The organism is Agromyces badenianii, assembly GCF_003070885.1.
Lineage (GTDB): Bacteria > Actinomycetota > Actinomycetes > Actinomycetales > Microbacteriaceae > Agromyces > Agromyces badenianii.
On record NZ_CP028913.1, the window covers coordinates 1,767,757 to 1,823,416 of the forward strand.

Annotated in this window: 54 protein-coding genes and 4 tRNA genes (2 of these 58 running past the window's edge); 30 read left to right on the forward strand and 28 right to left on the reverse strand. The window is 69.5% G+C overall.

Going from position 1 to position 55,660, the window contains the following annotated elements:
* The 4 genes from acnA to dut form a co-directional block, all read right to left on the reverse strand.
* Positions 1–2,762, reverse strand: the 5' portion of a protein-coding gene (gene acnA / locus DCE93_RS08405) for an aconitate hydratase AcnA (RefSeq protein WP_108596664.1). It extends 49 nt beyond the left edge of the window; only the first 2,762 of its 2,811 coding nucleotides appear in the window; it begins with the start codon at positions 2,760–2,762; the stop codon falls past the left edge of the window.
* 156 nt (positions 2,763–2,918) lie between these two features.
* Complete coding sequence (locus DCE93_RS08410) at positions 2,919–3,707, reverse strand: DUF3159 domain-containing protein (RefSeq protein WP_244284285.1); 789 nt, start codon at positions 3,705–3,707, stop codon at positions 2,919–2,921.
* A 5-nt stretch (positions 3,708–3,712) separates the two neighbouring features.
* Positions 3,713–4,333: a DUF3710 domain-containing protein gene (locus tag DCE93_RS08415; protein ID WP_244284126.1), complete on the reverse strand. Its 621-nt coding sequence runs from the start codon at positions 4,331–4,333 to the stop codon at positions 3,713–3,715.
* On the reverse strand, positions 4,330–4,788 hold the full coding sequence (gene dut, locus DCE93_RS08420) for a dUTP diphosphatase (RefSeq protein ID WP_108595495.1): 459 nt from the start codon (positions 4,786–4,788) through the stop codon (positions 4,330–4,332). The genes DCE93_RS08415 and dut overlap by 4 nt, the downstream gene beginning before the upstream one ends.
* A gap of 38 nt (positions 4,789–4,826) precedes the next feature.
* Between dut and DCE93_RS08425 the strand changes: the two genes are divergently transcribed.
* Positions 4,827–5,291 (forward strand): DUF3093 domain-containing protein, encoded by a 465-nt coding sequence (locus DCE93_RS08425; RefSeq protein WP_108595496.1) that lies wholly within the window; start codon positions 4,827–4,829, stop codon positions 5,289–5,291.
* Here the strand turns inward: DCE93_RS08425 and DCE93_RS08430 are convergent.
* Positions 5,288–5,581: a DUF4193 domain-containing protein gene (locus DCE93_RS08430; RefSeq protein ID WP_108595497.1), complete on the reverse strand. Its 294-nt coding sequence runs from the start codon at positions 5,579–5,581 to the stop codon at positions 5,288–5,290. The genes DCE93_RS08425 and DCE93_RS08430 overlap by 4 nt on opposite strands.
* Before the next feature lie 47 nt (positions 5,582–5,628).
* Positions 5,629–5,907 carry a hypothetical protein gene (locus DCE93_RS14790; RefSeq protein WP_244284315.1) on the reverse strand — a complete coding sequence of 93 codons (279 nt, stop codon included), beginning with the start codon at positions 5,905–5,907 and terminating at the stop codon, positions 5,629–5,631.
* Between DCE93_RS14790 and sepH the strand changes: the two genes are divergently transcribed.
* Together sepH and DCE93_RS08440 are read left to right on the forward strand one after the other, a co-directional pair.
* On the forward strand, positions 5,815–6,846 hold the full coding sequence (sepH, locus tag DCE93_RS08435) for a septation protein SepH (RefSeq protein WP_244284286.1): 1,032 nt from the start codon (positions 5,815–5,817) through the stop codon (positions 6,844–6,846). The genes DCE93_RS14790 and sepH overlap by 93 nt on opposite strands.
* A gap of 109 nt (positions 6,847–6,955) precedes the next feature.
* The gene (locus tag DCE93_RS08440; protein ID WP_108595499.1) at positions 6,956–7,240 is read left to right on the forward strand and encodes a hypothetical protein; all 285 of its coding nucleotides are present in this window, start codon (positions 6,956–6,958) and stop codon (positions 7,238–7,240) included.
* Here DCE93_RS08440 and DCE93_RS08445 read toward each other — a convergent pair whose 3' ends face one another.
* From DCE93_RS08445 to DCE93_RS08475, 7 genes are all read right to left on the reverse strand, one after another.
* A complete protein-coding gene (locus DCE93_RS08445; RefSeq protein ID WP_108596665.1) occupies positions 7,241–8,515 on the reverse strand; it encodes a benzoate/H(+) symporter BenE family transporter in 1,275 nt (424 codons plus the stop codon).
* A gap of 19 nt (positions 8,516–8,534) precedes the next feature.
* On the reverse strand, positions 8,535–9,812 hold the full coding sequence (gene clpX / locus DCE93_RS08450) for an ATP-dependent Clp protease ATP-binding subunit ClpX (RefSeq protein ID WP_108595500.1): 1,278 nt from the start codon (positions 9,810–9,812) through the stop codon (positions 8,535–8,537).
* Between the two features lie 235 nt (positions 9,813–10,047).
* The gene (locus DCE93_RS08455; protein WP_108595501.1) at positions 10,048–10,716 is read right to left on the reverse strand and encodes an ATP-dependent Clp protease proteolytic subunit; all 669 of its coding nucleotides are present in this window, start codon (positions 10,714–10,716) and stop codon (positions 10,048–10,050) included.
* 27 nt (positions 10,717–10,743) lie between these two features.
* Positions 10,744–11,328 (reverse strand): ATP-dependent Clp protease proteolytic subunit, encoded by a 585-nt coding sequence (locus DCE93_RS08460; protein WP_108595502.1) that lies wholly within the window; start codon positions 11,326–11,328, stop codon positions 10,744–10,746.
* A 73-nt stretch (positions 11,329–11,401) separates the two neighbouring features.
* A complete protein-coding gene (locus DCE93_RS08465; RefSeq protein ID WP_108595503.1) occupies positions 11,402–11,881 on the reverse strand; it encodes a tetratricopeptide repeat protein in 480 nt (159 codons plus the stop codon).
* A 69-nt stretch (positions 11,882–11,950) separates the two neighbouring features.
* Positions 11,951–13,411: a trigger factor gene (gene tig, locus DCE93_RS08470; RefSeq protein ID WP_108595504.1), complete on the reverse strand. Its 1,461-nt coding sequence runs from the start codon at positions 13,409–13,411 to the stop codon at positions 11,951–11,953.
* A gap of 49 nt (positions 13,412–13,460) precedes the next feature.
* Positions 13,461–13,534: transfer RNA gene (locus DCE93_RS08475), tRNA-Pro, on the reverse strand.
* A gap of 182 nt (positions 13,535–13,716) precedes the next feature.
* Here DCE93_RS08475 and DCE93_RS08480 point away from each other — a divergent pair.
* From DCE93_RS08480 to DCE93_RS08495, 4 genes are all read left to right on the forward strand, one after another.
* A complete protein-coding gene (locus tag DCE93_RS08480) occupies positions 13,717–17,400 on the forward strand; it encodes an SCO7613 C-terminal domain-containing membrane protein (protein WP_108595505.1) in 3,684 nt (1,227 codons plus the stop codon).
* A gap of 77 nt (positions 17,401–17,477) precedes the next feature.
* Positions 17,478–17,551 (forward strand) — tRNA-Gly (locus DCE93_RS08485).
* 150 nt (positions 17,552–17,701) lie between these two features.
* Positions 17,702–18,688: a DUF4238 domain-containing protein gene (locus DCE93_RS08490; protein WP_108595506.1), complete on the forward strand. Its 987-nt coding sequence runs from the start codon at positions 17,702–17,704 to the stop codon at positions 18,686–18,688.
* A 165-nt stretch (positions 18,689–18,853) separates the two neighbouring features.
* The gene (locus DCE93_RS08495; RefSeq protein ID WP_108595507.1) at positions 18,854–19,129 is read left to right on the forward strand and encodes a hypothetical protein; all 276 of its coding nucleotides are present in this window, start codon (positions 18,854–18,856) and stop codon (positions 19,127–19,129) included.
* A 151-nt stretch (positions 19,130–19,280) separates the two neighbouring features.
* Here the strand turns inward: DCE93_RS08495 and DCE93_RS08500 are convergent, their stop codons facing one another.
* Positions 19,281–19,883, reverse strand: a complete 603-nt coding sequence (locus tag DCE93_RS08500) for a hypothetical protein (RefSeq protein WP_108595508.1) — start codon at positions 19,881–19,883, stop codon at positions 19,281–19,283.
* Between the two features lie 473 nt (positions 19,884–20,356).
* On the opposite strand from DCE93_RS08500, the gene DCE93_RS08505 reads away from it, so the two are divergent.
* Positions 20,357–20,854, forward strand: coding sequence for a Dps family protein (locus DCE93_RS08505; RefSeq protein ID WP_108596666.1), 498 nt, complete (start codon positions 20,357–20,359; stop codon positions 20,852–20,854).
* 41 nt (positions 20,855–20,895) lie between these two features.
* Entirely contained in the window at positions 20,896–21,618 is a 723-nt protein-coding gene (locus tag DCE93_RS08510) for a hypothetical protein (protein ID WP_244284128.1), read from the forward strand.
* Between the two features lie 104 nt (positions 21,619–21,722).
* On the opposite strand, the gene DCE93_RS08515 is transcribed toward DCE93_RS08510, so the two are convergent.
* The 7 genes from DCE93_RS08515 to DCE93_RS08545 all read right to left on the reverse strand — a co-directional run bounded on the left by DCE93_RS08515 (position 21,723) and on the right by DCE93_RS08545 (position 29,469).
* On the reverse strand, positions 21,723–22,379 hold the full coding sequence (locus DCE93_RS08515) for a response regulator transcription factor (protein ID WP_108595509.1): 657 nt from the start codon (positions 22,377–22,379) through the stop codon (positions 21,723–21,725).
* 23 nt (positions 22,380–22,402) lie between these two features.
* Positions 22,403–23,791 carry a sensor histidine kinase gene (locus tag DCE93_RS08520; protein ID WP_108595510.1) on the reverse strand — a complete coding sequence of 463 codons (1,389 nt, stop codon included), beginning with the start codon at positions 23,789–23,791 and terminating at the stop codon, positions 22,403–22,405.
* Complete coding sequence (locus tag DCE93_RS08525) at positions 23,781–25,316, reverse strand: multicopper oxidase family protein (RefSeq protein ID WP_108595511.1); 1,536 nt, start codon at positions 25,314–25,316, stop codon at positions 23,781–23,783. The genes DCE93_RS08520 and DCE93_RS08525 overlap by 11 nt, the downstream gene beginning before the upstream one ends.
* A gap of 121 nt (positions 25,317–25,437) precedes the next feature.
* Complete coding sequence (locus DCE93_RS08530; RefSeq protein WP_108595512.1) at positions 25,438–26,955, reverse strand: amidohydrolase; 1,518 nt, start codon at positions 26,953–26,955, stop codon at positions 25,438–25,440.
* 7 nt (positions 26,956–26,962) lie between these two features.
* Positions 26,963–27,967, reverse strand: coding sequence for an Fpg/Nei family DNA glycosylase (locus DCE93_RS08535; protein WP_108595513.1), 1,005 nt, complete (start codon positions 27,965–27,967; stop codon positions 26,963–26,965).
* Positions 27,968–27,975: 8 nt separating this feature from the next.
* A complete protein-coding gene (locus tag DCE93_RS08540; protein WP_108595514.1) occupies positions 27,976–28,473 on the reverse strand; it encodes a ribose-5-phosphate isomerase in 498 nt (165 codons plus the stop codon).
* A 9-nt stretch (positions 28,474–28,482) separates the two neighbouring features.
* Complete coding sequence (locus DCE93_RS08545; RefSeq protein WP_108595515.1) at positions 28,483–29,469, reverse strand: DUF2332 domain-containing protein; 987 nt, start codon at positions 29,467–29,469, stop codon at positions 28,483–28,485.
* Between the two features lie 127 nt (positions 29,470–29,596).
* Here DCE93_RS08545 and pepN (DCE93_RS08550) point away from each other — a divergent pair, with 127 nt between their 5' ends.
* The 9 genes from pepN (DCE93_RS08550) to DCE93_RS08590 all read left to right on the forward strand — a co-directional run bounded on the left by pepN (DCE93_RS08550) (position 29,597) and on the right by DCE93_RS08590 (position 41,968).
* Positions 29,597–32,140, forward strand: coding sequence for an aminopeptidase N (gene pepN, locus DCE93_RS08550; protein ID WP_108595516.1), 2,544 nt, complete (start codon positions 29,597–29,599; stop codon positions 32,138–32,140).
* Between the two features lie 108 nt (positions 32,141–32,248).
* On the forward strand, positions 32,249–33,160 hold the full coding sequence (locus DCE93_RS08555) for an ABC transporter ATP-binding protein (RefSeq protein ID WP_108595517.1): 912 nt from the start codon (positions 32,249–32,251) through the stop codon (positions 33,158–33,160).
* Entirely contained in the window at positions 33,157–34,011 is an 855-nt protein-coding gene (locus tag DCE93_RS08560) for an ABC transporter permease (protein WP_108595518.1), read from the forward strand. Before DCE93_RS08555 ends, DCE93_RS08560 begins: the two co-directional genes overlap by 4 nt.
* Before the next feature lie 10 nt (positions 34,012–34,021).
* Positions 34,022–35,317: a sensor histidine kinase gene (locus DCE93_RS08565; RefSeq protein ID WP_244284129.1), complete on the forward strand. Its 1,296-nt coding sequence runs from the start codon at positions 34,022–34,024 to the stop codon at positions 35,315–35,317.
* On the forward strand, positions 35,314–36,018 hold the full coding sequence (locus DCE93_RS08570) for a response regulator (protein ID WP_108595519.1): 705 nt from the start codon (positions 35,314–35,316) through the stop codon (positions 36,016–36,018). The genes DCE93_RS08565 and DCE93_RS08570 overlap by 4 nt, the downstream gene beginning before the upstream one ends.
* A 35-nt stretch (positions 36,019–36,053) precedes the next feature.
* Positions 36,054–38,660: an aminopeptidase N gene (gene pepN, locus DCE93_RS08575; protein WP_108595520.1), complete on the forward strand. Its 2,607-nt coding sequence runs from the start codon at positions 36,054–36,056 to the stop codon at positions 38,658–38,660.
* Positions 38,661–38,671: 11 nt separating this feature from the next.
* The gene (locus tag DCE93_RS08580) at positions 38,672–39,781 is read left to right on the forward strand and encodes a mechanosensitive ion channel family protein (protein WP_108595521.1); all 1,110 of its coding nucleotides are present in this window, start codon (positions 38,672–38,674) and stop codon (positions 39,779–39,781) included.
* Positions 39,778–40,242, forward strand: a complete 465-nt coding sequence (locus DCE93_RS08585; RefSeq protein WP_108595522.1) for a globin — start codon at positions 39,778–39,780, stop codon at positions 40,240–40,242. The genes DCE93_RS08580 and DCE93_RS08585 overlap by 4 nt, the downstream gene beginning before the upstream one ends.
* Before the next feature lie 40 nt (positions 40,243–40,282).
* Complete coding sequence (locus DCE93_RS08590) at positions 40,283–41,968, forward strand: FAD-binding dehydrogenase (protein WP_108595523.1); 1,686 nt, start codon at positions 40,283–40,285, stop codon at positions 41,966–41,968.
* 12 nt (positions 41,969–41,980) lie between these two features.
* On the opposite strand, the gene DCE93_RS08595 is transcribed toward DCE93_RS08590, so the two are convergent.
* Complete coding sequence (locus DCE93_RS08595; RefSeq protein ID WP_108595524.1) at positions 41,981–42,661, reverse strand: DUF8185 domain-containing protein; 681 nt, start codon at positions 42,659–42,661, stop codon at positions 41,981–41,983.
* A 93-nt stretch (positions 42,662–42,754) separates the two neighbouring features.
* Here DCE93_RS08595 and DCE93_RS08600 point away from each other — a divergent pair, with 93 nt between their 5' ends.
* From DCE93_RS08600 to DCE93_RS08610, 3 genes are all read left to right on the forward strand, one after another.
* Complete coding sequence (locus DCE93_RS08600) at positions 42,755–43,645, forward strand: acyl-CoA thioesterase (RefSeq protein WP_205647413.1); 891 nt, start codon at positions 42,755–42,757, stop codon at positions 43,643–43,645.
* Positions 43,646–43,742: 97 nt separating this feature from the next.
* The gene (locus tag DCE93_RS08605; RefSeq protein WP_108595525.1) at positions 43,743–44,234 is read left to right on the forward strand and encodes a QcrA and Rieske domain-containing protein; all 492 of its coding nucleotides are present in this window, start codon (positions 43,743–43,745) and stop codon (positions 44,232–44,234) included.
* A gap of 2 nt (positions 44,235–44,236) precedes the next feature.
* On the forward strand, positions 44,237–44,755 hold the full coding sequence (locus DCE93_RS08610) for a hypothetical protein (RefSeq protein WP_108595526.1): 519 nt from the start codon (positions 44,237–44,239) through the stop codon (positions 44,753–44,755).
* An 80-nt stretch (positions 44,756–44,835) separates the two neighbouring features.
* Here the strand turns inward: DCE93_RS08610 and DCE93_RS08615 are convergent, their stop codons facing one another.
* The 4 genes from DCE93_RS08615 to DCE93_RS08630 form a co-directional block, all read right to left on the reverse strand.
* Complete coding sequence (locus tag DCE93_RS08615; protein ID WP_108595527.1) at positions 44,836–45,312, reverse strand: acyl-CoA thioesterase; 477 nt, start codon at positions 45,310–45,312, stop codon at positions 44,836–44,838.
* A gap of 1 nt (position 45,313) precedes the next feature.
* Entirely contained in the window at positions 45,314–46,996 is a 1,683-nt protein-coding gene (ettA, locus tag DCE93_RS08620; protein WP_108595528.1) for an energy-dependent translational throttle protein EttA, read from the reverse strand.
* Between the two features lie 5 nt (positions 46,997–47,001).
* Positions 47,002–47,493: a DUF6993 domain-containing protein gene (locus DCE93_RS08625; RefSeq protein ID WP_108595529.1), complete on the reverse strand. Its 492-nt coding sequence runs from the start codon at positions 47,491–47,493 to the stop codon at positions 47,002–47,004.
* A gap of 98 nt (positions 47,494–47,591) precedes the next feature.
* Positions 47,592–48,179: a single-stranded DNA-binding protein gene (locus DCE93_RS08630; RefSeq protein ID WP_108595530.1), complete on the reverse strand. Its 588-nt coding sequence runs from the start codon at positions 48,177–48,179 to the stop codon at positions 47,592–47,594.
* Between the two features lie 257 nt (positions 48,180–48,436).
* Between DCE93_RS08630 and DCE93_RS08635 the strand changes: the two genes are divergently transcribed.
* From DCE93_RS08635 to DCE93_RS08645, 3 genes are all read left to right on the forward strand, one after another.
* Positions 48,437–49,444, forward strand: a complete 1,008-nt coding sequence (locus DCE93_RS08635) for an aldo/keto reductase (protein WP_108595531.1) — start codon at positions 48,437–48,439, stop codon at positions 49,442–49,444.
* A 172-nt stretch (positions 49,445–49,616) separates the two neighbouring features.
* Positions 49,617–49,880 (forward strand): hypothetical protein, encoded by a 264-nt coding sequence (locus tag DCE93_RS08640; RefSeq protein WP_108595532.1) that lies wholly within the window; start codon positions 49,617–49,619, stop codon positions 49,878–49,880.
* A gap of 74 nt (positions 49,881–49,954) precedes the next feature.
* Positions 49,955–50,614 (forward strand): hypothetical protein, encoded by a 660-nt coding sequence (locus DCE93_RS08645; protein WP_108595533.1) that lies wholly within the window; start codon positions 49,955–49,957, stop codon positions 50,612–50,614.
* A 100-nt stretch (positions 50,615–50,714) separates the two neighbouring features.
* Here the strand turns inward: DCE93_RS08645 and nadE are convergent, their stop codons facing one another.
* Entirely contained in the window at positions 50,715–51,536 is an 822-nt protein-coding gene (nadE, locus tag DCE93_RS08650; protein ID WP_108595534.1) for an ammonia-dependent NAD(+) synthetase, read from the reverse strand.
* Positions 51,537–51,664: 128 nt separating this feature from the next.
* On the opposite strand from nadE, the gene DCE93_RS08655 reads away from it, so the two are divergent.
* The 6 genes from DCE93_RS08655 to DCE93_RS08680 all read left to right on the forward strand — a co-directional run bounded on the left by DCE93_RS08655 (position 51,665) and on the right by DCE93_RS08680 (position 55,585).
* The gene (locus tag DCE93_RS08655; RefSeq protein ID WP_108595535.1) at positions 51,665–52,885 is read left to right on the forward strand and encodes a cation:proton antiporter; all 1,221 of its coding nucleotides are present in this window, start codon (positions 51,665–51,667) and stop codon (positions 52,883–52,885) included.
* 30 nt (positions 52,886–52,915) lie between these two features.
* Positions 52,916–52,988 (forward strand) — tRNA-Arg (locus DCE93_RS08660).
* 124 nt (positions 52,989–53,112) lie between these two features.
* On the forward strand, positions 53,113–53,733 hold the full coding sequence (gene orn / locus DCE93_RS08665; protein WP_108595536.1) for an oligoribonuclease: 621 nt from the start codon (positions 53,113–53,115) through the stop codon (positions 53,731–53,733).
* Positions 53,734–53,777: 44 nt separating this feature from the next.
* A tRNA-His gene (locus DCE93_RS08670) sits at positions 53,778–53,853 on the forward strand.
* A gap of 76 nt (positions 53,854–53,929) precedes the next feature.
* Positions 53,930–54,277, forward strand: a complete 348-nt coding sequence (locus tag DCE93_RS08675) for a metallopeptidase family protein (RefSeq protein ID WP_108595537.1) — start codon at positions 53,930–53,932, stop codon at positions 54,275–54,277.
* 24 nt (positions 54,278–54,301) lie between these two features.
* Positions 54,302–55,585: a serine hydrolase family protein gene (locus tag DCE93_RS08680; RefSeq protein ID WP_108595538.1), complete on the forward strand. Its 1,284-nt coding sequence runs from the start codon at positions 54,302–54,304 to the stop codon at positions 55,583–55,585.
* Positions 55,586–55,618: 33 nt separating this feature from the next.
* Here the strand turns inward: DCE93_RS08680 and DCE93_RS08685 are convergent, their stop codons facing one another.
* Positions 55,619–55,660, reverse strand: the 3' portion of a protein-coding gene (locus tag DCE93_RS08685; protein ID WP_108595539.1) for a hypothetical protein. Its footprint extends 216 nt past the window's final position; the window shows 42 of its 258 coding nt (coding positions 217–258); its start codon lies beyond the right edge, outside the window; the stop codon is at positions 55,619–55,621.

A 55,660-nucleotide genomic window follows, 5' to 3' on the forward strand; every position in this document is an offset into this window, starting at 1 on the left:
TAGTCCGCCTCACCGGGCGTGTCGATGCGCACGACCGCGTCGAACTCGACGGTCGCCTTGCCGGGCGCCGAGTGCTCGCTCGGTGCGGCGACGACGCGCACGGTCTTCGGGGTGACGCCATCGTTCAGCCGCTCGAGGCCGGTGATCGAGACGACCTCGGTGCCGTCGAGCCCGAGCGATGCCCAGCTCTCGCCCGCGGGGAACTGCAGCGGCACGACGCCCATGCCGATGAGGTTCGAGCGGTGGATGCGCTCGAAGCTCTCGGTGATGACCGCCTTGACGCCGAGGAGGCTCGTGCCCTTGGCCGCCCAGTCGCGCGACGACCCGGATCCGTACTCCTTGCCACCGAAGATGACGAGCGGAACGCCCTGCGCCTGGTAGTTCTGGCTCGCGTCGTAGATGAACGACTGCGGCGCCTCGGCCTGCGTGAAGTCACGCGTGTAGCCGCCTTCGACCCCGTCGAGGAGCTGGTTCTTCAGGCGGATGTTCGCGAACGTGCCGCGGATCATGATCTCGTGGTTGCCGCGACGCGAGCCGTAGGAGTTGAAGTCCTTGCGGTCGACCCCGTGCTCGGTCAAGTAGCGACCAGCGGGGCTGTCGGCCTTGATCGAACCGGCGGGGCTGATGTGGTCGGTGGTGACCGAGTCGCCCAGCTTCGCGAGCACGCGGGCGCCGACGATGTCGGTGACGGGCGTCGTCTCCATGGTCATGCCGTCGAAGTACGGGGGCTTGCGCACGTAGGTCGACTCGGCGTCCCACTCGAACGTCGCGCCGGTCGGCGTCTCGAGCGAACGCCAGCGCTCATCGCCGTCGAACACGCCTGCGTACTGCGTGACGAACATGTCCTTGTTGATCGAGGTGTCGATCGTGTGCTGCACCTCTGCCGCGTCGGGCCAGATGTCTTTCAGGTAGACGTCGTTGCCCTCGGTGTCGGTGCCGAGCGCGTCGGTCTCGAAGTCGAAGTTCATCGAACCGGCGAGGGCGTACGCGATCACGAGCGGCGGGCTCGCGAGGTAGTTCATCTTGACGTCGGGGTTGATGCGACCCTCGAAGTTGCGGTTTCCCGAGAGCACGGCGGTGACGGCGAGGTCCTGGTCGTTCACGGCGGCCGAGACCTCATCGAGGAGCGGGCCGGAGTTGCCGATGCAGGTCGTGCAGCCGTAGCCGACGGTGTAGAAGCCGAGGTCTTCGAGGTAGCTGGTGAGGCCGGCCTTCTCGTAGTAGTCGGTGACGACCTTCGACCCGGGCGCGAGGGTGGTCTTCACCCACGGCTTGGACTTCAGGCCCTTCTTCGCCGCGTTGCGGGCGAGCAGGCCCGCGGCGAGCATGACCGAGGGGTTCGACGTGTTCGTGCACGAGGTGATCGCCGCGATCGCGACCGCACCGTGGTCGAGCACGAAGCGCTCACCCGTGCCGAGAGTGACGTCGGTCGGCTTCGAGGCCGTCGCCGGGGCGTGGCTCCGGTGGTGGTGCTCGTGCTGGCTGTACTCGTCTTCAGGCGAGTTGCCGGGCGGGTCGGACGCCGGGAAGGACTCGGCGATCTCGAGGTCGACCAGATCGTGATCGATGGTGGCGTAGTTCAGGAGGTCGTTCTCGAAGGCGCGCTTCGACTCGGTGAGTTCGATGCGGTCCTGCGGGCGCTTCGGCCCGGCGATCGACGGCACCACGGTCGAGAGGTCGAGCTCCATGTACTCGCTGAACACCGGCTCGGAGTCGGCATCGTGCCAGAGCTTCTGCACCTTCGAGTAGGCCTCGACGAGCGCGATCTGCTGGTCGCTGCGGCCGGTGAGCCGCAGGTAGTCGAGCGTCACGTCGTCGATGGGGAACATCGCGGCGGTCGAGCCGAACTCGGGGCTCATGTTGCCGATCGTCGCGCGGTTGGCGAGCGGCACGGATGCCACGCCGGAGCCGTAGAACTCGACGAACTTGCCGACCACGCCGTGCTTGCGGAGCATGTCGGTGATCGTGAGCACGACGTCGGTCGCCGTGACGCCGGTGGGGATCGCGCCCGAGAGCTTGAAGCCCACGACCTTGGGGATGAGCATCGACACGGGCTGGCCGAGCATGGCCGCCTCGGCCTCGATGCCGCCGACGCCCCAGCCGAGCACGCCGAGGCCGTTGACCATCGTGGTGTGCGAGTCGGTGCCGACACAGGTGTCGGGGTAGGCGCGGAGCACACCGCCGACCTCGCGCGTGAAGGTGACCTTCGCGAGGTGCTCGATGTTGACCTGGTGCACGATGCCGGTGCCCGGCGGCACGACCTTGAAGTCGTCGAACGCCGTCTGGCCCCAGCGGAGGAACTGGTACCGCTCGCCATTGCGCTCGTACTCGATCTCGACGTTGCGCTCGAGCGCGTTCTCGCTGCCGAAGAGGTCGGCGATCACCGAGTGGTCGATGACCATCTCGGCGGGCGCGAGCGGGTTGATCTTGTTGGGGTCTCCGCCGAGCGACTCGACGGCCTCTCGCATGGTGGCGAGGTCGACGATGCACGGCACGCCCGTGAAGTCCTGCATGACCACGCGCGCCGGCGTGAACTGGATCTCGGTGTCGGGCTCAGCCGTCGGCACCCACGACCCGAGCGCCTCGATCTGCTCCTTCGTGACGTTCTTGCCGTCTTCGGTGCGCAGCAGGTTCTCGAGGAGGACCTTCAGGCTGAAGGGCAGCTTCTCGTGACCCGGCACGGTGTCGAGTCGGAAGATCTCGTAGGTCTCATCACCGACGCGGAGCGTGTCCTTCGCCCCGAAACTGTTCACTGCAGACACGATGTCCTCTCCTTCGTGGATGTCGCCGGACATGCAGGCGGCACTCCATCTTCTCCGTCAGACATGGGGCTGTTCCAGCAAGGGTAACCTAAGCCGCTGGCTGGCCGACAGGCCTCGCACGGTGTGCGAATTTATCTCGACGTCGAGATAACTCTATCACTCGGCGGAGCGAGCCGATGACGGGTAGACCGCTCGAACGACGAGCCAAGAGAAGACCAGCACGAGGGCGTAGAGCGGCACGCCCATGAGCAGTCTGGTGGCGCCGAGCGCCTCGACATTGTCGACGAGGTAGAACGGCAGCTGCACGGCCAGTCGTGCGACGAACAGGCCGATCCAGACGAGGGTGAGGAACTGCGCCGCCCGGTACTTCCGCTTGTCCTGCTTCCAGGAGAGGCCGTCGCCCATGAGGAATCCGACGATGAGGCCGATGGCGGGCCAGCGCACCACGAGCGACACGATGAGCGCGAGGGCGTACCCGGCATTCGTGAAGAACCCGAGCACGTAGTTGTCGCGTGCGTTGCCCGACCAGAGGGCGAGCGCGGCCGAGGCGAGCACCCCGATGAGTCCGGCGATCGCCTGCGTCGGCTGCCCCTTCGTCACGAGTCGTGCGATCGTGAACACCGCGGCGAGTCCGACGGATGCCGCGAGGGCCGGCACGAGCGCGGCCTGGGCATCCTGCCCGGCGAAGCTCGTGAGCCCGCTGTAGACCATGAGGAAGACGAGACCGGGCAACAGTGCCTCGAGGATGCCTCGCACCCCGCCGACGGCCGTGAGCAGGTCGCGCCCGCTCAACTTCTCGTCGCGGGCGAGCGCGCCGAGGCCGCTCTTCTCGGCGGCGGCGGCGAACTGCCGGCCGAAGTCGGCGGCCTCTGCGGGAGCGGGTTCCCGAGCGGCATCCTCTCGATCGCCCTCGTCGGGACGCGGCGACTGCGGGGCGTCCGACATCGCGGTCACACCGTGGGCGTACCCGCGGTGGACGCGGGCATGCGCAGGGGGATGAGGTCGCGCGGCGGCATCGGCGTGCTGCCGCGCACCACGACGATCGAGCGGAAGAGGTCTTCGACCTGCGCGGCGGCGGCGGGATCGACCGCGGCCTCGCCGGCGATCACGCCGCGAAGGAACCAGCGAGGTCCGTCGACGCCGATGAAGCGAGCGAGCCGCATCTGGCCAGGCTGACCCTCGCCGGCCGCGACCGGGATCTGGGCGAGCAGCTCGGGGCCGAACGATCCGTCGCGCACGGTCGTCGTGCCGCCCTGACGCGCGATCTGATCGGCGATCTGCGCGCGGATCTCGTGCCACAGCCCGCTCGAACGCGGGGCTGCGAACGGTTGCACCTGCAGCGTCGAGTTCGCGTAGTCGAGGCCGATCGCAACGACGCGCTTCGTTCCCTCTTCGACCTCGAGTCGAAGGTGGAGGCCCTCGCGCGGCAGCACCTTCACGCCGCCGAGGTCGACATAGGGGCGAACCGGGTTCGCCTCGGTCTCGTCGAAGGGACCCTCGATCGCGCGGTCTTCGGGGGCCGACTTGGGCTGTTCGGCGGGGATGTCGCCGTTGATCTCGATGTCGCTCACGCGTTCACTCCTGACTTGTGCTCCCCGAATCCCGTGGAGCCGAATCCCCCCTCGCCGCGCTGACTGCCCGGCAGCCGCTCGACCTCGACGAACCGCGCACGACTGACCGGCATCACGACGAGCTGGGCGATGCGGTCGCCTGCCTCGATCGTGTGGGCCTCACGGGCGTCGGTGTTCAACAGCGCGACCTTGATCTCGCCGCGATAGCCGGCATCGACGGTGCCCGGCGCGTTGACGATCGTGATGCCGTGCTTGAAGGCGAGCCCCGAGCGCGGCACGACGAAGGCGACGTAGCCGTCGGGCAGGGCAATCGCCACTCCGGTGCCGACCGTGGCCCGTTCGCCGGGGCCGAGCAGGACGGACTCGGAAGCATGGAGGTCGGCGCCCGCGTCGCCCGGATGGGCGTAGTTCGGCACGCGGTCTGCCGTGATCAGCACATCGACGGAATCGGTCACTGTTCGAGGGTAGTGCAGAAGTCTGCTCGAATAGAGCCATGCCCGACTACCACGAGAAACTCTGGCCGACACCCTGGATCTACATCGCCAGTCTGCTGCTGATCCCCTCCAGCATCCTCGTGCTGGCGCCCGTCTCGATGCCCGCCGGCATCGCCACCGGAGTGATCCTCTACGGGGCAGCCGTGGCGTCGCTGAGCATCACGGCGCCCGTGATCGAGGTGGCCGACGGCCGGCTCCGCGCGGGTCGCGCCTCGATCCCGCTCGCCGACACTGGTACCGCGATCGGCGCAACGGATGTCGAGGCACGCGCCGAACGGGGCACGGGTCTCGATGCCCGCGCGTTCCTCGTGATCCGCGGATGGGTGCAACCCGTCGTGCGGGTGCCGATCACCGACCCCTCGGATCCCACGCCCTACTGGCTGATCTCGACGCGCCATCCGAAAGAGCTGGCCGCCGCGATCAATGGATCACGACGGCCTGAGCGTACCGAGCCGGGAGTCTAGGACGCGCACTCCAAGCAGATCGCTCCGAGCTTCGTCTCGTGGTCGATCTGTGAACGGTGCTTCACGAGGAAGCAACTCACACAGGTGAACTCGTCGGCTTGCGGCGGAAGCACCACGACATCGAGTTCGACGTCGGAGAGATCGGCACCAGCGAGGTCGAACCCGCCGGGGTTATCGGCGTCGTCGACATCCACTACGCCCGACATCTTGTCGGGGACGCGCTCCTTGAGGGCCTCGATCGACTCGGAGTCGTCTTCGGTCTTCCTCGGTGCGTCGTAATCCGTTGCCATTCCCATCCATTTCCTCATCGCCGAAGATTCGGCGGCCATAGTCTGCATCAAAACGGTGCCGTAAGCAAACCAATTCCATGGGTTTCCCCAGCTGCTTCGTGGTCAACTTCCGCCGCGCCCGGGCTATTCCCGCGAGCACACATGTCGACGTGGCATCCTTGGGCGGAGACGAAGGCACGGAAGGGCTTGTCGCGATGCAGGAACTCAAGGTAATCGGAGTCGAGAACGGTGCGTTGCTCGCCGCCTCCGACGATGGCGCGCGCTTCCGGATCGAGATCGACGAAGTATTGCAATCTCGCATCCGGCAGGCACAGCCCGAACAGCACGCCGGACCCAAACCCTCGCCGCGCGAGGTGCAGGCCCACATCAGGGCCGGCATGTCGGCCGATGAGGTCGCCCAGGTCACGGGTGCGGCGATCGACTACATCCGCCGCTTCGAAGGACCGGTGCTCGCCGAGCGCGAACACATGGTCACCTCGGCCCTCGCGGTTCCCGTGCACGTTGCCGTCGAGGTCGACCCGGCCGACGAACCGCCGTCGTTCGGCGGCGTCATCCGCGAGCGACTCGCGCAGCTCGGAGCGCACGGCGAACGCTGGGCGAGCTGGAAAGACGAGGAACGCGGGTGGATCATCAAGCTCGAGTTCACCGCGGAGACCATCGACCATGACGCCCGCTGGAGCTTCGAGCCCCGCAAGCAGTCATTGCAACCACTGAACTCCGAGGCGATCACCCTCTCGCAGCAAGGTGAGATGAAGGGCGGGCTCATCCCGCGGCTCCGCGCCGTCGGCCCCGACTCCGAGGAATCGCGCTTCGACAGCGGCGCCTTCACGTTCGATGAGCCCGAGCACGGCGACTTCGACACCGCCCCGCACCTCGAACCGCTCCCCTATTCGCGAACCCCCCAGGCTTCGAGCCCGGCTGCGGCCAGAGCGGCGATCAAACGAGCGGATGAACCGAAGCAGACGCTCGGCGAAACGGCCGACCTGCTCGAAGCCCTCCGCCGCCGCCGCGGCGAACGCGAGGCTGCGAGCGGCGAGCCCGAGCGACTGCCGTCGCCGTACGCCCCGACTCCCGTGCAGGAAGAGGCGCCGACGCCCGAGCAGCCGGCCGAGGAGAAGCCGGGCGCTGCCGCGCGCAGCATCTGGGGAGGCAAGGCATCGACCGGCTCCTCCGGAAACCGGGGCGGTGCGAAGAAGGGGCGTGCCTCGATGCCGAGCTGGGACGAGATCGTCTTCGGCGCGCGCACCGACGACGACCTCGCCTGAGCCCACCAGCCACCTCTCCCGAACGCCGCTGTGCACCTCGCACGGCGGCGTTTCGCGCACACACGCGCGGTGCTACCATCGAACGTATCTTCGAATCGGTGAGGTGCCCATGTCGCTCGTGCACGAGTTCGTCGAGCTGTCGACGAGCGACGACGGTCGCCCGTTGCGGCTCGTCTGGCGATCCCGTCGATTCCGCGTCACCGACATGCCGACGACGCTCGTGGGCCCGTGCGACTGGTGGGCGCCGGTCGCTCGGCACGACATCTCGACCGGCCGCCCTCCGTTGCAGATCGCGGGATGGCGCTTCCAGGCCAGTGCCGACGACGGCGAGACCCACGTCTTCGACGTGCGGCGCCACGACGACCGCTGGCAGCTCGTGCGCGTGTTCGACTGACTAGGCGGGTTCCGCGTCGACGTCGGCGTTGCCGTCGCCTGCACCGCCTGCTGAGGCCGTATCAGGCGCGACTCCGGGGCGTCCGGCGGGAGCGTCGCCTCTCGCCTCGGCGGGCCCGCCACCTGCCGGTCGCCGGCCCAGCCACAGCATGAGCACGCCGCCGACCACGAGTCCCCAGAATGCCGAGCCGATGCCGACGACGGCGACCCCCGAGGCGGTCACGAGGAACGTGCCGATCGCGGTGATGCGCTGAGCCGGATCCTCGAGCGCGCCGGTGACCGAAGTGATCAGCGCCCCGAGCAGTGCCAGCCCGGCGACGGCGGTGATGATGACCGGCGGGGAAGCCTGCACGACGGCGGCGGCGAGGCCGGCACCGGCTCCGAGCAGCAGGTAGACGATGCCGGCGGTGAACGTGGCCACCCAACGGCGCCTCGGGTCGGGATTCGACTCGGGGCTCGCCATGATGGCCGCCGTGATGGCCGCGAGATTGATGGCGTGCCCGCCGGCGAAAGCCGCGGCGACCGATGCCGCGCCGGAGGCGACGAGCACCGGCCGGGGGGCGACCCGATATCCGAACGTCGACATCACCGCGAACCCCGGCACGTTCTGGCCGGCCATCGTCACGATGAAGAGCGGAACCCCGAGACTCACGATCACGAACGGGTCGAACACGGGTGCCACGAACTCGAGCTGCGGCCGCACGGCCTCGCTCTCGAGCACTGCCGGCCCGGCCGTGATCGCGATGCCGGCCACTGCGACGAGCATCGCGGCCGGAACCGCCCAGCGCGGTGCCAGCCGCGCGAAGATCAACCAGACGAGCACCATCGGCACGGCGATCGCGGGCTGCTCGACTGCCGCGAACACCGGGGCCACGCAGATCGGGAAGAGGATTCCGGCGAGCATCGCACTCGCGATCGGCTTCGGAATGCTCGTGATCGCACGGCCGAGCGCCGGCCAGAGACCGGCGAGCACGATGAGCACACCGCAGACGACGAAGGCGCCGATGGCCGCGGCGAACTGCTGCGTCGTGGCGGCCGCGGCGACGAGAAGCGCCGCGCCAGGGGTCGACCAGGCGAATGACACGGGCATGCGTGTCACGAGCGGCAACACGATGCACGAGATGCCCGTGGCGATGCACAGGGCGAAGAGGCCGGATGCCGCCTGGGTCTCGGTGGCGCCGACGGCGACGAGTCCGGCGATCACCAGTGCAAACGAGCTCGCGAATCCGGTGATGGCCGCGATGACGCCCGCGACGACGGTATGGAAGATGGTCAGGCTCGCTCTCGACCGGCAGCTACGCCGACTTCTCGGCCCGGCGGGGCTTGGCGTGCGGCACGATCGTGGGTGCCGCGTTGTCGAGCACCGCGGCCTTCGTGACGACCACTCGGGCGACGCCGGTCGAGGAGGGCACCTCGAACATGATCGGTCCGAGCACCTCCTCCATGATGGCGCGGAGGCCCCGGGCACCGGTCTGCCGGAGTACTGCGAGGTCGGCGATCGCCTGGAGCGCCTCTTCTTCGAAGTCGAGCTCGACGCCGTCGAGTTCGAACATGCGCTGGTACTGACGCACGAGCGCATTCCGGGGCACGGTCAGGATCTCCATGAGGGCTTCACGGTCGAGCGGCGTGACCGTCGCCACGACTGGGAGCCGACCGATGAACTCGGGGATGAGACCGAACTTGTGGAGGTCTTCGGGCAGCACCTCGCTGAAGATATCGGCCTCGTCTTCTTTGTTGTGCAACGGAGCGCCGAATCCGATGCCGCGCTTGCCCGCCCGCGAGGAGATGATGTCTTCGAGACCGGCGAATGCGCCCGCGACGATGAAGAGCACGTTCGTCGTGTCGATCTGGATGAATTCCTGATGCGGATGCTTGCGCCCGCCCTGCGGCGGCACCGAGGCGACCGTTCCCTCGAGGATCTTCAGCAGCGCCTGCTGCACGCCCTCGCCCGAGACATCTCTCGTGATCGACGGGTTCTCGGCCTTGCGGGCGATCTTGTCGACCTCGTCGATGTAGATGATGCCGGTCTCGGCGCGCTTCACGTCGAAGTCGGCGGCCTGGATGAGCTTCAACAGGATGTTCTCGACGTCTTCGCCGACATACCCCGCCTCGGTGAGCGCCGTCGCGTCGGCCACGGCGAAGGGCACGTTCAACTGCTTCGCGAGCGTCTGGGCGAGGTAGGTCTTGCCGCACCCGGTCGGGCCGATGAGCAGGATGTTCGACTTCGCGAGCTCGACGTCGTCGCGCGTGTCGGCCGACGTCAGCGTCGTGCGCGCGCGAACACGCTTGTAGTGGTTGTAGACGGCGACGGCGAGGGCCTTCTTCGCGGCCTCCTGGCCGATGACGTACTCCTCGAGGAAGCCGAAGATCTCCTTGGGCTTCGGAAGCTCGAACTCACCGGCCTCGGACTCGCCCGCCTCGGCGAGTCGCTCCTCGATGATCTCGTTGCAGAGCTCCACGCACTCGTCGCAGATGTAGACGCCGGGTCCGGCGATGAGCTGCTGGACCTGCTTCTGGCTCTTTCCGCAGAACGAGCACTTGAGCAGGTCGGCGCTCTCTCCGATGCGTGCCATCGAAACCCTCCTGTCGACGAGTCTGTTCCGAGCCTAGCCCGAGAACGGGCCGATCGAGGGTGGCTCGCGGGATTCGACACGCTTGGCAGTTCGCCCATTGCGAACCGCCCTGCTCAGTCGAGGTGCGACTCGCTCGGGCGGGCTGACACGCCGCCGTCGCCTGATACGGCGGAACGCGGCGGATGGCCCGGCTGCAGACCAGCCGGGCCATCCGCCGCGTTCACGGTACGACGCGTTATCGCGTGATCGCCGGCAGGCTCTTGCGCGAGCTGAGCACCTGGTCGATGAGCCCGTACTCGAGTGCCTCTGCGGCCGACAGGATCTTGTCGCGGTCGATGTCGGTGTTCACCTGCTCCTGCGTGCGGTTCGAGTGACGCGAGAGCGTCTCTTCGAGCCACGAGCGCATGCGCATGATCTCGGCGGCCTGGATCTCGATGTCGGAGGCCTGGCCGTGCCCCGCCTCGCCCATGGCCGGCTGGTGGATGAGCACCCGCGCGTTCGGCAGCGCGAGACGCTTGCCGGGCGTGCCGGCCGCGGCGAGCACTGCTGCGGCCGAGGCCGCCTGGCCGAGCACGACGGTCTGGATCTGCGGACGGATGTACTGCATCGTGTCGTAGATCGCCGTCATGGCGGTGAAGGAGCCACCGGGCGAGTTGATGTACAGGATGATGTCGCGGTCGGGGTCCATCGACTCCAGCACGAGCAGCTGCGCCATGATGTCGTCGGCGGATGCGTCGTCGACCTGTACGCCGAGGAAAATGATGCGGTCCTCGAAGAGCTTCGCGTAGGGGTCTTGGCGCTTGTAGCCGTACGCCGTGCGCTCCTCGAAGCTCGGCAGGATGTAGCGCGAGCCCGGTGCCTGGACGCCGTTGAAGGCGGTGCCACCGAAAGCAGGGATGTTCATTCGCTCGTTCTCTCTTCTCTCGAGTGCCTACGCCTGGGTTCCGCCGCCGCCGGCCACGTCGAGTGCCGACTCGCGGATGTGGTCGACGAAGCCGTACTCGAGGGCCTCCTGCGCGTTGAACCAGCGGTCGCGGTCGCCGTCGGCGTTGATCTGCGCGACGGTCTTGCCGGTCTGCGCCGCGGTGATCTCGGCGAGGCGCTTCTTCATGTCGAGGATGAGCTGCGCCTGGGTCTGGATGTCGCTCGCGGTGCCGCCGAAGCCGCCGTGCGGCTGGTGCAGCAGGACGCGGGCGTTCGGGGTGATGTACCGCTTGCCCTTGGTGCCGGCGGTGAGCAGGAGCTGGCCCATCGAGGCGGCCATGCCGATGCCGACGGTGACGATGTCGTTCGGCACGAACTGCATCGTGTCGTAGATCGCCATGCCGGCCGTGATCGAACCACCGGGCGAATTCACGTAGAGGTAGATGTCTTTCTTGGCATCTTCGGCGGCGAGCAGCAACAGCTTCGCCGCGATCTCGTTGGCGTTCTCGTCGCGCACCTCGGAGCCAAGCCAGATGATGCGGTCCTTCAGCAGTCGATCGAAAACACCGGTGCCTGGTGTCGGTTCGGCCATGTGTCGCTCCGTTTCCGTTATCGCGTTGTCTCGAATCTATCCGGTGCAACGCACGCGAACGCGGCTGTTCGCCCTAGGCGGATGCCGTGAGCTCCGCGGCGTATGCGGCGGCCGACACCCGGTACCGCTGCAGGTGCGGTGCGAGGGCTGCGATGGCCTCGGATGCCGCGCGGCGGGCGAAGCCCGCATCGACGAGCGCAAGGGCGCGGAAGGCGACGACGGCATCGCGCAGCTCGCCTGCATCGGACTCGATCGCGTCGAGCAGTGCGATCGCTTCGAGCGGCCGACCGAGGTTGCGGATCGTGGAGGCCAGCTGCACGTGCGCCTGCACACGCTCGGAACCGTCGAGGCCGCGCTCGAGGGCTCGACGGTACAGCTCCTCTGCTTCAGCTTCGCGCCCGGCCGAGTCGCGCGCGCCTGCGCGCTCGAATAGGGCGATCGGGTGTTCGGCACGCTCCTCGGCGAGTGCATCGATGCGGCGGGTGACCTCGTCATCACCGATTTCAGCGGCCTCCGCCCAGACGGCAGCGACTCGCGCCTGCCACTCGTTCACACTCGCACCTCCCATGAATGAGAACAGGGCCGGGCGATCCGCCCGGCCCTGCTCACGTTCGACGCTCGACTATTCGGCGTCGGCCTTCTTCGCGGCACGCTTCTTCGGCGCGGGCTTCTCAGCAGCGTCGTCGTCGGCCGCGGCCTTCTTCGGCGCGCGCTTCTTCGGCGCGGGCTTCTCAGCAGCCTCTGCCTCTTCGACGATCTCTTCAGCCTCATCGACGACCTCGGCCTCGGCTTCAGCCTCGGCCTCGGCGACGGCGGTGAACTCGGAGAGGTCGACGGGCTTGCCCGCGGCATCCGTCACCTTCGCCTTGCCGAGCGCGATCGCGAGCGCCTTGTTGCGCGCGACCTCGCCGACCATGGCGGGGATCTGGCCGTTCTGGCTGAGGATCTGCACGAACTCGCCCGGGTCCATGCCGTACTGGGCGGCGCCCTGCACGAGGTACTGGGTGAGCTCGTCTTGGCTGACCTGGACCTTCTCGGCCTCGGCGATCGTGTCGAGCAGGATCTGCGTCTTGAACGCCTTCTCGCTCGACTCGGCGACCTCTGCCCGGTGCTCGTCGTCTTCGAGGCGGTTCTCGTTCTCGAGGTGACGGTGCACCTCGTCGTCGATGACCGCCTGAGCGACCGGAACCTCGACGAGCTCGAGGAGCTTGTCGACGAGCAGGTCGCGGGCCTGGCTGCCCTGGCCGAACGACTTGTTGCGGGCGACCTGCTCCTTGAGGCTGTCGGTCAGCTCGGCGAGGGTGTCGAACTCGCTCGCGATCTGGGCGAAGTCGTCGTCGGCCTCGGGGAGCTCGCGCTCCTTCACCGCGGAGACGGTGACCGTGATCTCTGCGGTCTCGCCCTCGTGCTCGCCGCCCAGGAGCTTCGACGCGAAGGTCGTGGTCTCGCCGGCGGACAGCGTGTCGAGCGCCTCGTCGATGCCCTCGAGCAGCTCGCCCGAGCCGAGCTCGTACGAGATGCCGCTCGCCGTGTCGACCTCGTCCTCGCCGATCTTGGCGACGAGGTCGAGGGTCACGAAGTCACCGCTCTTGGCCGGGCGGTCGACGGTGATCAGGGTGCCGAAGCGGCTGCGCAGACGCTCGAGCTCTTCGCTGACCTCGTCGTCGCCGACCTCGACCGAGTCGACCGTCAGTTCGAGGCCGTCGTAGGCGGGCAGCTCGATCTCGGGGCGCACGTCGACCTCGATCGCGAGCAGCAGGTCGCCCGAGAAGTCCTTGTCGCTGGGCCACTCGACGATGTCGGCCTCGGGGCGACCGAGGGGGCGCAGCTCGTGCTCGGCGACGGCGGCGCGGTAGAAGGCGTCGAGGCCCTCGTTGACGGCGTGCTCGAGCACGGCGCCCTTGCCGACGCGCTGGTCGACGATGGGCGGCGGCACCTTGCCCTTGCGGAAACCGGGCACGTTGATCTGCTCGGCGATGTGCTCGTAGGCGTGGGTGATGCTGGGCTTCAGCTCCTCGGGCGTCACCGAGATGGTGAGCTTGGCGCGCGTCGGGCTCAGCTTCTCAACCGAAGTGGTCGGCATGTGGAAGATCTCCTGTTGTGTGGAAGTTCGTGTCGAGTCGTGCAACTCGTCGGGGCGACAGGATTCGAACCTGCGACCTCCCGCTCCCAAAGCGGGCGCTCTACCAAGCTGAGCTACGCCCCGAGTCGCGACTCAACTCGTCGATTCACCCGGCGGGCATGCGAAAACATGCCTCAGACGGATGGACCCACGAAAGTCTACTGCACAGTGCGCCGGCCTCGTTGTGCACTCGCCTGCTCGGGCGGTCGACAGCCGGCTGTGGATGAATCGACGACGGCCGCGCCCGCCATGGCAGAGTGTGCCCCATGCCCGACCACCCTCACGTCGATCGACCCGACCTCCGGCGCTGGCCGACGTCCCCGGCGCAGCTCATCGACACGACGCTCTGCCCCGCGTGCTTCAGCCCCTTGGGTTCCGCCGTGTGCGGCAGCTGCGGGCTCGATCTGGCGGTTCCCGCCGCGGGCGAGCTGCTCACCGCGGGACGGCGGGTGCACGATGACGAGGCGAGCAGGCAGTCGCTCATCTCCGCCATGCGCTCGGCCCAGGCGGCACGGCCTCGCGGCACGGCAGAGGCACGGGTGATGGATGTCGCGGCAGAGCCCGCGATCCCGCCGCTCGCCGCCGCACCGGCTGTCTCGGCTGCCGTGGCTGCTCCCCCGGCGTTGCCGGCGTCATCCCCCGCCGCCGTTCAGTCCGGGCGTTCCGGCGTGCAGGTCCTGCTGCTGACGCTCGGCGTCGTGCTCATCTCGATCACCGCGATCGTCTTCCTCTTCGTCGCCTACCTCGTGGCGAGCCTCGAGGTGCGCTCGGTCATCATCGCCGTCGCGAGCGTGCTGGTGCTCGGCGTGGCCTGGCTGCTGCGGGCACGGCGACTGCCGGGCACCGCCGAGGGCGTGGCATCCGTCTCCATCGTGCTGTTGCTGCTCGACGTGTGGATCGTCCGCGCGAATGGACTATTCGGCACCGACGCGCTCAGCGCGGCCGGATACACCGGCGGGGCGCTCCTCATCGTCGCGGCCGCGCTCATCGGCGTTCGCGCCGCGAGCGGCATCCGCGTCGCCGGATTCGCCGCGGCCGTCCTCGCCCCGATCGGCGTGTTCCTGCTGGCCGGCGAGGCGGCCCCCGAGGAGCAGCTCGGCACGGCGTGGTGGCTCGGATTCCTCGCCGTCGCGCTGCTCGGATCGGTCGGGGCACTCCTGCCTCGCTCGATCGAGCGGGTGATCGTGATGGCCGCCGGCTTCGCCGCGGGCGCACTCGCGATGATCCCGGCGGGCTGGGCGCTGGTCGACACTCCCCTGGGCCGGCTGTGGGCGTACCTCGCGGTGGCGGCCTCGTGGGTGATCGCGCTCATCGTGGTGCGGCGACGGCGGCACCGTCTCGCAACCGTCTGGGGGCGCATCGCCGCCCCGGCACTCGGACTGAGCCTCGCCCTCGCGCCGACAGTGTCGATCTTCGATGAGCTCGACACCGGGCTCTCGCTCTGGCTCGCGCCGGCGGCCGGCGGGCTCGTCGCCTGCGTGTTCGCGGCCGGCACCCGGCTCACCGGCGGGGCCGCGCGAGATGCGCTGTGGGCGTGCGTGGCCGCGGCGGCCGTCGCGGCCGCCTCGGCGGTTCCGGGTGCACTTCTCGGTCTCGGTGCGATCGGCTTCCGGCTCATCGCGAGCGTGCCGCCGTGGAACGCCGAACTCGGCTCGCGGCCCGAGGCCACCGTTCCCGACCACGAGCTCACGGCCGTGCTCGTGCCGTTCGTGATCGCCGTCGGCGCCCTCGGCGTTTCGATGCTCCTGCGTCGCACCCGCACCCTGGCGGCCATTCCCGTCGGTGCCACCTTCGCCAGCGGACTCGTTGCTGCCGCCGTCGCCCCGAACGTCGCCCTCTCCGCCGTCGCACTGCTCGTGCTCGGTGGCGGCGCGCTCGCCTTCGGTGTCAGCCTGCGGCGCCTCGCGCTTCCCGGCGTGCTCACGACGCTTGTCGTGTTCGGCGTCGGCAGCGCAGCACTCGCCTGGCTCGTGGGCTACTCGAACACCGAGGTCTGGCCGTGGGTCTCGGTGCTCGTGATCGGACTCGCCGTGGCCGGGCGGGTGCTGTCGCCCCGGGTCTGGCAGCCGACCGCCCGCCCCGGGATCGGCGCGGCGCACCTTGCGATCGCGTCGACGTTGGTCTGCTTCGCGGTCTTCTCCATCCCCCTGTGGCTCGAGTCGGGCGGCTCGCCTCTGGTCGGCCCGTGGGCGACAACGTGGATGTGGCTCGCGACCGTCTCCGCCGTCGTGCTCGCGGGCGCCGCGCTCGTGCGTTCGGGCAGTACGCGTGACCGCCTCGCGGTCGTCATCCCGCTGTTCGCGGCATCCGCCATCTCGCTCTGGGCCCTCGCGTTCGAAGCGGATGCCGCATTCCGCTGGATCCCCGCGGTCATCTTCGTCGTCGCGGGTGTGCTGTGGGTGCGCTTCGGCGGGCCAGAACTGCTGCGCACGGCGTTCGCCGCCGCGACACCGCTCGCGATCGCCTTCGCCTCGGCGACCGTCGTCGACCTGGGGTTCGGCCCCGAGTTCGTCGGCATCGGTCTCGCCGGTGCCGCCCTGCTCGCTGCGGCACTCGCACACGTGGTGACGGCGCGCCCGGGACCCGCCAGACCGGCCTGGGGCGCCGCTGTAGCTCTCGTCGGCGTGACCGCACTCATCTCAGCCCCCACCGGCGTCTTCGGCACGGCGGACTCGTGGCTCGTGCTCCTCCTGCTCACGCCGGTGCCGATCGTGCTGGCGGCACTCGACGGCGATCCGATCGGCGGCGAGCAGACGAGCCGGCACCTCGGCTGGCTGAGCCTCGGACTCGGCATTGCGACGGTGTGGGCCTGGCTCGCAGGGGACGGAGTCGACGATGTGGAGGCGTACACGCTTCCGCTCGCTGCCGTGCTGGCATCGACCGGCGGGCTCATCACCTGGCGGCGCACGAGCGGCGGCGCCCCCGCCGGCGGCCGCACCGCGCTCTTCGGCACCGCGGCGGCGGTCGCCGTGCTGCCGAGCATCGGCTCGGCCGGAGAGTCGGAACTTCGGACGCTGCTGCTCGCTTCGATCGGCGTCGTCGTCGCGATCGCGTCGATCTTCCTGCCCGACGCCGCCCGCGGAGTGCCGGTGCGACTGCTCGGAGTGGTCACCGGGTGGGTCTCGATCACGGGCGCCGCGCTCGTGCGCGGCTCCGCCGTCGCGAGCGGCAGCGCCGACAGTGCGCTCATCCCCGAGTTCTGGCCTCTCCTCGCGCTCGCGTCGGGCGCCGTGATCGCCGTGATGTGGGCCCGCACCGCGTCTCGGCCGGTGTGGTTGGCAGACGTGCTGCTCGCCGCATCCGTCACCCTGGCGGTCGTGCCAACGCTGCTCGCGATCTTCACCGGCGACGACTCCGCTGTGCGCGCTGCGGTGCTGTTCCCGCTGCTCGCGCTCGCGCACATCGCGTCGGCCGCGACCGCGACGCGCCCGGTCGGCGGAGCGGTGTTCAGCTGGATGACGCTCGGGGTGCTCGAGTTCGGCGGCGTGATCGCCCTGTCGTCGGCCCAGGTCGACCCGTTCGACCTCGTCACCGTGCCGGCCGGCATCGCCCTCATCGGCAACGGCTGGTTCCGCATGCGCCGATCCCCCGCGCTCGGCAGCTGGCCGGCGCTCGGGGCCGGCCTCGCCGTGCTGCTGATTCCGCCGCTGGTCGCCGACTTCACCGATCCCGAGCTCTGGCGCATCGTGACGCTCGGCATCGTCGCCGCGGTCGCGCTCGTCATCGGCGCGGTTCGCCGGTTGCAGGCGCCCCTGCTCCTCGGCGGCGGGGTGCTGCTCGTGCATGCGATCGTGCAGCTCTGGCCCTGGATCACGGCGCTCTACGAGGCCGTCTGGTGGTGGCTGTGGCTCGGCATCGCCGGGGTGCTGCTCGTCGTGCTCGCCGCGACGTACGAACGCCAACTGCGGCTCGCACGGGGCACCATCCGCTCGATCTCCGACCTGCGGTAGCCGGCGGCAACACGGGCGAGCGTCACGAATCGACCATCATCGTGTACTACGATGATGCAGTGCCCGAGAGGGCACGCGGGGATGTAGCTCAATGGTAGAGCCTCAGTCTTCCAAACTGATTACGCGGGTTCGATTCCCGTCATCCCCTCCACATCTATATCCCGGGTCAGAGCGGGAATCACTCCCCCGCCACCTCGACCCTCAGGGCCGCTTCGAGGTCCGTTCGTGCCCTTCCCGTGCCCTTACTGTCGACAGTGGCGGCTTGAATGGAGCCGTAACGGACGCCGATGAAGGGGCTTCGATGCCGAACGACCACCACGTCCCTAGAGTCCATCTGCGGCGGTTCGCGATTCCCGGACCGGGCACGCCTCCGAAGGAGTGGTTCACCAGGGCCGCGAACGTCGCTTCCCCCGACAAGGTTTTCCCGGCGAACATCCGGAAGGTCGGCGCGGAAGGCGACTTCTACACCTTCCAGGACTTCGACGGCGAGGAAAGCCGCGACTTGGAGACGTTCTTCACCGGTCTGGAAAGCGATGTCGCCGGAGTGTGGCGCTTGCTCCTCGATGATCCCCGCTACGCACTCTCGGAGGTCTGGCCGCTGCCGCCTCGGATGAGAGGCACGCTCGCGTGGTACCTGGCAGCGCAGATCGCCCGGACCACGCGGCAACGCAAGCGTCTTCAAGTCTGGGGTGCGAGCGAGTCGTTCACAGTTCCCGGCGCACTCACTCCTCCTGACTTAGCGACGACACACGCGCGCTACATCGCGTCCACCCTCGAAGGCATTGCACAAGCGCTGTATGTGCGCCCGTGGGGACTCGGGTTCAGTAGTGCGTGTCTCCCGACCTCCGATTGCCCCGTCGTGATCCTCAACGCCCATGACGACGAGGATCAGGTCGGAGCGGCCCTCACATGGGACATCGTGTTCCCGCTCGACCCCCACCGATTCATCTTCATGCCCGACCAGCAGATGGTCGAGGATGACCCAGCGAAGCGCCGCGACCACCGACTGATGATGGACGGAGTGGGGCTCGCTCTTGTCGATGCGATCTACGCCGCCGCGGATCGCCACATCTTCATGCACCCAGACCATCCCCCGATGCTCGACGCGACCCGCTCTCCACGCCTACCCGCACCCGGAGCGAAAGGCTTTTCGCCTCAGTCGGTGCTCATGTACCCGGTCCTGGAGGACGGCTTCACCGTGAGTGCTCGATGGGCCACTCACCACATTCCAGCAGGTGAGGGAGGCCGCCGCGCGCCATTCACCGGGGAGGGCTTCGGCATTAGATAGACCGTCACCCGCCCGGCGACGAGAGTTGGGTGCCCGGCGTCTCCAGTCGGATGACAGCATAGCCGCCGACCGTGACCGGCTGGCCGCGATCCTCGACGGGCTGGAGACTCTGCCCGAAGTCCTCGAAAGCCGTGACCCCGGCTCGATGTCGCCGCCCTTCAGGGGATGATCTGGGATCGGCTCGTTCAGGTCGACGACGCCGCTAAGCGTGTCGCTGCCGCCGAGGATGCCACCCGGCCCATCCTCGCGTGGCGTGCCATCCTTACCGGACTGGCCTCGACCGGTGAACTCGACTTCGAGGGCCTCGCGCTGCTCCAACAGACTGATCAGGCCGCGTTCGGTCTGCTGATCGACGGTGACGCGGAGGCCGCGCCCGCTCCCAAGTCGGGGAACATTCCGCGGCTCATCGAGTCGCTGGAGCGGGCCACGGTGGACGGCTGACGCAACACCCCAACCGCCGAGGGGCGGACTGGCCTACCCGGCTGGTCCGCCCCTCCACGCTGTCAGCGCCAGATTCCGCGGTTCACAGCATCCCGGGTGCTCTCACGCCCGCCTCACAGGAACTCGGCGACCAGCGCCGCGCACGCGCGGATCAGGCAAGAGGGCAGAGGGTGCTCGACTCCTCGTACTTCTGCGGGTTGCCCTTCGGGGTGCGCCACGTGATGAGGTCTCTGATGGAGTGATCCTGTCCATGCATTGTGCCCAGGAACGCGATATGGATTCCCGGACCTTCAGCGCGCATCCGCGCCCGGTCCGCGACCCGCTCCCCCTCTTCACGCTCCCACGTCGCAAGCGCTCCGGGGAACTCCAACAGGACGGACTCGCCCTCCTCCAGCCGCGCGGCTGTGCCGACGACCGTCTCTTCGCCCACAGTCACCTTCGCTCGAACGTCCCCCGCGAAGTCAGGCCCGAGGTTCTTGACCCGGTAGACGCCGGGGCGTTCCCACCAACACTCCCAGTCGATCTGGTGGAGTTCGGCGGCTCGCTCGACCTGGCCCTTCGCGATCCGGTTAGCGTCCTCCGATATCCGGTTCGCCTCCGCCGCAAGATCGTTCGCCGCCCTCGCCTCGTCGCGTGCCCTGCCCGCCTGGACGAGCCCCACGATTCCGACGACGAGACCACCCGCACCGAAGAGCGCCGCAGCGCCGACGCCCCACCACGTCGCTATCGCGTTCGCCCACTCCGCCTGTTCCACACCCGGAGGCTATCGGGCGCCACCGACGAGCGTTCACCCCAGGCGGCGCAGGAGCCTCATCATGCAACAGCCAGGAGCCTGCAATCGCACACTCGACGCGTGCCCTCTCGGCGTGCCCTGCGCGTGCCCTTAGGGGCCTCACGTGCCCCAATTCTACCTCACGGGACACGATGAAGGAACGCAGGAATCTGCGCGGTTCTGCGGGATTCCGGGTGCCGAAAGGGGCCGGGCATCTTCCAAACTGATTACGCGGGTTCGATTCCCGTCATCCCCTCCGTAGAGACAACCGTCGCGTCGGCGGAGGTTCGTCGATGGCCTCGCACGCGGTGCTTCCGCTTGATCCGAGCTCCAAGAGCCGCGGCATCCGTCACGCGCGTTGTCAACCCCCGATGAGCCGAGCCTTCCCTTTCTTGAAATATGCGGGCACCCGCGTAGCGTTGAGTACGACATACGTTCAAGGGAAGGTGGACTACATGACCGACACCAAGATCGCTCCCAAGGCCCCGAAGGCCGGCGCGAACGCCGACGTCGCATCGGGCGTCGCCCAGTTCCTCACCCCCGTGGTGCACGAACTCGTCGCCCTCGCCGTCAACGGCAAGCAGGCGCACTGGCACGTGCGCGGCGTGAACTTCATCGCGGTGCACGAGCTGCTCGACGAGGTCGTGGCGCACGCACAGGACTGGGCCGACCTCGCCGCCGAGCGCGTCGTGGCTCTGGGCCTGCCCGTCGACGGCCGGCTCAAGTCCGTCGCCGACAAGAGCGGTGCCGTGAACCCGAAGCTCGGGTTCCAGCCCTACGACGAGGCGATCGCCGACGTCGTCGCGCAGATCGACATCGCTGCCGAGAAGGTCGCCGAGGCGATCGAGGGCCTCGACGAGCTCGACCCGGTGAGCCAAGACGTCGTGATCGAGATCCGCCGGGGCCTCGACAAGGACCGCTGGTTCCTCTTCTCGCACGTCGCCGTGAAGTAACGACGATGGCGGGCTGACGGGCCCGGGTGCAGAATGCCGGTATGACGGCCGATGCACCCGGGCCCGTTTCGTCTTCGGCGGATGCCGCGGGCGCCGTGCCGGGCGCGGCATCCGGCCCTCCCCTGACCGATGCGCAGAAGTCGTTGCGCGCGCAGATGCTGGCCACCGAGCACTGGAGCCTGCTCGCCTCGCGCAGCACGACGCAGAGCGAGGTGCTCACCCGCATCGCGATCTTCCTCACGCTCGTCTCAGCGGGGCTCGTGACCCTCGGCGTGCTCGGCAACGCCACCGAGTTCCGAGGCTGGTTCGGAATCGCTGCGCTCGGGGTGCTCCTGCTGCTCGCGCTGCTCGGGGCGATCACGCAGATCCGGGTGTTCAACACCGCCACCGAAGACCTGGCCTACGTGCTCGCGATGAACCGGCTGCGCGGCGCCTACCTCGACCTCGACCCGGGCCTCGAACGGTACTTCATGATGGGCACGACCGACGACGGACCGGGCGTCGACAAGACCTATTACCCGTTCGCCACGCGTGATCGCACGCAGATGTTCGGGAGCTCGATGATGGTCATGCTGGTCGTGAACACGGCGCTCAGCGGCCTGCTCGTCGGGGCGCTGGTCTACGCCATCACGGTCTCGGTCGGCTGGTCGATCGCCGCAGGCGCGATCGTCGCGGTCGCGGTGTTCCTGTACTGGATGTTCTGGGGATACCGGAGTTACGTGCAGGTGATGCGGGCGCACGTGCCCCTCCGGCGCGCCTCGTGAGCGCGCCGCTTGTGCGCGCCGCGTGAGGCGCCGCGTGAGCGCGCCGCTTGAGCGCGCCGCTTGAGCGCGCCGCTTGAGCGCGTCGTGAGCGCGCCCGGGCGGCGCTACCGCTGCAGCCAGGTGAGCACCGCGAGCACCCGCCGGTGATCGGTGCCCGAGTCTTCGAGACCGAGCTTCTGGAAGATCGAGGTGACGTTCTTCTCCACCGCGCCGACGCCGATGAAGAGCTGCTTCGCGATGCCCGCGTTCGTGCGCCCCTCGGCCATGAGCGTCATCACCTCGCGCTCGCGGGGCGTGAGGGTCTCGAGAGGGTCGCTGCGACGTGCGAGCAGCTCTCGCACCACCTGCGGGTCGAGCACGGTGCCGCCCTGGCTCACCCGCTCCACCGCGTCCTCGAGCTCGTCGAGCGAGGCCACCCGGTCTTTCAGCAGGTAGCCCATGCCGCCCTCACCCGAGGAGAGCAGTTCGTGGGCGTACGTGCCCTCGACGTACTGGCTGAGGAGCAGCACCCCGACCTTCGGCATGCGCCGCCGGAGTTCGATCGCCGCGCGCACCCCTTCGTCGCGGAACGACGGCGGCATGCGAACGTCGAGGATCGCAAGGTCGGGCTTGGTCTCGTCGAGCGCGGCGAGCAGCGAATCGGCTTCGCCGTATGCGGCGACCGTCTCGAAGCCCGCCTCATCGAAGAGCCTGACGAGGCCCTCACGGAGCAGCACCGAGTCTTCGGCGAGCACGATGCGGAGGGGCGCGCGATCGGTCATGCCCCCACAGTAGCGGCGGGCTGCTAGGCGAGCGGCACGAACGGGATGTGCGCGCCGATCGTCGTGGGACCGCCGACGGGGCTGTCGACGACGAGCATGCCGCGAAGCCCCCGCACCCGATCCTCGAGCCCGGCGAGCCCGTGGCCCGCGCTGAGCGCCGCGCCGCCGTGGCCGTTGTCGGTCACCCAGAGGTCGAGCCAGTGCCCGGTCGGGCCGGTGTCACGCGTCGAGACCGCGAGGCGGATGCCGCTGGCATCGGCGTGCTTCACCGCGTTCGTGAGCAATTCGGCGGCCACGAAGTAGGCGTTGCGCTCGATGGGCGCCGGCAGCGCGGCATCCGTCGGCAGAGCCACCTCGACCATGACCGGAATGGGGCTGCGCGCCGCGAGCGACTGCAGGGCGACGGCGAGACCGCGGTCCTGCAGGATCGGCGGGGCGAAGCCGCGCGAGAGGGCTCGCAGCTCGTCGAGGGTCTCGCGGGCCTGATCGCGGGCCTCGCCGAGCAGTTCGCGCGCCGCCTCGGGATCGTGGTCGAGCTTGCGCTCGATCGCGGCGAGATCCATCTGCAACCGCACGAGACGCTGCTGCGGGCCGTCGTGGATGTCGCGTTCGAGCCGGCGGAGCGAGGCATCCTCTGCCTGCACCGCGGCACCCCGCGAAGCCGCGAGCTGGGCGACCTCGCGTTCGAGGGCCTCGGATCGCCACGCGCCGAGCGTGCCGCGGGCGATGACGTCGTGCAGCAGCGTCAAGCCGCGGAAGACGAACGGCAGGGTGGCGAGGAAGATCAGGCCGATGACGAACTCGAAAACCGATTCACCCACCCGCGGGTCGACGTTCAGCGTGTTGCCGGGGACCAGCCAGTCGATCACGACGTCGTAGAGCCAGAAGTCCTGACCTTCGCCGGGGATGTAGCGCTGCCAGATCCAGCCGGTGACGCCGCCGAGTGCGATGGAGGTCCACACGACGGTGACGGTCCACGTGACGATGCTGACGATCGGGTTGATCACCATGCCGTGCAGGAGGTAGAGCCAGTAGTGACCGTCGATGAACGGGGCGAACATCGTGCGCCAGAAGCCCTGGTTGCGATCGGCGTGATCCCACGCCGGCCGGCGGATCTCGTCGCGCCCCGCCCAGCGCAGCCGCACGAGTTCGAGCGTGCCGAAGCCGCGCGCGATGAAGAGCGACGCGACGAGGATGAAGACGCCGAAGACGACGACGATGAGGCCGAGCCCGGTGAAGAAGATCGTCGACAGCAGCACGAGCGAGGTGATCGCGATCGGCATCGTCAGGATGAGGAAGGCGAACTCGCGGGGCACCCCGGCCCACAGCGACCAGTAGCCGCGGCGCTTCGGCGCGGCATCCGCGGCGGTGGCCTCGGACGCGGCGGTCTGGATGACGGTTTCAGTGCTCATGGTGGGTTCCCTCAATCATCGTGGCATGCTGACCGGGCTCGACGACGGCGAACTGGCCCATCATCCCCTGGTCTTCGTGCCACAGCAGGTGGCAGTGGTACATGTACGGCGTGTCGGCATCGGCGTAGTCCTCGAAGCGCATCAGCAGTTCGTACTCGGTCTCGGGTTCGGTGAAGATCGTGTCCTTCCAGCCCGCGAGTTCCGGCGGAGGCGCGGCGCCGTCGATCGATGCGATGCGGAATTGCACGTCGTGCACGTGGAAGCTGTGCGGCAGCGAGGTCGAGTTCTCGACGATCCAGCGTTCGAGCGTGTCGACGGTCACCGTCTCGTCGATGCGGCCCAGGTCCATCGACGCGCCGTTGATCTCGAAGCTGTCGCCGAGCTCGAACCGGCGGGTCATTGCGACCTGCTCCAAGTCGAAGTCGTCGATCACGTTGAGCCGGGTCGGCACGGCAGGCGCCGGGTCGAGCGTGCCGGCCGCGCGCACCTCGAGCACGTCGAAGGCGTCGCTGCCGCCGTTCGTGTCTGCGACCGGCCCGACGAGGCCGGCGACCTCGGGGGTCGTCTTCGACTGCAGCACGACGCGCTCGCCGGGCGCGACCCGCAGCAGCACCTCGGCGCGTTCGCCGGGCGAGAGGCGCACGTGATCGAGCGCCACGGATGCCTCGAGCAGCCCGCCGTCGCTCGCGATGAGTTCGACGGGGCGGGCATCGCTCCAGGTGAAGGCGAAGGTGCGCGCCGTCGAGGCGTTGAGGAGGCGCAGTCGCACGAGTTCGTCGGAGACCTCGAGGTAGGGGGCGCGCGTGCCATTGACGATCAACTCGTCGCCGAGTCCGCCGGCATACCCGCGCTGGGGGTCCTCCCGCTCGCCTGCTGCGGAGAAGCCGGAGTCCTGCACGATCACGGGAACGTCGTCGACGCCGTACTCCGACGGGAGCCCGAGCGAGCGTTCGTGCTCGTCGTGCAGGATGAACATGCCCGCGAGCCCGTTCGCGACGTGCTGTTCGGTCTCGCCGTGCGGGTGCGGGTGGTACCAGAGGGTCGCGGCCTGCTGGTCGATGTCCCACTCGGGCGACCACGAGGCATCCGGCGCGACCATCTGGTGCGGCCCGCCGTCCATCTCCGCCGGCAGGTGCATGCCGTGCCAGTGCACGGTCGTCGGCTCGTCGAGCGAGTTCGTGATGTCGACGCGCACGCGCTCGCCGCGCTCGGCAGCGAGCGTCGGCCCGAGAAGGCTGCCGTTGAAGCCCCACGTGTCGCTGACGACGCCCGGAGCGAACTGCGTCGTGCCGGCCCGCGCATCGAGCGCGAACACCCGCGTGCCATCGGCGTCGACGGTCGACTCGGCGAGCGGCGGGATCGCGAGCGGCGTTTCGAAGTCGACCTCGCCGACGGTCGAGATCGGCCCGGGGCCCGCGATGCCGCAGCCCGCGAAGGCGATCGCGACGAGCCCGCCCGCGGCGACGGCGGCGAGCGCGGCGGTGCCGAGTGCCGCACGGGGGCGTCGGAGTCGTGTCTGAAGCATGACTCCAGCGTTCCGGCCCAGGCGAGGAGACCCCAGCCGGTGTGCGCCCGGATGGGCGCGGGGGTTATCCCCCGACTCCGCGGCGGCGCAGGGCACGGCCGCCGCGACCCCGCCGTGACCCCTACTCGATCTGCGAGTGGGTGAGCCGACCGCCGAGCAACGTGGCGGCCACCGGCATCCGGCGGAGCTCCTCGGCGGATACCGTGAGCGGGTCGAGTTCGACGACCGCGAGATCTGCCACTCCGCCGGCGCCGACCGAGCTGCCGCGACCACCCGTCGATGCGGCGAGCGCGGCGCGTGCCTCGATCGACTGCTCGGGATGCCACGGGGCGCGGCCGTCTCGCGAGCGGCCGACCGCCGCCGCGATCGCGACCCACGGGTCGAGCGGCGCGACGGGCGCATCGGAGCCGAGGGCGAGTTCGACTCCCGCCGCCGCGAGCTCGGCGAGCATGAACGCCCGGTCGGTGCGACCGGCCCAGTACCGGTCGGCGACGTCGCGGTCGTCCATCGCGTGTTCGGGTTGCACGCTCGCGACGATGCCGAGCCGCGCGAACCGGTCGATGTCGCGGCGGCGGAGCAGTTGCGCGTGCTCGATCGAGCCGGTGCATCCGACCTCTTCGAAGGCGTCGAGCACCCGGGCGTTGGCCTGGTCGCCGATCGCGTGCACGGCCGGCGTGATGCCCGCCTCGTGCGCGCGCCGCATGAGCGGTACGAGCTCGTCGTAGGCCACGGTCGCGAGCCCATAGGGGTGTTCGTCGGCGCCGAGCCCGGCATACGGGTCGAAGCACCAGGCGGTGCGCGTGTTGAGGGAGCCGTCGGTGATGACCTTGTACCCGCCGACGGTGACGAGGCCACCGGTCTCTGCCACCTCGTCGCCGGTGCGGAGCCCCATGGCGATCGCGCGCTCGAGGTGCTGGGTGTACACGCCGAACGAGACCCGCAGCGCGTCGGCACCGGAGGTGACCCGGCGCACCCAGTCGTCGCGGTTCCACCGCATCTCGTAGTCGGTGATGCCGACCACGCCGCGCATCGCCGCTCGCCGGGCGGCGTCGGCGACCCAGCCGTCGAGCACGTCGTCGGCGACGTTGGCGATCTCGCGCACGAGCCGGAAGCAGTCGTCTTCGCGGAGCACGCCGCTCGCACCGCCGAGTTCACCGACACCGTGTCGCCGGAGCGCTGCCGAGTTCAGCCAGCAGGCGTGCAGGTCGGCGGCGACGAGGACGACCGGCACGTCGCCCGACACGGCGTCGAGCACCGCGCGGGTGGGGGCGGCCGACCAGAGCCCGTCACGGTAGCCGAACCCGATCACCTCGCGGTCGCCACGGGCGACGGATGCCCCGACGAGCTGCGCGACGGCGGCCGCCGACTCCGCGCCGGTGAGATCGACGCGGCGCGAGACCATCGCCCACTGGGAGAAGTGCACGTGCCGGTCGTGGAGGCCCGGCACGACGAAGCGCCCGTCGAGAGCCAGGCGACGGATGCCGCGGTGCCGGGCCTCGCCCGCAGGCGTCACCGCCGCGATGCGGCCCCGGTCGAGATGGAGGTCGACGAGCCGGTCTGTGCCGGGAAGCCGGGCGCCGACGAGGAGCAGCGGCGGGGCGGCATCCGACCTGCCTGCTGTGTCTGCCGTGGTCTGCATGGTGCGCTCAGGCCTGGCAGTAGGGGCACCAGTAGAGCTTGCGGGCACCCATCTCTTCGAGCACGATGTTCGTGCCGCAGACCCGGCACGGCAGGCCCTCGCGCTTGTAGACCCAGTGGCGGTCGGCGCGGTTCGCCATCGCGGCGCGGTAGGCCTCGGGGTCGAGGTCGTCCATCGTCATCATCTGGCCGGTCTCGACGCCGATGCGCAGGAGCTTCGCCCAGTCGCGCCAGAGGTGCCGCACGTGCTCCTCGGGCACGAGTTTGCCGGGGGTGTGCGGATTCTGCTTCGCCCGGAAGAGCAGTTCGGCCCGGTAGACGTTGCCGATGCCGGCGACGACGTTCTGATCCATGAGCAGCAGGCCGATCGGCGTGGACTTCTTCAGCACGGTCGTGGTGAAGCGCTCCTCGGCCTCCGGTCCGTCATCGAGCAGCGGGTCGGGCCCGAGCTTGCCGACGACGGCTTCGACCTGTGCGGGGTCGAGCACCTCGCACGCGGTGGGGCCGCGCAGGTCGGCGCAGATCGTGTCGGTGAGCAGGCGCACCCGCACCTGGCCGATGGGCTCGGGCGGGAAGGTGTCGAGGCCGTTGCCCTCCTTCTCGGACTCGGACATGCGCAAACGGGTCTTGCGAGGTGCGCCGATCGACTGCAGGGAGTTCTCGCCTGCCGTGTCGAAGACCACCGCATCGGGGTTCGGCCTCTCGAGGAAGGTGCCCGCCTGGTTCGTCTGACCCATGCGCCCGTTCGCCGAGGCGATCGTGGCATCCATCAGGATGTCGCCGGCGAAGTCCCATGCGCCGTACATGCCGAGGTGCACCCGCAGCCACACGTCGCCCTCGAACCCGAGGAACATCTGCTTGCCGACGGCACGGGCATCGATCATGCGCCGCCCGTCGATCTCGGCCGCGCCGGCCGCGAACCGGCCCTGCGGACTCGAGGCGTGCACGAGTTGCCCGACGAAGTTGCGTTCGAACTGCCGGGTGATGCGATGGACGGAGTGGCCCTCTGGCATCGGCGCGCCTACTCCTCGAGCCGGTCGACGCCCTTGCCGGCGATGTCGCCCGTCGTCTCGTACTCGGCGAGCTGCGCGATGCGGCGCACGTGCCGCTCGTCACCCGAGAAGGGCTCGGCGATGAAGGCGTCGATGTAGCGGATCGCCTCTTCGACGGTGTGCTGACGCGCACCGATCGAGATGACGTTGGCGTCGTTGTGCTCACGAGCGAGGATCGCGGTGTCCATGCTCCAGACGAGGGCCGCGCGGATGCCGCGCACCTTGTTGGCCGCGATCTGCTCGCCGTTGCCCGAGCCGCCGAACACCACGCCGAGCGCGCGAACGCCGGCGGCCTGATCACGTGCCACGCCGAGCGCCGCGTTGATGCAGAAGGCCGGGTAGTCGTCGAGGGCGTCGTATTCGACCGGGCCGTGGTCGATGACCTCGTGACCGCCGTTGGTCAGGTGATCGACGAGCGTGCGGCTGAACTCGAGGCCGGCGTGGTCGGTCGCGATGTGGATGCGCATGCGCCAATTCTAGGGAGTGTCGACCCAGCGGAGCGCGCGGCCGTGCGGCTGCGCCCATGCGAGCTGCTCGCCGTCGAGGGCGAGCACGAGATCGGAAGAGTCGTTCGGCACGTCGTCGCGCACGCGGATGCCCGGAACGATCGTGCGCGCCTCGGCCGAGAGCCAGTGCCCGGGGAGGTGCTGCAGCGTGTCGACGAAACGGGCCCGGGCGGCCTCGTCGAGGTACATGATCACCGCGGTGTGGAACACCACGAGCGTCGCCTCGCGCGGCGCTTCCGCGGCGAGCGCGGCGAGTCGTTCGTTCAGGTCGCCCGCGACGATGCGTGGCGGGTCGGATGCCACGATCGCCGCCGCTGCACGCAGCCGTTCGCGCCGATCCTCGTGCTCGGGCCAGATGAGCGCGTCGAGCCAGGCGAGATCGTCGGGATCGCGCACATCGAGCGGGTTGAGGTCGATGCCGGCACGCCAGACGACCTCGGGCAGACGGTCCGGTACCGGCACGGAGCCGGCGGTGGCGCAGTCGAGGACGACGGAGCTCCGGCGGCCGGCAGGGTCGAGCTGCGGATGCCCCTGATACCGGTAGCCGTACCGGTCGGGGTAGAGGCAGAGCCCGGCCGCGGTACCGACCTCGAGCAGTGCGAGGGGGCCGGGGATCCCGGCGAGCGCGGGCACGTGCAACGCGCAGCGGGCCGCCTCATTGGTCTGGGTGGCATGGGACTCGGCGGTGGCGCGCACCTCTCGCCAGTTCTCGTGCAGCCAGTCGCGGAACATCCCGTACCCGCCGACCGGCGCGCCGCGCAGGCGTGCGGCGCCGAACACGAGATTCGGCTGTCGCTTGGCGGGCGGCAGTTCATCGATGAGCCGGATCGTCGCCGGGTCATCCGCGACGCCGAGCGCCAAGCCCTCATACGTCGCCGACATGCCGCGCGCTTCGACCTCGGCGAACACCCGGTAGCGCTCGGCCGTCGGGGCGTGGGAATCGACACTGGTGCGCATGTCGCCACGCTAGTCGAGGCAGGCCCGACGGAAGCGCCGGACACTGCTGCGGAACGGCCTCGCGGGCTAGGCTGGTGCACATTGCCTGCGGCCACGAGCCGCGTCGATGACTGCCGAAGGAGCGCACGTGCCCGGAGAGAACCTCACCCGAATCGAAGCCGAGGAGCGCGCAGCGCTCGTCTCGGTGCACGACTACGACGTCGTGCTCGATGTCACCACCGGCCCGGAGGTGTTCCGCAGCCAGACGACCGTGCGGTTCTCCGCGACCGAGGGCGCCTCGACGTTCATCGACGCGATCACGGCGGCCGTGCACTCGGTCACGCTCAACGGCGTCGAGCTCGACCCCGCCGAGGTGAGCGACGGCGTGCGCATCCAGCTGCCGAACCTCGCGGCGGAGAACGAGCTCGTCGTCGTCGCCGACGGCCGCTACATGAACACCGGCGAGGGCCTGCACCGCTTCGTCGACCCGGTCGACGACGAGGTCTACCTCTACACCCAGTTCGAGGTGCCCGACTCGCGCCGCATGTTCGCCGTGTTCGAGCAGCCCGACCTGAAGGCGTCGTTCCGTTTCACGCTGACCGCGCCCGCGCACTGGGAGGTCGTGTCGAACTCCCCCACTCCCGCACCGGTCGACGCCCACGACGGGGCGAAGACGTGGGCGTTCTCGCCCACCGCGCGCATCTCGAGCTACATCACCGCGCTCGTCGCCGGCCCGTACCATGTGGTGCGCGACGAGCTCACGAGCGCCGACGGCCGCACCATTCCGCTCGGGGTGTTCAGCCGCAAGAGCCTCGCGCAGTTCCTCGACGCCGACTACATCTTCGAGAAGACGAAGCAGGGCTTCGAGTACTTCGAGGCGAAGTTCGACGTGCCGTACCCGTTCGAGAAGTACGACCAGATGTTCGTGCCCGAGTACAACGCGGGCGCCATGGAGAACGCCGGCGCGGTGACCTTCACCGAGTTCTACGTGTTCCGCTCGAAGGTGACCGACGCGGTGCGCGAGCGCCGGGTCGTGACGATCCTGCACGAGCTCGCCCACATGTGGTTCGGCGACCTCGTGACCATGAAGTGGTGGAACGACCTGTGGCTGAACGAGTCGTTCGCCGAGTGGGCGTCGACGATCGCCACCGCCGAGGCCACCGAGTGGCACGAGGCGTGGACGACGTTCAACTCCATGGAGAAGAGCTGGGCCTACCGTCAAGACCAGCTGCCGTCGACGCACCCGGTCGTCGCGACGATCAACGACCTCGAAGACGTGCAGGTGAACTTCGACGGCATCACCTACGCCAAGGGCGGTTCGGTGCTGAAGCAGCTCGTCGCGTGGGTCGGCGTCGAGGCCTTCTTCGCCGGCGTCTCGGCGTACTTCAAGAAGCACCAGTGGGGCAACACCACCCTCGCCGACCTGCTCGCCGAGCTCGAGACCGCGAGCGGCCGCGACCTGTCGGACTGGTCGGGGCTCTGGCTCGAGACGGCCGGCGTCAACACGCTGCGCCCCGAGATCGAGACGGATGACTCGGGCACGATCGCCGCGTTCACGGTGCTGCAGTCGGCGCCCGCCGACTACCCGACGATCCGCCCGCACCGCCTTGCGATCGGCTTCTACAACCTCACCGGCGGAAAGCTCGTGCGCGATCACCGGGTCGAGCTCGACGTCGACGGCGAGCGAACGGAGGTCGCCGAGCTCGTCGGCCTCGCACGCCCCGACCTCGTGCTGCTGAACGACGACGACCTCGCCTACGCGAAGATCCGCCTCGACGACGCCTCGGAGCAGGTCGCGCTCGCGAACCTCTCCGAGATCGAGGACCCGCTGGCCCGCGCACTCGTGTGGAGCTCGATCTGGGACGCGACGCGCGACGCCGAGACGAGCGCGAGCGCCTACCTCGACCTCGTGCTCGGCAACATCGCGAGCGAGACCGAGTCGACGACGCTGCGCATCGTGCTCGCGAACGCCGTGCTGGCGGCGAGCGCCTACACCGCGCCCGAGCGCCGCACCGAGGCGCGTCGCCTCCTCGCCGACGGCTTCTGGCGCCTTGCGCAAGAGGCCGCGGCTGGCAGTGACGCGCAGTTCCAGTTCGTCATGAACTTCGCCGCCATCGCCGAGGCGGGTTCACACGTCGACGAACTCGCCGCGCTCGCCGACGGTTCCCTGGCGCTCGAGGGACTCGAGATCGACACCGATCTCGGCTGGGAGCTGCTCATCGCCCTCGTCGCCGCCGGCCGCGCCGGCGACGCCGAGATCGACGCGCGTCTCGCCTCCGACAACACCGCGACGGGGCAGCAGTCGGCCGCGCACGCCCGGGCGGCGATCCAGACGCCCGAGGGCAAGGAACGTGCGTGGGCGTCGCTCATCGACGTCGACACCGCGACCAACACGGTCGTGCGAGAAACGGCAGAGGGCTTCCTGCGCAGCACCGACCCGGCTCTCCTCGAGGCCTTCGTCGAGCGCTACTTCGCGATGCTCGAAGACATCTGGGAGGCGCGCAGCTACGCGATCGCCGAGAAGCTCGTCGACGGGCTCTACCCGTCCCCGCTGGCGAGTCAGGCGCTCGCCGATGCGAGCCGCGCCTGGCTCGAGTCGCACCCCGACGTGCCGGCGCTGCGCCGCCTCGTCGTCGAACGCCTCGCCGGCATCGACCGTGCGCTCGCCGCACAGGCGCGCGACGCGCGGTAGTCCACGCGAATCAGGGCGGGTCGCCTGGTACCTCGGTACCATGGCGACCCGCCCTGAACCATTCGCAAGGCGGATGCCCCGGGCCGCCGCGATCCCTAGCGTTGAAGCATGATCACGGCAGAAGGGCTCGTCAAGCGCTACGGCGCGAAGACCGCCGTCAACGACATCAGCTTCACCGTCCGGCCCGGACAGGTCACCGGATTCCTCGGGCCGAACGGTGCCGGCAAGTCGACCACGATGCGCATGATCGTCGGACTCGATCGACCGAGCGGCGGGCACGTCACCGTGAACGGCAAGCCGTATGCCGAGCACCGTGCGCCGCTGCACGAAGTCGGCGCGCTCCTCGATGCCAAGGCCGTGCACACCGGGCGCAGTGCCTACAACCACCTGCTCGCGATGGCCGCCACGCACGGCATCGGCGCCGGCCGGGTGCGCGAGGTCATCGAACTCACCGGTCTCGACTCGGTCGCCCGCAAGCGCGTCGGCGGATTCTCGCTGGGCATGGGCCAGCGACTCGGCATCGCCGCGGCCATGCTCGGCGATCCGGCCACCCTGATCCTCGACGAGCCCGTCAACGGTCTCGACCCCGAAGGCGTGCTGTGGGTGCGCCAGTTCGTGCGCCACCTCGCCGCGGAGGGCCGCACGATCTTCCTGTCGTCGCACCTCATGAGCGAGATGGCGCTCACCGCCGACCACCTCATCGTGCTCGGTCGCGGCGAGATCATCGCCGACGCCCCCGTCGCCGACATCATCGCCGGCGGCACGCGCCCCCGCGTGCTCGTGCGCTCGCCGCACGCCTCGCAACTGGCCGACCTGCTCGCCGCACCCGAGGTCGCCGTGGTGCGCTCCGAGGCGGGCCTGCTCGAGGTCACGGGCGTTGCGGCATCCGGAATCGGCGACCTCGCCGCCCAGCATGGATTCGCGGTCCATGAACTCACCCCGCTCAGCGCGTCGCTCGAGGAGGCCTACATGGCCCTGACCGCCGACGCCGTCGAATACCGCACGGAGGCCGTCCGATGACCACGATCACCCCGCCCCTGTCGCACCCCTCGCAGCGCGCCCGCTCCACCTCGCTGACGTTCGGCGGCGTGCTCCGCTCCGAGTGGATCAAGCTCCGCAGCCTCCGCTCGACGACGTGGTCGTACGCCATCGTCATCGCGATCTCGCTCGGCATGGCCCTCATCATGTCGCTCAGCACGAGCGACGGGATGAACGGCGGCGCTGCCGCGTCCGGCGCGCCGGCCGAGCAGCAGGTCGGACTCCTCGTGCAGTCCTCGGTCTTCGGCGTCTACTTCGGCCAGCTCGTCGCCGGGGTGCTCGGGGTGCTCGTGATCAGCGGCGAGTACACGACCGGCATGATCCGGTCGACGCTCACCGCGGTACCGAAGCGGCTCCCGGCGCTCGCTGCCAAGGCAGCGGTGCTGTTCGCGTCGACCTTCGTCGTGGGACTCGTCGCGTTGCTCGGCGGGTATCTCGTCTCGTCGATCGTCCTCGCCGGCATCGGCGTCTCGGCGAGCCTCGGAGAGCCGGCCGCGTTCCTGCCACTCCTCGGCGGGGCGCTCTACCTCGCCCTGATCGCCGTGTTCGCGCTCGGCATCGGCACGATGCTGCGCAGCAGCGCCGGCGGCATCGCGGCGGTGCTGGGCCTCATCCTGCTCGTGCCGACGGTGCTCCAGATGATCCCGGCCGAGTGGGCGCACGACCTCATCCCGTACCTGCTCTCGAGCGCGGGCATGAACATGTTCACTTCGACGACGGCGGAAGCGACCGCCGACGGGTTCGGCGTCTGGCTGAACCTCCTCATCGTGCTCGGCTGGGTGGGGGCATCCATCGCCGGCGCCGCGGTGCTCCTGAAGCGACGGGACGCGTAGAGTCCAGTCCATGACGGAAGCACCCCTCTCCCCCGACTACCCGGCTTCGGTAGTCGGGGGAGAACTCCGTCTCCCGAAGCCGCCCGGCGTCGTGCGCCAGTTCTGGGCGCGGCACCCGTGGTTCACCGACTCGCTGATCACCGCCCTGTACTTCGTCCCGACGCTCCTCGGGACCATCGCGACGATGTTCGCCTCGAACCCGCCACCGGCGTGGATCGCCGTCGCGCAGCTCCTCGCCGTCGTGGTGGCAGCTGCCGCGATCCTGCTGTTCCGGCGCCGACGGCCCTGGCTGCTCGTCTTCGTGGCGTGGCTCGTCTGCCTCGTGGTCTACCCGTTCGGGTCGACCGACGTGCTGCCGATGCTGCTCGCCCTCTACGCGCTCGCCGTCTACGGCTCCGCGCGCGCCGCCTGGATCGCGTTCGCCGGTTCGGTCGCCGTCGCCGCGGCCTCCTCGTACCTCGCCGTCTGGGCTCACGCCGGCGGCACCGTGGCCCCGTTCGGCGCGGACGCGCCGAGCTCCGCCTCGCAGTTCGCGGTGATCATGCTGATCGCGACCCTCATCGGCGTCACCGTCGGCAATCGCCGGCGGTACCTGAAGGCCCTCATCGAGCGGGCGCACGACCTGGCGCGGGAACGGGACCAGCAGGCGCAGCTCGCAACGGCCCTCGAGCGATCGCGCATCGCACGCGAGATGCACGACATCGTCTCGCACAGCCTCACGGTCATGGTGACGCTCGCCGACGGCTCGGCGGCGACGATCGACCGGAACCCCGAACGGGCCGCCGAGGCGATGCGACACGTCGCCGAGACCGGTCGTGCGGCGCTCGTCGACATGCGCCGCATGCTCGGTGTGCTCGCCGAACCCGGCACGTCGACCGAGTCGCTCGCGCCGCAACCGGGCACGGCGGCCCTTCCCGAGCTCGTCGAGCGGTTCCGTGCCGCCGGGCTTCCGGTGCAGCTCACCACGGCGGGCGCGCCGATCGGAGACCCCAACCTGCAGCTCACGGTCTATCGCATCGTGCAGGAGGGCCTGACCAACGCCCTTCGCTACGCTGCGACGGCGCGCCTGGTCGATGTCGCCGTCAGCCACGCCGACGGCATCGTGCAGGTCGACGTGATCGACGATGCCGCCGCGGCGTCGACCTCGGGCGTCGTCGGCGGCGGTAACGGACTCGTCGGCATGCGAGAGCGCGTCGCCCTGTACGGCGGCGTGCTCGAAGCTGGGCCGGGCACCGTGCGAGGCTGGAGATTGCACGCCGAACTGCGAGCCGACGAGGCGAGCCCGAACTCCGAGGATGTCGCATGACCACCACCGCCCGACCGATCAGGGTCGCGATCGCCGACGATCAGTCGCTCGTGCGCGCCGGATTGCGCATGGTGCTCGAAGCCGAGTCCGATCTCGACGTCGTCGGCGAGGCATCCGACGGTCGCAGCGCCGTCGAACTCGTCGCCGCGCTCGAGATCGACGTCATGCTGATGGACGTGCGCATGCCGGGCGTCGACGGCATCGCGGCGACCGAGACGATCGCGGGCGGAAGCCGCCCGACCCGGGTCATCGTCTTGACGACCTTCGACCTCGACGACTACGCATTCGCCGCGATCCGGGCGGGTGCGAGCGGGTTCCTGCTGAAAGACGCGCGACCCGCCGAACTCGTCGGCGCGATCCGCACGGTGCACGCCGGTGACGCCGCGCTCGCCCCGCGGGTGACGCGGCGCATGATCGAGCTCTTCGCGAGCGAGACGCCCCGCCATGGGGCGCCGCGCGAGTCGGCCGAGCTGGCCTCGCTCACCCCGCGGGAGCGCGAGATCCTCGTCGCCATCGCCGAAGGGCAGAGCAATCCCGAGATCGCGGCGCGCTTCGTGCTCTCGGAGTCGACGGTGAAGACCCATGTCGGCAGGGTGCTCCAGAAACTCGGCGCGCGCGACCGCGTGCAGCTCGTGATCTTCGCGTACGAGCACGGCCTGCTCGCCTCCCCGGCCTCCGGCACCGGCGCCGTGCATCGATAGGCTGGCCGAGCGAACCCCGACCCGGAAGGCCACTGATGCCCGCTGCCGACCTCACGCGAATCGAAGCCGAGGAGCGTGCCGCCACGGTGAGCGCGCCCGTCTACGGAATCGCGCTCGATCTCACCGGTGACGCCGAGACGTTCCGCTCCGAGACGACGGCCCGGTTTCGCGGCGTTCCCGGCGCTTCGACGTTCATCGAGGCGTGCACGGCCGAGGTGCACGAGATCACGCTGAACGGACGACGCCTCGACCCGGCGGCCGTCAGCGACGGCACCCGCATCCGCCTCGACGACCTCGCCGACGAGAACGAGCTGCGCGTCGTATCGACGAACACGTACACGAACACCGGCGAGGGGCTGCATCGCTTCGTGGACCCCGTCGACGACGCGACCTACCTCTACACGGAGTTCGCGGTCGCCGAGGCGAACCGGGTCTTCGCCGTCTTCGACCAGCCCGATCTCAAGGCGTCGTTCACCTTCGCCATCACCGCGCCGGCGGCGTGGACGGTGCTGAGCAACGCGCCGACGCCGGAACCCGCGCCTGCGGCTGCACCGGCGGCATCCGCTGCGCCTTCTGCGACGGCTCATGCCGGCGGGGTCGCGACGTGGTCGTTCGAGCCCGGCCCCGTCATCTCGAGCTACATCGTCGCGATCGTCGCCGGACCGTACGCGGCGTGGCACGGCTCCGCGCGCAGCATCGACGGCCGCGACATCCCGCTCGGTGTGCTGACCCGTGCTTCGCTCGCGCGGTACGCCGAGCCCGAGGTGATGTTCGGGCTCGTGCAGGCCGGGCTCGCCTTCTACGAGACGGCGTTCGGCGTGCCGTACCCCTACGGCAAGTACGACCAGATCTTCGTGCCCGAGTACAACTGGGGCGCCATGGAGAACGTCGGCGCCGTCACGTTCAACGAGTCCTACCTGTTCCGCTCGCGCGTCTCCGACGCGCGGCGCGAGCAGCGTGCGATCGTCGTGCTGCACGAGCTCTCGCACATGTGGTTCGGCAATTCGGTCACGATGCGGTGGTGGAACGACCTGTGGCTGAACGAGTCCTTCGCCACCTGGGCGTCGACCCTCGCGACCGCGGCGGTGACCGAGTTCACCGGCGTCTGGGCGACGTTCGCGAGCGACGAGAAGACGCACGCGGCGGAGCAGGACCAGCTGCCGTCGACCCACCCGATCGTCGCCGAGATCGCGAACCTCGGCGACGTCGAGGTCAACTTCGACGCGATCACCTACGACAAGGGCGCGTCGGTGCTGAAGCAGCTCGTCGCGTGGGTCGGCCTCGACGCGTTCCAGCGGGGCGTCGGCGCCTATCTCACCGCGCACGCCGGCGGCAACGCGACCCTCCGCGACCTGCTCGACGAGCTCGAGGCGGCCAGCGGCCGCGACCTCACGCGCTGGTCTGCGCTCTGGCTCGAGACCGCGGGGGTCAACACCCTGCGTGCCGAGATCGAGACGGATGCCTCGGGCACGATCACCGCCGCACGCATCCTGCAGAGCGCGGCACCGGCGCATCCGACGCTCCGCCCGCATCGGCTGGCGCTCGGCTGCTACGACCTCGGCGACGACGGTCTCGAGCGCACGCACCGCGTCGAGCTCGACATCGACGGCGCCGTGACCGAGGTGCCGGGGCTCGTGGGGCGGGTGCGCCCCGATCTGCTGCTCGTGAACGACGACGACCTCAGCTACGCGAAGGTTCGTCTCGACCCGGAGTCGCTCGAGGCGGCGATCCGGCACCTCCCGGCGCTCGGCGACCCGGTCGCCCGCGCCGTCGTGCTCGGTTCCGCGTGGGACACGCTGCGCGACGCGGAGATGCCGACCATCGACTTCGTGCGCCTCGTGATCGGCAGCATCGGCCACGAGACGCAATCCGCCGCGCGCGGCCTCGCGCTCTCGCGGCTCGAACTCGCGATCGGGCGCTACCTCGCCGAGGAGCACCGCGAGCGGGTCGCCGCCGAGGCGGGCGACGCCGTCTGGGCGCTCGCCGAGCTCGCCGAAGCCGGGTCCGACACCCAGTTGCAGTTCGTGAAGGGCTTCACCCGCCTCGCCGCGACCGCGGCGCACGCCGATGTGCTCGGCAGCCTGCTCGACGGCTCGATCCGGCTCGCCGGCCTCGAGGTCGACCTCGACCTTCGCTGGGAGCTCGTGATCGCCCGGGCGTCGCTCGGGGCGGCGAGCGATGAGGAGATCGCCGATGCCCTCGCCCTCGACGACACCGCCAAGGGCCGCCTGCTCGCCGAGACCGCGCTGGCCGCACGCCCCGATCAGGCGGTGAAGGATGCCGCGTGGCGACGCGTCGCGACCGACGAGGCGTTGTCGAACGACCTCGCCCGCGCGATCGCCGACGGCTGGCAGCGCACGACCCAACCCGAGCTGCTCGCTCCGACCGCCCCCGAGTACTTCGCCTCGCTGCAGTCCGTCTGGCGCAGCCGCGGCTTCACGATGGCCTCGCTCATCGTGAAGCGGCTGTTCCCCGGTTCGTTCGTCTCACCCGAGCTCGCCGAGATGGCACGGACCTGGCTCGCCGAGAACCCCTCGCCTGCGCCGCTGCACCGATTGGTCTCCGAGCGTCTCGATGAGCTCGATCGGGCCATCGCCGCGCAGGCGCGGGATGCCAGCGAGCTCTCGGACGCGGCTCAGTAGACTTTCACACCATGTTCGGTTTCGAAGACCCTCCCCCTGAAGACAACCCGGTGACCGCCGACTTCTGGGCGAACGTCGCGCAGTTCTGGGCCGACAACTGGGGCGTCGTGCTCGGCAAGATCGTCTCGGTCCTCATCATCATCGCCATCGCGTTCCTGATCCGATGGGTGCTGCACTTCGTCATCGAGCGCGTCGTCAAGCAGATCGTCACGGGCGTCAAGAAGAAGCAGGACGTCACCGACACCCAGGCACTGCAGGCGTCTCCGCTCGCGGCGGTGCGCCTCGTGCAGCGAACCCGCACCCTCGGCACGGTGCTCACCAACATCGTCAACGTCACGCTCTTCATCGTCGTCATCCTCATGATCGTGAACGTCGTCGACTCGAGCATCCTCGGCTCCTTCGCACTGCTCTCCGCCGCGATCGGCGCGGGCCTCGGCTTCGGCGCCCAGAACATCGTGAAAGACGGCCTCAACGGCATGTTCATGGTCGTCGAAGACCAACTCGGCGTCGGCGACGTCGTCGACCTCGGGCCGGCGACCGGCATCGTCGAGGAGGTGCGCATCCGGGTCACGAAGATCCGCGACGTCAACGGCACCCTCTGGTTCGTGCGGAACGGAGAGATCCTGCGGGTCGGCAACATGTCGCAGGGATGGGCTCGCGTGATCGTCGACCTCGCCGTGCCCTACGAGGTCGATGTCGACGCGGTCGAAACCGCTCTGCTGCGCTCGGCCACCGAGATGGCCCAGTCGGTCAAGTGGCGCTCGCGCGTGCTCGAGAAGCCCGAGGTCTGGGGACTGGAGTCGATCACCGCCGAGGCCCTCGTGATCCGCGTGGTCATGAAGGTTCGGTCCTCGGCGAAAGACGATGTCGCCCGCGAGCTGCGCATGCGTCTGAAGCACACCCTCGACGAGATGGACGTCAAGCTCCCGAGCCTCAACAGCGTGGTGCTCGCCGGCTTCGAGGGCGCGACCCGGGTCAAGGGCGCGAAACCGCCGAAGACCTCGCCGAGCGCCGTCGTCGCCGGCGACACCGGCGCCGCCGCCGCACGGGCAGCGGTGAAGAAGCCCAGGGCCCCCCGCGCCCCCAAGCCGCCGGCCCCGCCGGCCGGAGGAACAGCATGAGCGAGCACCTGCCGGCCGAGGCATCCGGCCCCCCTCAGCCTGCGAACGTGCCGCTGCGCGGTACCGAGCACGGCGCGGCGCTCGGGCCCTCCTTCTACGAGACGGTCGGCGGTCGCCCGACCTTCGAGAAGCTCGTCGCGGAGTTCTACCGCGGCGTCGCGAACGACCCGGTGCTGAAGCCGATGTACCCCGAGGAGGACCTCGCACCGGCCGCCGAGCGGCTCACGATGTTCCTCGAGCAGTACTGGGGCGGCCCCGGCGCCTACAGCGAGCAGCGCGGCCACCCGCGCCTGCGCATGCGCCACCAGCCGTTCAAGGTGAACCCCGACGCCCGCGATCGCTGGCTCGGCCACATGCGGGTCGCCGTCGACTCGCTGGAGCTGCCACCGCTCGCCGAAGAGACCCTGTGGGATTATCTCCAGCGAGCCGCCTTCGCGATGGTCAACACCTTCGACGAGTAGCGCCTCGCACCCGACCACCACCCGAGACGAAGGAGTCCCAGTGGCCGCCTCCACCGAACCCACCGCGAACGATCGCACCCCGAAACCCGCCGACGCGATCATCGTGGGAGCCGGCCTCTCCGGCCTCGTCGCCGCGGCCGAGCTGGTCGACGCCGGCAAGCGCATCGTGATCGTCGATCAAGAACCAGCGGCGAGCTTCGGCGGCCAGGCGCACTGGTCGTTCGGCGGGCTCTTCCTCGTCGACTCCCCCGAGCAGCGCCGCATGGGCGTGAAGGACTCGCTCGAGCTCGCTCGCCAGGACTGGAGCGGCACGGCCGGATTCGACCGCGAGGAAGACGAGTGGGGACGACGCTGGGCCGAGGCCTACCTCGAGTTCGCCGCGGGCGAGAAGCGGGCATGGCTGCACGAGAAGGGGGTGCGGTTCTTCCCCGTCGTCGGCTGGGCCGAACGCGGCGCCGGCAACGCCGTCGGGCACGGCAACTCGGTGCCCCGCTTCCACATCACCTGGGGCACCGGGCCCGGCGTGCTCGCCCCGTTCATCGCCAAGGTGAGGGCCGGCGAGGCCGCCGGACTCGTCGAACTCCGCCACCGACACCGCGTCGACGAGCTCGTCGTCGAGGCCGGTGCAGTGGTCGGCATCCGCGGCGCGGTGCTCGCCCCCGACGACGCCGCCCGCGGCGAGTCCTCCAACCGAGACGAGATCGGCGACTTCGAGCTGCGGGCCCCGGCGGTCGTCGTCGCCTCGGGCGGCATCGGAGGCAACCACGATCTCGTGCGCGCCGCCTGGCCAGAGCGTCTCGGCCGGCCGCCGGCGCACATGCTCTCGGGTGTGCCAGCACACGTCGACGGGCGCATGCTCGGCATCGCCGAGGCATCCGGAGCGCGACTCGTCAACGGCGACCGCATGTGGCACTACACCGAGGGCATCACCAACTGGGACCCGATCTGGCCGGCGCACGGCATCCGCATCCTGCCCGGCCCGTCGTCGCTCTGGTTCGATGCGACCGGCACGCGACTTCCGGTGCCGCTCTTCCCCGGCTTCGACACCCTCGGCACGCTCGAGCACCTCATCTCGACGGGTCACGACCACTCGTGGTTCGTGCTCACCCAAAAGATCATCGAGAAGGAGTTCGCCCTCTCGGGCAGCGAGCAGAACCCCGACCTGACCGGCAAAGACGTGAAGCTGCTCGCGGAACGCCTCGGATCGGGTGCACCCGGTCCGGTCGAGGCGTTCAAGCAGCACGGCGTCGACTTCGTGGTCGCCGATACGCTCCCCGAACTGCTCGCCGGCATGCGCGACCTGTCGCCCGGCGCCGAGCTCGACCTCGACAACATCGAGCAGGAGGTCGTCGCGCACGACCGGGAGGTCGACAACGAGTTCACGAAGGACCTGCAGCTGACTGCGGTGCGCGGCGCGCGGAAGTACCGCGGCGACAAGCTCATCCGGGTCGCCACGCCGCACAAGATGCTCGACCCGAAAGCCGGCCCGCTCATCGCGGTGAAGCTCCACATCCTCACCCGCAAGAGCCTCGGCGGCATCCAGACCGACCTCGACTCGCGTGCGCTCGGCACCGACGGCGTGCCGGTTCCCGGGCTCTACGCCGTCGGCGAGGCATCCGGGTTCGGCGGCGGCGGCGTGCACGGCTACCGCGCGCTCGAGGGAACCTTCCTCGGCGGATGCCTCTTCACCGGCCGGGCGGCCGGGCGCGCGATCGCCCGGGGCTAGCGGCCGACCGCCCTACGCCTTCAGGGTCCAGGGCTTGCGGCGCACGAGCACGTGCCCGCGGCGCGACGAGAGGCGGGTCCACGGGCCCGTCTCGAAGAGCTTCACCTCATCGTCGCCGAGGAACCCGAGGCTGAACGCCGCGAACGCCGCACCGGTCGGCACGTACTCGACGCCGTCGACCCCGCGCCCCCACACCTCGGAGCGGACGCGCTGCACGAGCTGCTCCCCGGTGCCGGCGGGAATCGCCTCGGCGACCTCATCGATGCCCGCACGGGCGGCGCGCTCGAGCGTCGCGGCATCCGTCGTGCCGAGCGGCCGCCAGCCGCCTCGCGGCGGCGAGATGCCGGCCCAGGTCACCGTGTTCACCTCGGGCGGTCGCGACATCGACACGGGGCGCGACTCGTCGTCTTCGCCGAGTTCGCCGCGGGCTCGCACGATGCGTTCGACCAGGGATCGCATCGGCACGACCGAGTCGAACTCCTCGTCATCGGCGAGCGCGAAGGTGCGCAGCCCGAGCACGGTGGGACTCTCGTCGAGGATGCCGCGGGGATAGAGGATCGCGGTGTACACGGCGAGGATGCCGGACCCTGCGATGAGGCGCACCGAACCGTCTTCGACGCGACCTGCGCGCTGCAGGTAGGTGTGCAGGTCTCCGAGCGACAGGCTGTCGGCGAGCGTGAGTTGTTGAGCCATCTCCTGTCTAAACTACCAACTGAGCGCCGCCGCCCCGGCGGTCTTACGCTCTGCGGCCGTCGGGCGGTCACCGACCACCGACACGGAGGAACGATGAACGGTCCCATCGACGGCCTGTTGAGCACCCTGCACCTCACCGACACCGGTGCCCGCACCACCGAAGACATCTTCACCGGGCCGTCGCAGTGGATGCCGCTCGGGCGTGTCTTCGGCGGTCAGGTGCTCGCCCAGTCGCTCACCGCGGCGATGCAGACTGTGCCCGACGATCGCACGATCCACTCGATGCACGGCTATTTCCTCCGCCCCGGCGATGTCGCCCACCCCATCACCTTCTCCGTCGACCGGCTGCACGACGGCCGCTCGTTCTCGACCCGGCGCACGCACGCCTTCCAGAACGGCGAGCCGATCCTTTCGCTCATCGCCTCGTTCCAGACCGAAGACGAGGGCGTCGAGCACCAGGTCGACATGCCGACCGACCTGCCCGACCCCGAGAGCCTCCCCTCGACCGCCGACGTGCTCGGCGCGGTCGATCACGACATCGCCCGCTACTGGTCGAACGAGCGCGCCTTCGACATGCGCCACATCCCCTCGCCCGTCTACCTCACCGTCGAGGGCGAGCGGGTGCCGCGACAGGCCGTGTGGATGAAGGCGTTCGGCCGGCTTCCCGACGACCCCAAGCAGCACCGCGCCGCGCTGGCCTACGCGAGCGACTACTCGATCCTCGAACCGATCCTCCGGGCGCACGGGGTCGCCTGGGCGACGCCCGGCCTCAAAGTCGCGAGCCTCGACCACGCGATGTGGTGGCATCGAGACGCCCGAGTCGACGAGTGGCTGCTCTACACGCAGGAGTCGCCGTCGGCGAGCGGGGGGCGCGGCCTCTCGCTCGGGCGCATCTACACGCGCGAGGGCGTGCTCGTGGCCAGCGTCGCACAGGAGGGCATGGTGCGGGTGCCGGCACCCGACCACGTGCGGTCGTCTGAATAGATCCTGTGGAATCCCGCGCGAGCACGGCCCGCGGGCACACAATGGGGGCAGCGGGCGCACGCGCGACGCGGGCGACGCGGACGAAGGGGTTCTCGCGATGACCGATCCGACCGATCTCACCCGACGCACCATCCTGACGCTCGGCTCCGCTGGAGCCGTCGGCGGCGCACTCGCACTCGTCGGCTGCACTGCGGATGCCCCGGGCGGCAGTGGCTCGGCGACGCCATCGCCGCCGCCGAGTCTCGTCGAAGAGACGCCGACCGCGCCGACCGCCGCCCCCGATGCGCCGGCGCTCGGTGACGACATCGCGGCGGTGGCCGACGTGCCCGTCGGTGGCAGCATCGACGCGACGATCAACGGCGAACCCGCGCTCATCTCGCAGCCCACCGCGGGCCGGATCGTCGCCTTCAGTGCGGTCTGCACGCACCAGCAGTGCGTCGTCGCGGCCGCCGGCGATGAGTTCCACTGCCCGTGCCACGGATCGATGTTCGATGCCGCGACCGGTGACGTCATCCAGGGTCCCGCCCTCGAGCCGCTGACCCCCATCGGGGTCGCCGTCTCGGGAGACCGCATCGTGGCCGCATCCTGACGATGGACTACGCGTTCGCCGGCCTGCCGTTGCACGTGCTGCTCGTGCATGCGGTGATCGTGCTCACGCCGCTGCTCGCTCTGGCGCTCATCGTCGTCGCGGCATGGCCGGGAGCGCGCCGCGTGCTCTGGTTGCCGGTGCTCATCGGTGCCGCACTGCTGCTGCCGCTCGGGCTCGTCACGATCGAGGCCGGCAAGTGGCTCGAGCAGCGCGTGCCGCCGGCCCCCCTCGTCCAGGAGCACACCGCACAGGGCGAGGACATCGTGCCGTGGCTCATCGCAGTGCTCGTGCTGGCCGTGGTCATCGCGGTGTGGGCGATCGTCGAGCGCGCCTCACGCCACCGCACCGCAGCTTCGGGCGGCGGGCTGAGCCGGGGCATCCGCGTCGCGGCCGGCGTCGTGCTGACCGCCGCCGCACTCGTCATCGCGGCGGGCTCGACGTGGACCCTCGTGCAGATCGGCGAGGCGGGCAGCCGGGCGGTCTGGGAGGGATCGTTCAGCGACGAGCCGCTCGGCGATTGACCCGTGCACGGCGCCGCCCGGGGCGCCGGCCCGGACGCCGGCCCGACGACCTGCGGCGGCCCGACGAGCGTCTTGCCGGGTCAGCGCCGCCGGAACTCGATCGGGTCGCCGACGTACGGCTCCCACGCCGCGCGCTCGGCATCGCCGATGCGCCGCGGACGCTCGGTCGCCGCGTCGACGAGCACGATCGTCGTGACAGCCCGGGTGTAGAGCACCCGGGGCTCGACGCCGGCAGGCGAGTAGACCTCGTAACAGACATCGAGGCTCGCCCCGCCCATGTGGCCGATCCAGAGCTCGATGTCGACCGGCTGTCGCTGATACGGGATCGGAGCGAGGTACTCGACCTCCTGACGCGCGATCAGCGTGATCGTGTCCGCACCGGGCGTGGCATCGAGCACCGCAGTGGATGCACCGGCCGCATGCTCGGAGGTGTCGTCGCTGACCCAGAACGCCTGGATGCGAGCCTCTTCGAGGAGGCTCAGCATGCGGGCGTTGTTGACGTGCCCGTACGCGTCGAGGTCGCTCCACCGCAACGGTGTCGGCACGTGGAGGCGCACGTCAGTGCCTGGTCAGCTTGCGGTAGGCCGACCGGTGCGGCTTCGCCGCGTCGGGACCCAGCCGCTCGATCTTGTTCTCTTCGTAGGACTCGAAGTTGCCCTCGAACCAGTGCCAGTACGCCGGGTTCTCGTCGGTGCCCTCGTAGGCGAGGATGTGCGTGGCGATGCGGTCGAGGAACCACCGGTCGTGGGTGATCACCACGGCGCAGCCGGGGAACTCGAGCAGCGCGTTCTCGAGGCTCGACAGGGTCTCGACGTCGAGGTCGTTGGTCGGCTCGTCGAGGAGCAGGAGGTTGCCGCCCTGCTTGAGGGTGAGTGCCAGGTTCAAGCGGTTGCGCTCACCACCGGAGAGCACGCCCGCAGGCTTCTGCTGGTCGGGGCCCTTGAAGCCGAACGTCGAGACGTAGGCACGCGACGGGACCTCGGTCTTGCCGACCTGGATGTAGTCGAGCCCGTCGGAGACGACCTCCCACAGGGTCTTCTTGGGGTCGATGCCGCCGCGAGACTGATCGACATAGGAGATCTCGACGGTCTCGCCGACCTTGACCTCGCCGCCGTCGACCGGCTCGAGACCGACGATCGTCTTGAACAGCGTCGTCTTGCCGACGCCGTTGGGACCGATGATGCCGACGATGCCGTTGCGCGGGAGGGAGAAGCTCAAGCCGTCGATGAGCGTGCGGTCGCCGAAGCCCTTCTTCAGGTTCTTCACTTCGAGCACGATCTGGCCGAGACGCGGACCCGGCGGGATCTGGATCTCTTCGAAGTCGAGCTTGCGCGTGCGCTCGGCCTCGGCAGCCATCTCTTCGTAGCGGGCGAGGCGGGCCTTGGACTTCGCCTGCCGGCCCTTCGCGTTCGAGCGCACCCAGTCGAGCTCTTCGGAGAGGCGCTTGGCGAGCTTCGCGTCTTTCTTGCCCTGGACGGTGAGTCGCTCCTGCTTCTTTTCGAGGTAGGTCGAGTAGTTGCCCTCGTACGGGTAGAGGCGTCCACGGTCGACCTCGCAGATCCATTCGGCGACGTGGTCGAGGAAGTACCGGTCGTGCGTGACGGCGAGCACGGCACCGGGGTACTTCGCCAGGTGCTGCTCGAGCCAGAGCACGCTCTCGGCGTCGAGGTGGTTGGTGGGCTCGTCGAGGAGCAGCAGGTCGGGCTTCTGCAGCAACAGCTTGCAGAGCGCGACGCGGCGCTTCTCACCGCCGGAGAGCACCGCGACATTCTCGTCGCCCGGCGGGCAGCGCAGGGCGTCCATGGCCTGCTCGAGCTGCGAGTCGAGGTCCCACGCGTCGGCGGCGTCGATGGCCTCTTGGAGGGTGCCCATCTCGGCCAGCAGTGCGTCGAAATCGGCGTCGGGCTCGGCCATCGCGAGCGAGATCTCGTTGAAGCGGTCGAGCTTCTCCTTGATCGGCCCGACCCCCTCTTGCACGTTCTCGAGCACCGTCTTGGACTCGTCGAGCACGGGCTCCTGCATGAGGATGCCCACCGAGTAGCCAGGGCTCAGTCGCGCCTCGCCGTTCGACGGCTGGTCGAGGCCGGCCATGATCTTCAGGATCGTGGACTTACCGGCGCCGTTCGGGCCCACCACGCCGATCTTCGCTCCGGGCAGGAACGCCATCGTCACGTCGTCGAGGATGACCTTGTCGCCGACCGCCTTGCGGGCGCGAACCATCGAGTAAATGTAATCTGCCATGTCGTCTACCAGTCTATGGGGCGCGTCTGGCCGACGAGACAGGCTCCCGTGCCGAGGGGCGGCCGAACCGCGCCGTGGTATCCGCCTGATTTCGGGCCGTACTGACCGACGAGGCACTCGCCCTGGAACAGCACCGAGAACTGCATCGAGTCGGCCGCGTCCCCGATCGTGGTGGTGTCGGCGGTCACCTGCATCTGCGTCTTGTCGAACCCTGCGGCAGCAAGCGCGTCGATGAAGTCCCGGCCTGCCGCGGCGCCGTTCGCAGCGATCACGCCGCCGTTCACCCAGTCGAAGAACGCGAGGTTCTCGGCGGCCGAGAGTTCGGGGAGGAACTCGGGTGCGGTCGGCGTCGGCGCACTCGAGGCCGTGGGTGTCGGACGAACGGTCGCGGGCGACGACGTCGGATCGGGATCTCCGGCCGAGCACCCGGCCGTGCCGACGATGATCGCGACCCCGACGATCGCCAGGGCCGCAGAAGTACGGAACCGCCGTGTCATCGTTCCCCTCACCGGCGGAGCCGACCGCCCGAGCCGAGTCTATGCGTTCGCGTTCGACGGGCGCCCGGGCGGCCGGATGCCGGCCGGCCGAGGCTCGCTCAGACGCCGACGGGCGTCGCGTCGAACGCTGCGTCGGTCTCGGTCTCGGTCTCGGTCTCGGTCTCGGTCTCGTCGATCGTGTCGTGATCGACGTCGAGCTCGATCGGTCCGCGCGGCGAGACCTCCGGCCAGCCGGAGACGCTCGGGCCGGCGTCGCCCGCCGCCGAGTCGAACCCGTCGGCTGCGTCAGCGGCCGACGAGCCGTCGGCCGCGTGATCGGCCGGACGTGCCGAACGCACCTTCGCGTACGACGTCACGCACCATGCGAGGTCGTGCCCGATGGAGTCCGCCTCGATCTCGACCGCGGTGCCGGACTTCACCGACGTCTCCCAGGCCCGCAGCCGAAGTCGCCCGTGCACGATGAGCCGCTCGCCCTTGCGGATCGAGAGGCTCGCGTTGGACGCCAGTTGGCGGAACGCGGAGATGGTGTACCAATTGGTGTCGCCGTCTTCCCAGGTGCCCTTCGCCCGATCGAAGACGCGTCTCGTCGAGGCCAGGCGGAACGAGGTGATGGCGAGGCCACCGTTCGAGACGGTGTGCCTGGGATCGGTTCCCACGACGCCGGTCACGGTGATGATGTCGGTCATGTGCTGCACTCCTCAGTCGGATGCCGCCGCGAGTCGACGGCACGCGGCTCCGAGGTGCGCTCGTGCCGGATCGTCATCCCGGAGCCGCGTCGCACCAGCATCGCCGCCGCCCCGAGGCATCCGGAGCCCGATGGTGCGACACGTGAGAACCCGGGCGGGGCCGCCTCTTGGGGAGGACGAGTCGCGGAGGAGTCGCCGTATGACGGCGTCGCCGAGGTCCACGCTGGGTGCATCGCCGGCCGCCATAGAGTTTCCACATGAGCTACGTCGCCCTCCCGGATCGATATGACCACATGCGCTACAACCGCGTCGGCCGCAGCGGCCTGAAGATTCCCGCCCTCTCGCTCGGGCTCTGGCACAACTTCGGGCACGAGCGCAACTACGACACGCAGCGCGCCATCGTGCGACGCGCGTTCGACCTCGGCGTCACGCACTTCGACCTCGCGAACAACTACGGGCCGCCTCCCGGAAGCGCCGAGGAAAACTTCGGCCGGATTCTCGCCGACGATCTCACCTCGTATCGCGACGAACTGATCATCTCGTCGAAGGCCGGCTACGACATGTGGCCCGGTCCGTACGGCGACTTCGGCTCTCGCAAGTACCTGCTCGCCTCGCTCGACCAGAGCCTCCGACGCCTCGGCCTCGACTACGTCGACATCTTCTACTCCCACAGACCCGACCCCGAGACGCCCATCGAGGAGACGATGGGCGCCCTCGCCTCCGCCGTGCGCCAGGGCAAGGCTCTCTACGTCGGCATCTCGAACTACGACCCCGAGCAGACGCGGGCAGCGGCGGCAGCGCTCCGGGCGGAGGGTGTGCCGCTGCTCATCCACCAGCCGCGGTACTCGATGTTCGACCGGCACATCGAAGACGGCCTGTTCCCGGCCCTCGAGGAAGTCGGCGCGGCGAGCATCGTCTTCTCCCCGCTCGCCCAGGGCCTGCTCACCGATCGATACCTGACGGGTGACGTGCCGGCCGATTCGCGCGCGGCGACCAGCCGTTTCCTCTCGGCCGACCGCATCAGCTCCGACTACCTCGAACGCGCTCGTGCGCTCGACGCGATCGCGAAGGAGCGCGGCCAGACGCTCGCACAGCTCGCACTCTCCTGGGTGCTCCGGCAGCCTCTCGTCGCGAGCGCCCTCATCGGCGCCTCGAGCGTCGCACAGCTCGAGCAGAACGTCGCGGCGCTCGACGCCGCACCGCTCACCGACGACGAGATCGCACGCATCGAGCCGTTCGCGGCACACGGCACCGTGCTCGGCTGAGACGCCGACCCTCCGCGCACCGACCGCCGCGCCGCCGTTCGCTCCGAACGGCGGCGCGGCGTCGTCTTGGGCGGCGGGCGCAGCCTTCGATCCGATGCGCATCGGATGTCGGCGGCTCGCCGTACTCTCGGGATCACCACCGCAGGGCCGGCTGCATCATGAGAGGAGCGACATGTCCGCCATCGCCACGATCGACCCGCACACCCGCACACGGGAGCCGTACCCCATCGACATTCCCGGCCTGTCGATCTCGCCCGCCGCTCCCGGCCTGTGGCGCGTGACCCGTCCGAAAGGGCCGGTGCTCGGTCACATCGAGCGCCGCGGCGCAGGCGAAGAGGCCCGCTTCGGGGCGAAGCGGCTCGCACCCGGCGGCATCCGTTCGATCGACCTCGGCGAGTTCTGGTCGTCTCGCGACGCCGCCGAGGTCTTTCGATGACCGCGCTGAGGGCGATATCGGGCGCGCCGTCGAAGCTCGATCAACACCTGACCGGTGCGCGGTAACCTGCGGCCATGCAGTGGTGGAACGATCTCATCTCATGGCTCGGATCGAGCACGGCGCGACCCGCCGTCTTCTCAGCCGTCGTGCTGTTCTTCGCGGTGCTCGCGGCTGGACTCCTCGCCGTGTGGATCGCCAATCTCGCGATCAAGCGCCTCGTCGCACAGCGCGATCGTGAGGCCAAGGCCGCTGCGATCGCCGCGCTCGTCGACGCAGCCACCGAGGCTTCGGTGTGGAACTCGCTGACCCCTCAGGAGCAGGTGCTCGCCGATCGCACGGTCGGCCAGGCCGACATCATCGTGCGACTGCTCCCGATCCGCGGGTCGGATGTCGCGGCCAACTGGGCCGCCCACCAGCTTCACGAGCTCAAGCGAGCCTCGGCGACGTTCGGGTACCAGCTCGACCCCGCCGTCGTGGAGTTCCGCGACCGACTCCTCGAGTGGCAGCGCCGCCCGTCGCGCACCCGCCGGCAGTTCCAGAACGACCTCACTCGGTGGCGCTCGCAGCGGCAGGAGCCCGAGCAGGTCGCGGTGGAGCAACAAGACGCCTGGGTGGCCGAACAGCACCAGCAGCGCTTCCAGGGCAGCGTGAGGCTCGGCGACGACCTCGTCGATGGCACGGCCGCGGCCAACACGGTGCCCACGCCGACGCTGCAGAGCGAACCGCGGAGCTGAGCGGCTGCGCTGAGCCGCTGCGCACGGCCGAGCTCGTGCGCAGTCCTCAGCTTCGCGTCAGCGCCGGGCCGGCCTCAGCGACCGAGCGGCGGGCGTGCGATCAAGGCCACCACTCGTCGAACATGGAGACGGGCACGGTGCGTTTGTGCCGAGTCTGCAGGTAGCGGGCCTCGATGCGCTCCGCGACCGTGTCGTCGATCTGCTCCCCCTCGAGGTAGGCATCGAGGTCGCGGTAGCTCAGCCCGAGGTTCGCCTCATCCGATTGACCGGGGTTCCCGTCGAGCAGATCCGCCGTCGGCACCTTGAGGTACAGCCGCTCGGGTGCTCCCAGGGTCTCGAGCAGCGAGCGGCCCTGGCGTTTCGTGAGTCCGGTGAGCGGCAGGATGTCGGCGCCGCCGTCGCCGTACTTCGTGAAGAATCCAGTGACGGCTTCAGCCGCATGGTCGGTGCCGACGACGAGCAGTGCGCCCTCGCCTGCGAGCGCGTACTGGGCCACCATGCGCAGACGTGCCTTCACGTTGCCCTTGCCGAAATCGCTGAGCTGCTCGCGCGTCGCTGCCGCGTAGTCGGCGGTGAGTCCGTCGACACCGCCCTTGATGTTGAAGACGACCGTCTCCTGCGGTTCGATGAACTCGAGCGCGAGTCGAGCATCGTCTTCATCGTGCTGCACCCCGTAGGGCAACCGAACCGCGACGAATCGCGCCGAGCCGCCCTCTGCCAGGATCTCCTCGACCGCGAGACGGCAGAGGCGCCCGGCCAGGGTGGAGTCCTGTCCCCCGCTGATGCCGAGCACGAAGCCGCGAGCACCGGTCGCGCGGAGGTACGACTTGAGAAAGTCGATCCGGGCACGAACCTGCTCGGCGGGGTCAATGGCCGGGAAGACGTTGAGTTCCGCGATGATTCGCGATTGCAGCTCTCGCATCCCACGACGATACCGCCGAGATGTTTCCGGGATGCGAAACCGCAAGCCCGATGAGTTCGATCAGACATCGGTGCACGCCTCCGCTAGCATCGCGACAAGTGCACCATGTCGCCGGAGGGGGGTCTCGCATGGATGTCTCGATCGGAACCATGGTGCTCGTGCCGGCGATCGCCGTCGCAGCGCCGCTGCTGGTGCGCCTGATCGGCAAGTGGGTGGCCATCCCCCTCGTCGTCTTCGAGATCGTGCTCGGCCTTGCACTCGGACCCGCGGTGCTCGGCTGGGTGGCACCCGACGCGTTCATGAGCCTCCTCGCCGACTTCGGCCTGGCGATGCTCTTCTTCCTGGCCGGCAACGAGATCGACTTCCGCTCCATCCGCGGCCGCCCGCTGAGCCGAGCGGCCATCGGTTGGATCATCTCCCTCGCCGCCGGCGTCGGCATCGCGACGGTGGTCGCAGCCGACCTCCCTGCCGCGGCCTTCATCGGCATCGCGCTGACGTCGACGGCGCTCGGCACGATCATGCCGGTGCTCCGCGATTCGGGCGACCTCGGCACGCCGTTCGGCATCGCGGTGATCGCGCTCGGTGCTGTCGGCGAGTTCGGGCCGTTGCTCGCGATCTCGATCTTCCTGAGCGGTCGCACGCCGCTCCTCGCGGCAGGGGTGCTCCTTGCCTTCGCCGTCGTCGCCGGCATCGCCATCTGGCTGGCCGCGAAGGGCGTGGGCAAGCGGATGCATCGCGTGATCGCCGCGACACTCCACACCAGTGGGCAGTTCGCCGTGCGTCTCGTGATCTTCGTGCTGCTCGCCCTCGTGGCGCTGAGCATCGTGCTCGATCTCGACATGCTGCTCGGCGCGTTCACCGCCGGGGTGCTCTACCGACTGCTCCTGTCGGGGGCTCCCGAACGAGACATCGAGGTCGTCGAGACGAAGCTCGAAGCCGTCGGTTACGGCTTTCTCGTGCCGGTGTTCTTCATCAACACCGGAGTGACCTTCGACCTCGAGTCGCTCTTCACGGATGCCCGTACCACGGTGCTCCTGCCGATCTTCCTCGTGCTGCTGCTCCTGGTGCGAGGGCTCCCGTCGCTCCTCGCCGCACCGGAGGGCTCGAGCCGGCGCGACCTCGCCGCCACCGCCCTGTTCGGCGCGACCGGGTTGCCGATCATCGTCGCCGTGACCGCCATCGGCGTCGACAACGGCGACCTGCCGAGCGGCACCGCCGCCGCGCTCGTAGGTGCCGGAATGCTCTCGGTGCTGCTCTTCCCGCTCATCGCACTGACGCTCCGAAAGAACCGAGCGGATGCCGAGGCGGTACCGCCGAGCGACGACCCCTTCGTGCCCATCGAGGGATGATCCGGGTCGCCCCGGTATGCTTGCACCGCCGCCCCCGTAGCTCAGCGGATAGAGCAGGAGCCTTCTAATCTCTTGGTCGCAGGTTCAATTCCTGCCGGGGGCACCGCGTTACGAAAACCGGCCAACGGTCGCACGAAACCCTTTCGTCGGTGGCATCGACGGTCGTTGCAGAGCTCGCTGCACCGTGAGCAGACGGCGACGTCGGAGCGCCCCGGTAGACTCTCGGCATGCCTTCTTCGAGCGACCGACTGGTCTGGATCGACTGCGAGATGACCGGACTCGACCTCGAAGTCGATGAACTCGTCGAGATCGCGGTCATCATCACCGACTACGACCTGAACCCGGTCGATGCCGGGCTGAGCATCGTCATCAAGCCAGATGCGAGCGCCCTCGAGTCGATGGGCGAGTTCGTGCGCACCATGCACACCCAGTCCGGGCTCATCGAAGAGATCCCCAACGGCGTGAGCGTCGCCGAGGCCGAATACGAGGTGCTCGAGTACGTGCTGAAGCACGTGCCCGAAGAGCAGAAGGCCCCGCTCGCCGGCAACTCCATCGGCACCGACCGAGCCTTCCTCGCGAAGTTCATGCCGCGTCTCGACGCCCACCTGCACTACCGCAGCGTCGACGTCTCCTCGATCAAGGAACTCGCGAAGCGCTGGTTCCCCCGCGCCTATTTCAACGCCCCCCAGAAGAACGGCGGGCACCGCGCCCTCGCCGACATCCTCGAGTCGATCCGCGAACTGCACTACTACCGTCGTGCGGTCTTCGTCGCAGAGCCCGGCCCGTCGAGTCAAGAACTCCAGAGTCTCGCCGCCGCCGTCGTGAACGAGTTCGACGCCAAGGTGTAGTAGTCTCTCTTGAGTTGCCAGATCGCTCCGGCGGTCGACACATGGTGGGTATAGCTCAGTCGGTAGAGCGCCTGGTTGTGGTCCAGGAGGTCGCGGGTTCAAGCCCCGTTACTCACCCCAAGTCTTATCCCGGCGAGAGCCGGCACGTTTCGGCGCGAGCCGGTACGCGCCCGTCGCACATCGATCGGAGCCGCTCGTGGAACTCGATGCCGAAGCCTTCGAGGCGATCGTCGTCGATGAGCTCGATCGCTTGCCCGACGACATGGTCGACGGTCTCGAGAACGTCGTGTTCGTCGTCGAAGACCGACCCGAAGACGGGTCCCTCGACCTACTCGGCCTCTACGACGGTTGGGCGCTGACCGAGCGCGATCGCTACGGGTCCGGCGAGATGCCCGACCGCATCATCCTCTATCGCGAGCCGTTGCTGTCGATCTCGGCCGACGAAGACGAACTCCGCGAAGAGATCCACGTCACGCTCGTGCACGAGATCGCGCACTTCTACGGCATCGACGACGCCCGCCTGCACGAGCTGGGCTGGGCGTGATCCGAGCCGGGTTACGCTGATTCCATGAGCATCACCCCAGGCCGCATCGTCGGCATCGTGGTCGGCGCGATCGCGATCCTCGGCATCGGGGTCTACGGTCCGGCGATGCTCCTCGGCCCACTGCCTGCGCCGAGCGTGCACATCGACGGCGATGCCGTCGCGGCATCCGATGCGGGTGCCGGCGCGATCACGCTGCCCGACACCGGCGCGAGTGCGATCGCGGTGCTCGACGCCGACGGGGCCCCTGCGACGCTCGCCGTCGCCGGCGACCCCGCCACCGTTCCGATCGGCGGGGCGGTCAAGCTCGTCACGGTGCTCGCCACCCTCGAATCCCTGCCCCTGCCGCCCGAAGGAGGCGGGCCGGCGATCAGCATCGGCCCCGCCGACTACACCGGCTACCTCGAGTACGTCGCCGACGACGCCCGCACCCTGGCGGTGCTCCCGGGCGAGAGCTGGACCGAGCGCGACGTGGTGCGCGCCGTGCTGCTCGCCTCGAGCAACAACCACGCCGACACTCTCGTGCGCTGGGCGTTCGGCGGCGTCGGTCCCTACGTCGAAGCCGCCAACCTGTGGCTCGCCGAGAACGGGTTCACCAAGACCCGTGTCGCCGACGCCACCGGACTCTCGGGCGACAACGTCGGCACCGCCGAAGAACTCACCCGTCTCGGCGGCCTCGTGATGGCCGATCCGCGCCTCGCCGAGCTGTTCGCGGCCGGCGGCGCCCCATCGGTGGCCGGCGAGCGGAACGTGCCCGACGTCGTCTCCCACCTCGGCGACGAGGGCGTTCGCGCACTCGCCCGCAGCTACACCGACCAGGCGGGCGTCAGCTTCGTGTTCACGACCGAGGTGGCCGGCGCCGAGGCCGAGCAGCCCCATCGCCTCGTCGGCGGCATGAGCCTCATGCCCGACTACGACGCACTCGACGCCGCTGTTCGCACGGCCGTCGAGTCGAGCGCACTCTCGGCCGTTCCGACCGAGGTCATCACCGCCGGCACCGCGTACGCGAGCGTCGAGTCCGCGTGGGGCGATCGGGCGAAGCTCATCGCCTCGGTCAGCCGAACGGACGCCTCGTGGGGAAACCCGGGCGGCGAGGCATCCGTCACCGTCGAACCCTTCACGACCGCTCCTGCAGGCCGCGATGTCGGCCGCGTCAGTATCGCCACCGCAAGCGGGGAGATCGCCTCACCGCTCGAATTGACCGACGAGATCCACGATCCGGGCCCGCTCTGGCGGCTCGCGAACCCGGCCGCCCTCATCGGGGCGTTCTTCGCCGATCAGCAGGCTGAACCGGACGATCAGCAGGGCTGACCCGCTCGGCCGACCCGCTGGCGTCGAACCGTGTCAGTCGTTCTCGTCGTCGGCTTCGACCGGGTCGGAATCGTC

Excerpts from the sequence above, each read along its gene's own strand:
- DCE93_RS08610 (WP_108595526.1), top strand. The coding sequence starts at position 44,237 with ATGGACTACGCGTTCGCCGGCCTGCCGTTGCACGTGCTGCTCGTGCAT.
- DCE93_RS08655 (WP_108595535.1), top strand. The coding sequence starts at position 51,665 with ATGGATGTCTCGATCGGAACCATGGTGCTCGTGCCGGCGATCGCCGTC.
- DCE93_RS08605 (WP_108595525.1), top strand. The coding sequence starts at position 43,743 with ATGACCGATCCGACCGATCTCACCCGACGCACCATCCTGACGCTCGGC.
- DCE93_RS08460 (WP_108595502.1), bottom strand. The coding sequence starts at position 11,328 with ATGGCCGAACCGACACCAGGCACCGGTGTTTTCGATCGACTGCTGAAG.
- DCE93_RS08455 (WP_108595501.1), bottom strand. The coding sequence starts at position 10,716 with ATGAACATCCCTGCTTTCGGTGGCACCGCCTTCAACGGCGTCCAGGCA.
- DCE93_RS08520 (WP_108595510.1), bottom strand. The coding sequence starts at position 23,791 with ATGAGCACTGAAACCGTCATCCAGACCGCCGCGTCCGAGGCCACCGCC.
- DCE93_RS08510 (WP_244284128.1), top strand. The coding sequence starts at position 20,896 with ATGACGGCCGATGCACCCGGGCCCGTTTCGTCTTCGGCGGATGCCGCG.
- DCE93_RS08505 (WP_108596666.1), top strand. The coding sequence starts at position 20,357 with ATGACCGACACCAAGATCGCTCCCAAGGCCCCGAAGGCCGGCGCGAAC.
- DCE93_RS08585 (WP_108595522.1), top strand. The coding sequence starts at position 39,778 with ATGAGCGAGCACCTGCCGGCCGAGGCATCCGGCCCCCCTCAGCCTGCG.
- DCE93_RS08570 (WP_108595519.1), top strand. The coding sequence starts at position 35,314 with ATGACCACCACCGCCCGACCGATCAGGGTCGCGATCGCCGACGATCAG.
- DCE93_RS08535 (WP_108595513.1), bottom strand. The coding sequence starts at position 27,967 with ATGCCAGAGGGCCACTCCGTCCATCGCATCACCCGGCAGTTCGAACGC.
- DCE93_RS08580 (WP_108595521.1), top strand. The coding sequence starts at position 38,672 with ATGTTCGGTTTCGAAGACCCTCCCCCTGAAGACAACCCGGTGACCGCC.
- DCE93_RS08530 (WP_108595512.1), bottom strand. The coding sequence starts at position 26,955 with ATGCAGACCACGGCAGACACAGCAGGCAGGTCGGATGCCGCCCCGCCG.
- DCE93_RS08565 (WP_244284129.1), top strand. The coding sequence starts at position 34,022 with ATGACGGAAGCACCCCTCTCCCCCGACTACCCGGCTTCGGTAGTCGGG.
- DCE93_RS08630 (WP_108595530.1), bottom strand. The coding sequence starts at position 48,179 with ATGACCGACATCATCACCGTGACCGGCGTCGTGGGAACCGATCCCAGG.
- DCE93_RS08640 (WP_108595532.1), top strand. The coding sequence starts at position 49,617 with ATGTCCGCCATCGCCACGATCGACCCGCACACCCGCACACGGGAGCCG.
- DCE93_RS08555 (WP_108595517.1), top strand. The coding sequence starts at position 32,249 with ATGATCACGGCAGAAGGGCTCGTCAAGCGCTACGGCGCGAAGACCGCC.
- pepN (WP_108595520.1), top strand. The coding sequence starts at position 36,054 with ATGCCCGCTGCCGACCTCACGCGAATCGAAGCCGAGGAGCGTGCCGCC.
- DCE93_RS08645 (WP_108595533.1), top strand. The coding sequence starts at position 49,955 with ATGCAGTGGTGGAACGATCTCATCTCATGGCTCGGATCGAGCACGGCG.
- DCE93_RS08495 (WP_108595507.1), top strand. The coding sequence starts at position 18,854 with ATGATCTGGGATCGGCTCGTTCAGGTCGACGACGCCGCTAAGCGTGTC.
- DCE93_RS08680 (WP_108595538.1), top strand. The coding sequence starts at position 54,302 with ATGAGCATCACCCCAGGCCGCATCGTCGGCATCGTGGTCGGCGCGATC.
- tig (WP_108595504.1), bottom strand. The coding sequence starts at position 13,411 with ATGCCGACCACTTCGGTTGAGAAGCTGAGCCCGACGCGCGCCAAGCTC.
- DCE93_RS08545 (WP_108595515.1), bottom strand. The coding sequence starts at position 29,469 with ATGCGCACCAGTGTCGATTCCCACGCCCCGACGGCCGAGCGCTACCGG.
- DCE93_RS08525 (WP_108595511.1), bottom strand. The coding sequence starts at position 25,316 with ATGCTTCAGACACGACTCCGACGCCCCCGTGCGGCACTCGGCACCGCC.
- DCE93_RS08410 (WP_244284285.1), bottom strand. The coding sequence starts at position 3,707 with ATGTCGGACGCCCCGCAGTCGCCGCGTCCCGACGAGGGCGATCGAGAG.
- DCE93_RS08635 (WP_108595531.1), top strand. The coding sequence starts at position 48,437 with ATGAGCTACGTCGCCCTCCCGGATCGATATGACCACATGCGCTACAAC.
- DCE93_RS08600 (WP_205647413.1), top strand. The coding sequence starts at position 42,755 with ATGAACGGTCCCATCGACGGCCTGTTGAGCACCCTGCACCTCACCGAC.
- DCE93_RS08560 (WP_108595518.1), top strand. The coding sequence starts at position 33,157 with ATGACCACGATCACCCCGCCCCTGTCGCACCCCTCGCAGCGCGCCCGC.
- DCE93_RS08440 (WP_108595499.1), top strand. The coding sequence starts at position 6,956 with ATGTCGCTCGTGCACGAGTTCGTCGAGCTGTCGACGAGCGACGACGGT.
- ettA (WP_108595528.1), bottom strand. The coding sequence starts at position 46,996 with ATGGCAGATTACATTTACTCGATGGTTCGCGCCCGCAAGGCGGTCGGC.
- DCE93_RS08540 (WP_108595514.1), bottom strand. The coding sequence starts at position 28,473 with ATGCGCATCCACATCGCGACCGACCACGCCGGCCTCGAGTTCAGCCGC.
- clpX (WP_108595500.1), bottom strand. The coding sequence starts at position 9,812 with ATGGCACGCATCGGAGAGAGCGCCGACCTGCTCAAGTGCTCGTTCTGC.
- DCE93_RS08625 (WP_108595529.1), bottom strand. The coding sequence starts at position 47,493 with ATGACACGGCGGTTCCGTACTTCTGCGGCCCTGGCGATCGTCGGGGTC.
- DCE93_RS08425 (WP_108595496.1), top strand. The coding sequence starts at position 4,827 with ATGCCCGACTACCACGAGAAACTCTGGCCGACACCCTGGATCTACATC.
- DCE93_RS08480 (WP_108595505.1), top strand. The coding sequence starts at position 13,717 with ATGCCCGACCACCCTCACGTCGATCGACCCGACCTCCGGCGCTGGCCG.
- DCE93_RS08490 (WP_108595506.1), top strand. The coding sequence starts at position 17,702 with ATGCCGAACGACCACCACGTCCCTAGAGTCCATCTGCGGCGGTTCGCG.
- DCE93_RS08595 (WP_108595524.1), bottom strand. The coding sequence starts at position 42,661 with ATGGCTCAACAACTCACGCTCGCCGACAGCCTGTCGCTCGGAGACCTG.
- nadE (WP_108595534.1), bottom strand. The coding sequence starts at position 51,536 with ATGCGAGAGCTGCAATCGCGAATCATCGCGGAACTCAACGTCTTCCCG.
- DCE93_RS08515 (WP_108595509.1), bottom strand. The coding sequence starts at position 22,379 with ATGACCGATCGCGCGCCCCTCCGCATCGTGCTCGCCGAAGACTCGGTG.
- DCE93_RS08430 (WP_108595497.1), bottom strand. The coding sequence starts at position 5,581 with ATGGCAACGGATTACGACGCACCGAGGAAGACCGAAGACGACTCCGAG.
- orn (WP_108595536.1), top strand. The coding sequence starts at position 53,113 with ATGCCTTCTTCGAGCGACCGACTGGTCTGGATCGACTGCGAGATGACC.